Below are 55,242 nucleotides of genomic sequence, written 5' to 3' on the forward strand. Positions count from 1 at the left end.
TCAACACCGATGGCGTGGCGGGTTTCATAGACCGAGCGGCCACCGAGGATGCTGTCGGGGCGAGAAAAGTAGACGTGTTCAAAGATGCAGAAACGGGATTTTGCAGGGGTGAACGGGCGGGTGGAGTTTACTTTGCCGTCTTCGATGACGACCATCTCGCCGGGTTCGATCTCACGCACGAAATCGGCGCCGATGATGTCTAGGCCGCAGGTCTCTGACGAAAGCGCCCATGCAGAGTCGCCGATGCGGCCTAGGACTAAGGGGCGGACGCCGAGGGGGTCGCGGACACCGATCAGTTTGGTGCGGGTCATGGCGACGATGGAAAACGCGCCTTCGACGCGGCGCAGGGCGTCTTTGATGCGTTCGGAGATGTTCTTTTGGATCGAGCGGGCCATCAGGTGGATGATGCACTCGGAGTCCGACGAAGATTGGAAGATGCTGCCACGCTCAATAAGTTCGCGTCGTAGAGCGGTGGCGTTGGTGAGGTTGCCGTTGTGGGCGATGGCGGCGCCGCCCATCGAGAACTCACCGAAGAACGGCTGCACATCGCGGATTGCGGTGGCGCCTTTTGATCCGGCGGTGGAGTAGCGCACATGGCCGATGGCGAGAGGGCCGGGCAGGGTTTCCATCACGTCGGCTTTGGTGAAGTTGTCGCGGACGTAGCCGAAGCGACGTGCCGAGTTGAAGCCAGTTTGGGCATCGTAGGATACGATACCACCGGCTTCTTGGCCGCGATGTTGCAGGGCGTGCAGGCCGAGTGCTACGAAGTTTGAGGCATCGGAAACACCGATCACGCCAAATACGCCGCACTCCTCCTTCAGCTTATCGTCGTCGAAAGGATGGGCATAGAACGGTTGCATGGAGCCTCCGAATCCGGGTTCGATCTGTGCCTTCATGTAGGGGTTGGGCGTGGTAATGTCACCCCCCTGTTACCCAAGTTTATGCTGCATTGCGGCAGAAACTCTGTGCGTCAGTTCGCAGGCGCGGTTTCGATGGTCGTCGCGGGGGCAACTTCTGGGGTGACGGTGGTTTCACGCGTGCAGGTTGCGGTCAGCTCGTTATAGCGCGACACAACCCAGTTCGGCGCATTGGTGGGCACGGCGGCGTCGATGTCGCCTTGGAACGAGGCGAAGATTTTCGCCGAGCGGGAATTATCCACCATCGGCACGGTGTTGGCGGCGACGGCGCGGTCATAGACGAGGAAGGCAATGCCGACCAGCAGCACGCCACGCACCACGCCGAACAGGAAGCCGACGCCTTGATCCAAGCCGCCCAAAACCGAGCGTTGCACCACGGACGAGAACAGCGGGGTGAATAGGGCGGCGACGATCAGACCGACAGCAAATACGGCGGCAAAGCCCGCGATCAGCGACAACTCGCAGTTGTCGAGAAAATCGCCAACGACGGGTATTTCTTTCACCAGGGGCTGCGCTTGGGCGGCGAAGGCGTAGGCCAACACGGCTGCCCCGACCCAGCCGACAATCGCCATCGCCTCACGCACGAAACCGCGCGAATAGGCGAGCACCGCCGACAGCACGATGATGCCAGCAACGCCCGCATCAACAAGGGTAAAACCTTCCATCTTCCGCTCCTAAAGGCTTAGCCCGCCCCAAACATTTCACCGACGAAAGCGGTGAGGTCCGGCATTTGCCGCACGTTCATGCCCTCGACTTGCCCTAGCTTAGAACCTTTGGGCGCGATTGCCTGTGAGAAACCAAGTTTTGCGGCTTCTTTCAACCTGTTTTCGGTCTGATTGACCGGACGCAGTGCCCCGGAGAGACTGATTTCTCCGAATAACACGGTTTCGGGTGGGATGCTGATGTCTTCGCGGGCGGAAATCAGGGCTGCGGCGACGGCGAGGTCGGCGGCAGGCTCTGTCACCCGCATACCGCCTGCGACGTTGAGAAACACATCTAGGCCCGCGAATGGGATGCCGCAGCGGGCTTCGAGGACTGCGAGGATGGTCGAGAGGCGGCCTGAGTCGAGGCCGACGACGGTGCGGCGCGGGGTGCCGAGCGGGGAGGGTGCGACGAGGGCTTGGATCTCGGTCAACACCGGCCTTGTGCCTTCGATGCCCGCGAAGACGGCGGATCCGGGGGAGGGTTGGCCGCGCTCTGACAAAAACAAAGCCGAGGGGTTGAGGACTTGCTGCAACCCGTCGCCCGTCATTTCAAACACACCGATTTCATCGGCTGGTCCGAAGCGGTTCTTGACGGCACGCAGGATGCGGAATTGGTGGCCACGCTCGCCTTCAAAGTAAAGCACGGTATCGACCATATGTTCGACCACGCGCGGGCCAGCGATTTGGCCGTCTTTGGTGACATGGCCGACGAGGATGATCGAGACGCCGCGCTTTTTGGCGAAGGTGACGAGTTCATGGGCTGCGGAGCGGACTTGGGACACTGAGCCGGGCGCGCTATCGACGGTATCCAGCCACATGGTTTGGATCGAGTCGATGATGGCGAGGCCGGGACGTTCGGCATCCAAGGTGGTGAGGATGTCGCGCAGGTTGGTTTCGGCACCCAACGCCACCGGGGATGAGGTGAGGCCAAGTCGTTGCGCCCGCATCTGAACTTGGGCGGTGGCTTCCTCGCCGGAGATATACAGGCATTTGACGCCGTTGCGGGCGAAGGAGGCTGCGGCTTGCAAAAGCAGCGTGGATTTGCCGATGCCGGGATCGCCCGCCACCAAGATCGCCGAGGCGGGCACGAGGCCGCCGCCCAGCACGCGGTCTAGCTCGTCAATGCCGGAGGAGGCGCGGGGCGGGGCTTCGCCGACAGTGGCGAGGTCGGTCAAATGGATGGCGCGGCCTTTGCCGCCTAAGGCTTTCGGGCCAGCCGACAGCGGGGCTTCCTCGACCAGCGTGTTCCAGCCGCCGCAGCCTTCGCATTTGCCGATCCATTTGCGATGCGATGCGCCGCAAACCGTGCAGGTGAATGTGGGGGAGTTTTTGCTCATGGCGTGTCATGCCCGGTATTGAAGGCGCGCTCAAGATGTTTCCGTTTTGTGCGCTATCACAAGTGATGCCAAAATGCAGGCGGTGAACAGGTATAGCCCCCATGCGGTTTCTATTGTGACGTAGCCTGCGCCTTTGACGATGACGATGTAGAGCGCGAGCAGGAATACGTCGGCCATCGCCAGTTTGCCCATGATGTGCAGCGCGGGCAGGGTTTTTGGTGACAGCAGGTGGAAGTGGATCAGGGCGAGGCCGAGTGTTTTGGCAAAGGGCGCGAAGATCGCAAGGAAGGTGACCAGCAGGGCTAGGGCGGGGTCGGTGCTCCAAAGCGATTGCAGGCCGGTGATCAGCGAGATTTCATCCATGCCGAAGATTGGCAGTAGCGCGGCGCGCATCAGGGGGGCGAACCATGCGATTGGGAGCAGGATCAGCAGGGCGAGGTTGGCATATTTCAGGGCTTGATGGCTCACAATAAAGCCATCGTCAGCAAGATTGCGGCGAGGGGCAGCGAGAAGGCAAAACCGATCAGGCTGTAGCCGAACGCGCCGACAAGGCCGCCGAGCAGGAAGCTTGTCAGCAGTTGCAGCAGCAGCGTCAGCTTGGCGCGGTCGGCGGTGATCGGGCTATGGAAGGCGCGACCATAGACGGCGCGGCCAAGCTCTATGCCGATGTCGGTGATCATGCCGGTGGCATGAGTGGTGCGGATGCGGGCGTAAGAGATTTTGGTGATCGTGGCATTTTGCAGCCCCATGATGAAGCATAAGAGGCCAAGGCCGAGGGGGTGGGCGATGGCTTGGGGCAGGGGCGTTGCGCTAATGGCGGCGAGGGCGATCAGCAGGCCACCCTGCAGGCCGATGGGCAGGGAATACTGGCGTGTGCGCGCATGAGCGCGGCCCCAGTTGATCACGACCGCCGAGGTGGCAGCGCCGAGCACGAACAGGGAAATCGCAAACAGGCTTTGGCCGACGAGTGCTAGGTTATGCAGGAAGAGGTTGTCGGCGAGGGCCGAGAGATAGCCGGTCATGTGCGAGGTGTAGCTGCCGAGAAGGATGAAACCGCCGGCATTGGCTGCGCCTGCGATGGCGGCAAGGATCAGGGCGAGTGCGCGGTCGGAACTGGCAGTGCGGTGGTGCGAGGCGATCAGGCGGAATTTGCGCAGGGCGAGCGTGGGCCTTACGCGGTGGCGTTGGGCTTTGCTGGCTTTGGGATCGGGCGCGAAGGTCATGCGGGGCTCGTGGTTTTGGGCTCGGGCCAGTGTTACGCTGCGCGGGGGGCGGTGCAAGGGTGGTGTTTGTTGGGGCCGACGGCGCTGCTTGCAACAGCGCCTTATGTGTTCAGCGCGGTGTAGGCCAAGGCCGCCAGCACGAGGGTGGCTGACAGAATGACCAGCAGATGCGCCCAGCGGGGATATAGGCCGGAGCGCCACGCCTCACGCAGCCAGTCTTGCAGCACGTAGCCAAAGGTGAACAGCGTCATGGAGCGGTTCATGGCGAGCAGTTGAGGTTCGGTCGGATGCCACGGGGCCAGCATCCACAGGGTTAACGCGATGGAGGTAACGATCTGCACCCATGCAAAAATCCGATCATCCGAGCGGGCTTGCAGGCTCGCGATCCCCGCAACGGCGATGGTCGCAGGCAGCAGGGCAATGGCGAGCGAGGGCAGCGGGCGCTCGGCCAGTGTGATCAGTTGGGCGGCGAGCGTGAGGGTTTCGCTCATCGCCCCAGCTTCCTCATACTAGCTTTCCTCATCGCACGGATTCGATCGGACCATCGGCGCGGCCGTGGATGAATTGTTGCAGGTAGGGGTCGTCGGACTGGTCCATGTCCGATACCGGGCCGGTCCAGCGGATCAGGCCGTCATGCAGCATCGCCACGCGGTCGGCGATGGCGCGCACCGAAGACATATCATGGGTGATCGTCATCGCGGTGGCACCCATTTCGGTGACGATCTCGCGGATCAGGGCGTTGATCACGCCGGACATGATCGGATCAAGGCCGGTGGTGGGTTCGTCAAAGAAGATGATCTCAGGTTCAGCGGCGATGGCGCGGGCGAGGCCGACGCGTTTTTGCATACCGCCGGAAAGCTCTCCGGGGAACATATCGGCCGTTTCAGGTTTCAGGCCGACGCGGCGGAGTTTTTCGATGGCGATGGCGCGGGCCTGGTCTTTTGACAGCTTGGTGGCACCGCGCATCAGGCGAAAAGCAACGTTTTCCCAGACTTTGAGGCTGTCAAACAGAGCACCGCCTTGGAAGAGCATACCGAAGCGGGCGAGGAAGGCATCTCGGTTGGCCTCTCGCACGTCGGCTCCGTCAAGCGTGATGCGGCCGGAATCCGGGGTGACGAGGCCAAGGATGGATTTCAGCAGCACGGATTTCCCGGTGCCGGAGCCGCCGATCACCACCATGCTTTCGCCGCGCGGGATGGTCAGATTGATGCCCCGAAGGACGTGATTTTTGCCGAAGGCTTTGGCGACGGAGGAAAGTTCTATCATGATCCGAACATCACCGAGGTCAGCACGAAGTTGGCGGCCAAGATCAATATGGACGCGGTGGCGACGGCGTTTTTGGTGGCTCCGCCAACGCCTTGCGCGCCGCGACCGGAGTTCATGCCGTAGTAGCAGCCGATCAGGGTGGCGATGAAGCCGAACACCGCGCCTTTGATCAGGGAGGAGACGACGTCGGGGGTTTGCAGGAAATCGACGGTGTTCTTGATGTAGCTGGCGCGGTTGAAGCCGAGTTGCTCGGTTGACACCAGAAACCCGCCCATGATGCCGATGATATCGCCGACACCGACCAGCAGCGGCACGGTCAGAAAGCCCGCCAGCACGCGGGGAACGGTGAGGTATTTCATTGGGTTGGTGGATAAAGTGGTGAGGGCGTCGATTTGTTCAGTGACCTTCATCGTAGCGATTTCGGCGGCGATGGAGGAAGTCACACGGGCCGCAATCATCAGCCCTACCAGCACGGGCCCAAGTTCGCGCACCATGCCGATCGCGACGATTTGCGGCACCACGGCCTCGGCTGAAAAGCGTTGGCCGCCAGCGTAGATTTGCAGAGCGAGTGCGCCGCCGGTGAAGATCGCGGTAAGGCCGACGACGGGCAGCGACAGCCAACCGACAGACATCAAGGCCGTGAAAAATTCGCGGCGATAGAACGGCGGGCGCAGCATATGTGACAGCGTCAAGCCTGCATAGATCGCGATGCGGCCAATGGCTGCAAGCGCGGTAAATGTCGCGCGGCCTAGGCTCGCGAGTGCTTTTTCGGGCCAGACTATCAGGTTCACTCGGTGCCCTCGTAATAACGGCGCAGGTAGCGGGGGCTTAGATTTGTCAAAATTTCGTAGCCGATTGTGCCCGCGACATCGGCCAATTCATCAATGGTTTGGTTCGGACCGATAATGTCGAGATAGCGCGGCACTTCGGCCAAGTGGCTGATATCAACGGTTATCAAATCCATCGAGACCCGGCCAATCAGCGGGCAGGGCGTGTCGCCATCCCAGAGCACAGCGCTATTTGACAATGTGCGCGGCAAACCGTCCGCATAACCCGCCGAGACGGTGGCAACGGTCGAGGGCTGTTCGGCGACCCATGCGCAAGCGTAGCCAACCGCTTCGCCTGCAGCGACCAGACGGGTTTGGATGATCGGTAGCGACAAGGTGACAGCGGGGCGGGCAGCTTCATAAGGGTGGCCGCCGTATAGGCCGATGCCCGGGCGGGTTAGATCGAAATGATATTTCGCGCCGAGCAGGATGCCGCCGGTAGCCGCCAAACTGCGCGGCACGCCCGTGCCATTGGTCATCGCAAGAAAGCTCGCCAGTTGGGTTTCATTCAAACCATGGTCGGGATCGTCGCCGCAGGCGAGATGCGACATTAACAGTTCCGGGCCAGCTTCGAGCACGAAGGGGGCAATAGCCTCCCATTCGGGTTCCTCCATGCCAAGCCGGTTCATTCCGGTATCAAGCTGCACTCCAAAGGCATGGCCGGGCAGCGATTCGAGGTGGCGGGTGACTTGATCCAACGAGTTCAGCATCGGGGTCAGGTCAAGATCACCGATCATATCGGTGTCGCCACTCATATGGCCAGACAGGATGCAAATTTGTGGTCCTGGGCCTAAGACCTGCCGCAGGGTAGCACCTTCCTCGGCGACGGCGACGAAAAATCGCCGCGCGCCTGCTTGGGCAAGGGCGCGGGCGACCCTTGTGATGCCCAGACCGTAGGCATCGGCTTTGACCACCGCAGCGGTCTGCACCCCCGAAGCGGAGGCTTTATCTAAAGCGCGCCAATTGGCGGCAATAGCGTCGAGGTCGATGGAGAGAGTTGCTGTAGCCATGCTGGGGTTTTGACAGGGCGGCGCGCGGGGTCAAGGGGGAATTCGCGGGTGAGCGTGATCGGGGCGAAACCGTGGCAGTCTCGGGTGGCATCGAGCCACCGCTCGACCGCTGCTGCCGCACGGCTTTGCGGTTGCAATTTGGTTGGGTGGAGGCGGCGAAACTAGCGTTTGTACGGGTCTGCGGGAGGGAATGTGGGATTCGCGTGGTCAGCTGCCGAGGGCGCGGTCGAGGTGGGTGTAGCCGCCGTCGACGAACAGCCATTGGCCGGTGGTATGGGCCGAGCGCGGGGAGAGCGCGAAAACCGTGGCGGCGGCAATCTCGCGCGCTTCGGTCATGCGGTGGCCAAGCGGGATGCGGGCGGTGATCAGGGCTTTCTGCGCGGCGGGGTCGGGGAAGCTTTGCAGCCAAGCCTCATACATCGGCGTGAGCACTTCAGCCGGGATCACCGCGTTGACCCGCACGCCCCAAGGTGCGAGGGCGGCTGCCCACTCGCGGGTGAGGCCGAGTTGGGCTGCTTTGGCGGCGACATAGGCCGAGGTGCCGCCCTGGCCGGTGACGGCGGTCTTGGAAGCGATGTTGACGATGGCTCCGGCGCTGGCTTTGAGGTCGGCTTGCAGCAGGTGGGCTAGGGTATAGTAGTGCAACAGGTTCTGGTCGAGCGAGGCGCGGAAGGCTTGCGGAGGGGTGTCGAGGCCAAGGCTGTCATTGGTGCCCGCATTGTTCACGAGGCCGTAGATTTGGCCCCATTGGCTTTGGGCTTGGGCGACGGCGCGGCGGCAATCTTCATCGCGCGAAAGGTCGGCTTGCAGCCAGCCTGATCTGGGGCTGAGGGCCTTGAGTTCTGCGAGGAAAGCCTCGGATGGCGGGCGGCGAGCGAAAATAACCGGGATCGCGGCTTCCTCGGCGAGGGTTTGGCTGATCGCCGCACCGATGCCAGCGCCGCCGCCTGTGACGATGACGACTTTGTTTTGCAGGCCCAGATCCATGGTGCTCTCCGTCGCTGTTGCGGTGATGCTGACGTCGCCGGGGGTCGATTGCCAAGCGGGGAATGGCGGGCGGCCTCGGTCCCCATTGAGGGGACACTCGGCCGCGCTGCCGGGAAAGGGGTTTGCCGCGGGAGTGTCTGGGGCGGCGTGCGCCTCCGGCGGGAATATTTAAGCCAAAGTGAATGTGAGGGCAGAAGCGGCGCGGGGTGGTGAGGCAAGCGCCTCCGGCGGGGATATTTTTGCCAAGGTGAAATTGTTAGGGAAAGATGGCGCGCCCGGAGATTGTAGGCGCGCCGGGAGATTGATGGTTACATCGCCTAAAAGCCGACGTCGTCGCCGGGGCCGGAGCCTTGCCATTGTCGGGCGAGGTTGCCGAAGCGGGTGAAGCGGCCTTCGAAGGAGAGTTCTACATGGCCGATTGGGCCGTGGCGTTGCTTGCCGATTATGACCTCGGCCTTGCCACGCACGCTTTCCATGGTGACCTGCCATTGCGCCATTTTTTCGAGTTCATGGTCGCCGGGTTTTTCGCGTTCTTTATAATATTCATCGCGGTATACGAACATCACCACATCGGCGTCTTGCTCAATCGATCCGGACTCCCGCAGGTCGGAGAGTTGCGGGCGTTTGTCTTCGCGGGATTCTACTTGGCGCGAAAGCTGCGAGAGCGCGATCACCGGGATGTTTAACTCTTTGGCGATAGCTTTCAGACCTTGGGTGATTTCCGAGACTTCCTGCACCCGGTTGTCGTTTTTTCCAGTGCCTTTCAGCAGTTGCAGGTAGTCGATGATCAGCACGTCAAGGCCATGCGTGCGTTTCAGGCGGCGGGCGCGGGCGGCGACTTGGCTGATCGGCAGCGCGGGGGTGTCGTCGATGTAGAGCGGGCAGGATTCCAGCGATTTGGCGGCCTCGACGAATTTGCGGAACTCAAACTCCTGCATGTCGCCGCGGCGGATTTGCTCAGACGGGACTTCGGAGGCTTCGGATAGGATACGGGCGGCGAGTTGTTCTGAGCTCATCTCAAGGCTGAAGAAGCCGACGACGCCGCCTTCGACAGCGCCGTCGGTGCCGTCATGGGTGCGGCCGCGTTTGTAGGCTTTGGCGATGTTGAAGGCGATGTTGGTGGCGAGCGAGGTTTTGCCCATTGAGGGGCGCCCCGCGAGGATGAGCAGGTCGGAGTTGTGCAACCCGCCGAGTTTTTTGTCGAGATCGACGAGGCCCGTGGAGATGCCCGCCAAACCGCCGCCGCGTTGGTAGGCGGCGTTTGCGACGTTGACGGCTTCGGTGACGGCTTTCAGAAACGATTGGAAGCCACGTTCGGCGACGCCCTGTTCGCCGAGTTTGTAGAGGCGCTGCTCGGCCTCGATGATCTGGTCTTTCGGTTCCGAGTCAATCTCGACCTTGGCGGCTTTGGCGGTGAGATCGCGGCCCAAGGCCATGAGTTCACGGCGCACGGCGAGATCGTAGATCATTTGGGCATAGTCGCGGGCGGCGTAGGACGAGATCGCGGCACCAGCGAGGCGGACGAGGTAGGACGGGCCGCCGAGTTCTTTCAGGCCGTCGTCGTCCTCAAAGTAGATTTTCAAGGTGACGGGGGAGACCAGCGCGTTTTTCTGGATGCGGGCGGCGGCGCGTTCAAAGATGCGCTGGTGGACGGGGTCGAAGAAATGCTCGGGCTTTACCAGGGACGCGATGCGGTCATAGACGTCGTTGTTGGTGAGGATCGCGCCCAGAAGCTGTTGTTCGGCCTCGATGTTGTGCGGCAGCACCTCGGTTTCAGGCGCGGCGGCAACTGCGGGTGGCATCGGGCGAAGGGTGGCGAGTTCGTTCATTGGGCTGCCTCGTGGTCTAACCCGGAGATACCGGGTAGGGGGCGTTATTGCCCCAAATTGGCCCGCCGCGATAGGCAGGCATATGTCGGTGGATAAGTCGGTGTTGAGTCGGATAGTGTTGGGATATGCTACCATATGTTGCGGTGCATTGACGGATAATCCACCAACGCACCGCAGAATCGGCGGAGTTGTTCACAAACTTCGCACAGGCTGGAGCGGTGCGGAGCGAGAAGATTGCTGTGGATTATTTTGCGGCGCGTGCCGCTTGCCAAGCGCGGGGGTCGTTTAGGAACACTTCGACTTCGGCGAGGGTTTCGGTATCGAACGACCCTTGCGCGCGGGCTTCGGTGAGGACGTCCCACCATGTGCAGAGGTGGTGCAGCGCGACCCCGTGGTCGGCGAGGCGTTGGGTGGTTTCGGGGAAGATGCCGTAGTAGAAAATGACCGCCGTATGAACGCAGGTGGCTCCGGTTTCGCGGATGGCATCGACGAAGGAGAGTTTGCTGCCGCCGTCGGTGGTTAGGTCTTCGACCAGAAGCACGCGCTGGCCGGGCGTCATAACGCCTTCAATGCGGGCGTTGCGGCCATAGCCTTTCGGCTTTTTGCGGATGTAGGTCATCGGCAAAGCCATACGCTCAGCGACCCAAGCGCCGAAGGGGATGCCGGCGGTTTCGCCGCCTGCGATGTTGTCGAAGGCTTCAAAGCCTGCGTCGCGCATCACGGTGACGGTGAGGAAGTCCATCAGCGTGGCGCGGATGCGCGGGTAGGAAATCAGCTTGCGGCAGTCGATGTAGGTTGGGCTAGGTAGGCCGCTCGCCAGTGTGAACGGGGTTTCGGCGTTGAAGTGCACCGCCTTGATCTCGAGCAGCGCGCGGGCGGTGAGGCGAGCGATTTCAGCGCTGGGCGGGAAGCTGGTCGGGATCATCGGCGGTTCCTTTTTGGGCTTTATCTTGGCTTCAATGCTCCCCGCGGAGCGATCTAGGCGGCATGGGGAGCCTCCGGCGGGGATATTTAAGCCAATGTGAAATTGGGTAGGCTTAGGGCTCGACATGCCAATGCACGGGGAAGCTGGGGTTGAAGACGGTGACGGGGCCGGCTTCGGTGAGGATTTTTTCGGGGAAGCTTTGCGGGTGGTCGTGTTTGACGAGGGTGATTTGACCTTCGTTTACAGGCAGACGGTAGAAGGCGGGGCCGCTGAGCGAGGCGAAGGCTTCTAGGTGGTGCAGGGCGGATTCGTCCTCAAACACATGCGCCAGAAGCGGCATGGTGTTGGTGGCGGTGAAGCAGCCGGCGCAGCCGCAGGCGTGTTCTTTCAGGGCGTCAACATGAGGGGCCGAGTCCGTGCCAAGCAGGAAGCGGGTTTCGCCGGAGGTTGCGGCGGCGCGTAGGGCGAGGCGGTGTTTCTCGCGTTTGGCGACCGGCAGGCAGTAGTAATGCGGTTTGATGCCACCGGCGAGGATGTGGTTGCGGTTGATGATCAGGTGATGCGTGGTGATGGTGGCCGCCAGATCGTCGCCGCCGCTGCGGGCGTAGGCGACGCCTTCCTCGGTGGTTATATGCTCCATCACCACGCGCAGGCCGGGGATGCGGCGGCGCAAAGGATCGAGGATGGTGTCGATGAACACGGCTTCACGGTCGAAAATATCGACATTTGGATCGGTGACCTCGCCGTGCAAGCAGAGCGGCAGGCCGATCTCGGCCATTTTTTCCAGCACGGCTTGGATTTTGCTGAAGTCAGCGACGCCGGAGTGAGAGTTGGTGGTGGCTCCGGCGGGGTAGAGTTTGACGGCTTTCACCAGACCCGAGGCGGCGCTTGCGGCTACATCGGCGGGGTCGGTGGTTTCAGTGAGATACAAGGTCATCAGCGGTTGGAACTGGGAACCTGCGGGAAGGGCGGCCACGATCCGGTCGCGGTAAGCCTGCGCTTGCGCGCCTGTCACGACCGGGGGCACCAGATTGGGCATGATCAGGGCGCGGGCGAAATGCCGAGCGGTTTCGGGCAACACACCTTGCAGCATCGCGCCGTCGCGCAGGTGCAGGTGCCAGTCATCGGGGCGGCGCAGGGTGAGGCTTTGTGTCATGGCGACCGGGATAGCGCAGGCGTTGGCGATTCTCTAGGGGGTGTGGCGCAGGGTTGCGCCATCTGGCGGGGTAACTTGCGGCTATGCCCTCGGCGCAGGCAGCCACGGCGCGAAAGCTCTTGCTGCGGCGCAGCATTGAGCGCTTTGTGGCGGCAACAGGTTAAGGAGAGTGTGATGCGAGTGATGACGCCGTTTGATTTTATGGCCCCCGCGCTAGAGGCGAGCCGGATTATGATGGAGTCGCAGACGGTGATTGGTTTGCGATTGGCTGGGATGGCGGGATTTTGGCCGATGGCTGCCTCGGAGACGGATTTGATGTTGGCCGAAAAGCTTTCAGCGGGGATGGATTCGGCGCAGGCGGCGTTGCGCATTGGTATGGCTGGCGGTAATCTTTCTGAGGTTGCGATGGCTGCGATGAAGCCGGTGCGGGCGACGACACGCGCCAATGCTAAGCGTTTGCAGCGTAAGGTGGCGGGGAGTTGATGGCGGCCGCTGCGAAAGTAGCGGCGTGCGTTGATAGCGACAAAGCTTGGGGGGGATGCGATGCGTTTGGCTTGGTTTGGATGTTTTGCGGCGCTGACGGCAATTCCTGCGATGGCACAGGACGTTGATTGTGCCAAGGCTGAGGCTCAGATGGAACTGACCTATTGCGCCGAGCAGGAATGGTTGGCCGCTGACGCTGAGTTGAACACCGCTTATGCTACGGCGCGCAAGGCAATGCAGGGGATTGATGCGGAGTTGGAAGCATCGCAGCGTGGTGCGGCTGATTATCTGCGCGATGGGCAGCGGGCTTGGGTGACGTTTCGCGATGCGACTTGCACAGCCGAGGGCTATGCGATGCACGGAGGATCAGCCGAGCCAATGGTGATCTACGGTTGCCGTGCGCGTCTGACCGAGCAGCGCGTGGTTGATTTGCAAGCTATGGCTGACGGATATTGAGGCGGGCTTGGAAGGCTGATCGCAGCAGCCCTCCTAGCTGATCGCGGTGCTGGCTAAACTTCGGTTTCACCAAAGCGCTCGGTCAGACGGGCCAAACGCCGGGCGAAGTTGCGCGAGTTCAGCCGTTTGGTCACCGAACGGCAAATCATAATCGCATGTGGGATGCGTCGTGCAGCCTCGGCCTTGCCAAGGATCGCATTGAGATAGGGCGCATAGTTGCGCCGCACCCGCCACAGCTTGGAGAAACCTTCAACGCCGAGTTCGCCTGACATCGCTTGGTTTACCAACGTCGGCAGCAAGCCCGTGGCGGCGAACGCGGCTTCCAATTGATCGCCCATGTGGCGCGCCGAAAGCCGAGTGATGTAGGGTGCGCGGAACAGGGCTGCGTGCATAGCCTCTGCCGGTATGGTCGGATCGTGGATAACCACCGCGCGGCCTGCACCTTCGAGCATGTCAGGGGCATAGCCGTACCGAGCGGTGAAGTTGAGGCGGCGGGCGGCGCGGTCGCGGTTGTCCCAGCGGGCTTGAGCAGGCTCTAAAGTTGCACGGGGGTTCAACGCCAATACTTGCGCGCCGGGAGCGGTAACGGCAAAGGCGCAAGCCGCGTAACCCGCCATGCCGGCACCGTAAAACAGAACTTGGTCAAAATCTTCAAAGAATGCGTCGTCAACCTGACGGTCAAAAAAGCCGTAAACCGCCGGGTCGCGGAACCATGTTTCCCCATCGGCAATGATCGTCAGCACCGACCAACCATGCGGCTTTGCCAAACTATTCGCGAGGGGCATTTGACCCGGACGCGCCAAGATCGCTTCGATGGTTTCGAAGCTGACCAGCAACGTGCTGCCTTCATCTGCGAGATACGCCCAATGTGCCTCGCCGACCGAATGAAAATAACCGGAGTCTTGAGTTGCGGCCTCCATCTGCTGTTCCCACGCGTCACGGTCGGGCAGCGCATCGGTCAGGTGTGGCAAGGTAATAGTATCGGCAGCTTCGGTCATGTTTTATCCAGTGAACGCTTTACGAGGGGCACCCATCACGCGTGGCTATAATCGGCTTTGTCGACCTTTACGGCAAGCGCAGATAGGCCCCAACTAGCATGGGCTTTGTGAACACCGGGTTAAGACTGTTTCACTGGCGCGGTCTGGACAGCTACTTGCGCGTGACGCAGTAAATAAGCCGCACGTTCGGGTTGCAGAGTGTGCGACGCGGGCGTCATCAGCAAACGCCCAAACAAAGCCCGCCACGGTTCTTGCTGCATCAAACTATCAAAACGTGCGCGGCGCCACGCGACAGCTTGGTCATGCAGCGGACCAAGAATCGGATCGGCCCGAAGTTCTGCACGCAGGGCAGCGGAGTTCGACTGAAGCGAGGAGTCAGGCTGAAGAATTGAGCGGTCTTCGATCTCGCTGAAATTACGCTCGACCCAATAGCTCATGTCAAAGGCGCTGGCATCGCGGTTGGCACGGCCCCGGTCGGCTTTCACCAGATAGTTCTGCATCGACCCCAGCGCGTAGTGGTTAAGCTGCACCAGTTGATAGTTATCGCGACTGTAGTCGGAGAAGATCCGGCGCTGCGCAAAGCTGGCAGGCAGCGCGCGGCCCGAGCCATCGAACCAACGCGCCTGGGCCACAAGGTCAGGATTTGGGCTGCGCGGCCGGTGGACGCCGAGTTTGCGGTAGCTGCCGTCATTGCGAAACAGCGTCTTGAACAGTTGCGCCCGCCACGGCCACGCAAAGCTAACCGGTGCGGCAAGCGTAAAGGTTTCGGTGATGGGCTGATCGCTGATCTCTATAGCGCCAGCATTGCCGAACATTCGCCATGTCAGCGCGATTGCGGTGGCATCGGGCAGGGCGGCGAACAGGGCTTTCAACGTGCGATCACCGACGTGGATATTCACAAACTCATCAATGTCGCTGAACAGCAGCCAATCGGCCCCGGTGATCGCTGGATGCTTGTCGGCGGCTTTCAGCATCGCCCATTGCGGGCCTTCGGGGTGCGGGCCATCGTTTCGGACATGGGTTAGCCAGCCGAGCTGCGCCAAGCGGTCGAGCATCGCATCGGTGCCGTCGCTGCAATCGTTAGAATACACAAGGAAGTCAGTGAAACCGCAGGCGCGGTGATGTGCCAGCCATTCCAACAGGAAGGCGCCCTCGTTTTTCACTCCAAGCAAAGCGGTGGCGCGCATTCTGATCCTTTGCGGCGGGTTCGGGGCGCACGGATGCCTCCGGCGGGGGATGTTTCAGCACAGAGGATAAGCATAGACGTGGAACTTGACCGATTGCGGCGATGGGGGCAAGCATGTCGCTGGTTTTTAGGAGCGCGCAATGAGGTCTTCGATGCTGTCACAGCTGCGGGTGTTGGAGCCGCATCCTGGGATATTGGCGTTTTATGATGGTCGTGTTGCGGGGCATCGTTTTGCCGACACGCCAAATTGGGTGGATGACGGCGCACTTTCATTGGGCATCGCATCTTATGCTTTGATCGCGGGGGCCGAGGCGATTGTCTACGACACCCATGTCTCGGTGTCACATGGTCGCTTCATTCGCGAGGCATTGGCTGCGCGGGGGGTGACGGATATTCGGGTGGTGCTGTCGCATTGGCATCTTGATCATGTGGCGGGTACCGAGGCGTTTGACGGGTGCGAGGTGATCGCCAACGCCCGCACGCTGGCACATCTGACCGAGCGGCAAGCGGCGATTGAAGCTGGCACCGATCACGGCCTGCCTGCGATCAATCCGTTGATCCTGCCGGACCGGATGTTTGACGGTCATCTGCGGCTTTATCTCGGCGGCGAGGCGGTCGAGTTGATCGAGGTGAATATTCACTCGGACGATGCCACGGTGCTGTGGCTGCCAGAGCGGCGTATTCTGCTCGCGGGCGATACGGTGGAGGATTGCGTGACCTATGTTGGTGCGCCGGAGGATTTTGCGACGCATCTGGCCGATCTGGCAAGGCTGGCGGCGCTGGGCGCAACATGGGTGCTGCCGAACCACGGCGCGGCAGAGATGATTGCGCGGGGTGGCTATGGTCCGGGCCTGCTGGACGCGACAGCCGATTACATACGGCATTTGCAGGCGGATGATCCGCGCCCGATGGCTGAAATCATCGAACCTTGGCTGACAGATGGCACTTTGCAGTATTTTGGCCCCTACGATTCGGTGCATCAGCAAAATCGTGCTCGGGTGCAAGCGATGCGGCAGGGTTGAGCGCGACTTACAGTTATATGCTACCGTGTCGGGTTTTCCAGGAACCGTCGATGGCACTCAGGCGTTAACAAATCCGTCCGTTATGTGTGGCGGCGGCAGGGCAGTGAAATGCAACAATTCAAAGCATTGATAGCAGATAGCGACGTGAAACTGCGCAGATTAAGGGTGCGGTTGGCGGGCTGTTATCGCATATCAGACGGATTGCTGCGCTTTGATGGTGCATCGGCCTCCGGTTCGGAATGACGTTGTTACGAATGACGTTGTTACGAATGTGGCGGCCACGGAATTTGAAAGGAAGATCAATGAAAAGATGGCTTGGAACTACGACAGCGCTGTCAATGGCGATGTTCAACGTGCAGCCGTGGCCGCTCTATGCACAGACCCTGACAGAGTCGGGTACTGTAGTGGCAGCAGACGGCTCTGTGCTGTGCGAACCGAATGCAGATGCTGCCTGCGATCCGGCTGATTTCACTGATCAGGCCAAGGCCGTCGAAGCTCGCATGGCGGCAGAAGCCGCACAGGCCGAAGCTGCTGCGCAGGCAGAGGCCGATGCTGCCGCACAAGCTGAGGCCGATGCTGCGGCGCAAGCCCAAGCTGAGGCAGACGCTGCCGCGCAGACCCAAGCTGAGGCAGACGCTGCCGCGCAAGCTGAGGCAGATGCTGCCGCGCAGGCCCAAGCTGAGGCAGACGCTGCCGCGCAGGCAGATGCTGCGGCGAAGGCTGACGCAGATGCCGCTGCTGAGGCAGACGCTGCGGCGCAAGCCCAAGCTGAGGCGGATGCTGCGGCGCAAGCCGCTGCCGAAGCTGCCGCACAGCAAGCTGATGCGGATGCAAAGGCTGATGCCGATGCTGCTGCGCAAGCTGCCGCAGATGCCCAAGCGGCCGAAGCCGCAAATGCTGCTGCGCAAGCTGAAGCCGATGCAAAAGCTGCGGCTGACGCAGCGGCCGCAGATGCAAATGCTGCCGCGCAGGCTGAAGCCGATGCAACTGCTGCCGCGCAAGCTGAAGCCGATGCAAATGCTGCCGCGCAAGCTGAGGTTGACGCGAAAGCTGCGGCTGACGCGGCGTCGGCCGCTCCGGCTGAAGAGGTTGCTCCGGTTGAAGAAGCCACTGAAGCGCCCGCTGACGACGCGGCTGCGGCAGAAGAAGCGACGGAAGCTGCGCCTGTCGATGAGGCTCCTGTCGATGAGGCTACCGAAGCCGCTCCTGAAGAAGTGGCGCCTGCTGACGCGGTGACCGAGGCTCCGGTTGACGAGGCTGCGCCTGCTGATGCGACGACTATGGAGGCTGCTCCGGCGGACGAAGCTGCGACTGACGCGGATGCAGTTGGCGACGCTGCTGCTGACGAGGCTGCTCCGACCGATGCCGCCGCTGCTTCGGATGAAGATGCTCCAGCTGACGAAGCGACTGCAACAGATGAAGCGGCTGCGACAGACGAAGCGGCTGCGACAGACGAAGCGGCTGCGACAGATGAAGCTGCGGCGACAGATGAAGCTGCGGCGACGGACGAGGCCGCAGTTTTGCCGGAAACCGTGACCGATCCTGCGACGGGGGAAACTTTGGTTGTCGATCCTGTGACGGGTGCGGCGGTGACGGAAGATGAAGCGGCCGCCAAAGCTGCGGAGCAGGAAAAATCGCTGGAAGCTGCACAAAAAGAGCTGACGACCGCCGATGATGGCAGCGTGGTCGATCCTGCCGCCGGCCTCAAAACTGCCCCGGCAGTGGCGGACCCCGATGCGGTGCCAGTTGATGTGCCGGTGGCATCTGAAACCGAAGTGCAAAATCTGACCGACCTGTTGGCCGCGCCCGAGGGCGTTGATCCGACCACCTTGGGTGCCGCTGCCGCTTTGGCCGCGACACCGTTGGCTGAAGGCAAAAAGCCCGCCGATTTGGAGCCTTCCAAAGACGCGGTAACTTCACTGACCGAAGAACTGACCAATGAAAGCGTGCGTTCGTCGACTCAGGAATTCGCGGCGGCTCCTGTCGTTTCGAAAAGCGACAAGAAGAAAAAGAGCGGCCTCTCCGATCTAGAGAAAGTCGGCCTCGTCGCGCTGGGCGCGTTGGTTGTCGGCGCGATCATCAAGGATAACAACAAGGATCGTCGTGGACGTGAGGCGGGCTCGCAAGTCGTCTCGAACACCGGCGACCGGGTTGTGGTGTTGAAACCGGATGGCACCTATCAGGTCTACAAAGACGATGATGCGGTGCTGCGTCAGCCGGGGTCGAACGTGCGGACGGAAACTTACCGCGATGGATCGACCCGTTCGATCGTGCAACGTCGGGATGGCACGCAGATTGTGACGGTCCGCGACGCTTCGGGTCGGGTGCTGCGGCGTGCGCAGTATGATGATCGGGGCCGCGAGTTGGTGCTGATCGACGATCTTGAGCCGGAACAGGTGGTGATCGTGCGCGATCTGCCGAAGCCGCGTCCTAATCGGGTCGTGATCTCGACCAAGGATAACGATTACGCTCTGAAGGCGGCACTGGCTGCGAAGGATATCAAGAAGATCGGGCGGACGTTTAGCTTGCGGCAGATCCGTGAGATCCCTGAAGTGCGTTGGTTGGCGGCGACGATTGACGTTGATAACGTGAACTTTGCTTCGGGATCGGCGGCTATTTCGGCGGCGGAAGCCGAGGACTTGGCTGATCTGGGCAGCTTGATGCAGGAAATGTTGGATGCAAATCCCGCCGAGATGTTCCTGATTGAGGGCCACACCGATGCGACGGGCAAGGCTGCGATGAACCTCGCTTTGTCGGATCGGCGCGCTGAATCGGTGGCTTTGGCGCTGACGGAGTATTTCGATATTCCGCCGGAAAATATGGTGATCCAAGGCTATGGTGAGACAGAGTTGCGGATCGACACGCAGAGCGATGAGAAGCGCAACCGTCGCGTGGCGGTGCGGATTATCACGCCGCTGTTGAAAGTCGGCAAGTAGGTTGATTTCGGAACTGAAAGGCCCCGGGGGAAACCTCGGGGCCTTTTGCATTGGGGCTGCCAAGTTGGGAGGGGAGATTTAAATGTGCGTTGTCACATGCTTGACGAAAGCCGTTAAGGGATTTTTAACATTTGTGCCTAGTTTGTCGGCATCTTTTCAAACGTGGTCAGCGTGGGTGGAAGGGTATCCCATACTTGGCCGCGCATGTTGTAGGTGACGAATTGCGGCGCGAAGGGGCTCGGGTCGTCAAGGCTACCGGGGTGGATTGCGATAAGATTGGGCGCTGCGGGGAAGGTGACGAACACTGGGGTGCCGCAGGTGGGGCAGAAGGCGTGATGTTTTTCGTTGCCGCTGTCGCCTGCGACGCTCCAGATTTTGACCTCGCCCGTCATCGCCATTTCGGCGCGGTTGGTGAATACCAGATAGGCTGAGTGGCCGGTGCCGCTGCGTTGGCGGCAGTGTTGGCATTGGCAGAGCAGTTCGGCGACGGTTGCGCCGGAGTGTTCGTAGCGTATGGATCGGCAAGCGCAGCCGCCGGTGTAGGTTTGGGTCATCGGGTTGCTCCTTTTGATGGGTGAGAGATCATCAGGCGGATTTGGTGCGGCCGGACAAATCAAAGCCTGTGCCGGTTTCGAGGTAGGATTTCAGGCTGGACAGCACCAGCGGCCAGCCTTTGCTGACGCCGTTCGCCATGCCGCTGCCGCGTTCGAGGTCTTCATGGCTGACGCTAAGCCGGGTGCCGTTGGCGTGGGGTTCGATCTCAAAGGTCACACGGCTGTAGGCGTCAGGATTGTCGGCGCTGGATGCGCCTGCCCAAGTGATGACCAAGCGGTTCGGGGATGCAACTTCCATCACCTTTCCGACGATTTCGGTGGGGCGCTCGTCGTTGTCACGAACGTGGCTCCAATCCGAGCCGGGGGTCCAATCGGAGACATTTTCGTGGCCCCAGTATTGACGGCAAATCTCGGGCTTGGTGATGGCTTCAAACACCTTTTCCGGCGTCGAGGCGATGTAGGTTACATAGACAAAGCTGGTCTTTTGCGTGGTCATTTGGGTTCTCCCTCTAGGTCGGATTTCAGGTTGTGCAGCAGGCTGAGGCGTTGGGTTTCAAACTTGCGCACCCAGCGTTCGTAAATGTCGTGAAGTGGCACCGGGTTGATGAAGTGCAGCTTTTCGCGTCCGCGCTTGACGGTGGACAGCAGGTTGGCCCCTGCAAGCAGGTCGATATGCTGGGCTGTGGACTGGCGAGTGATCGCAAGCTGATCGCAGAGTTGGCTTAGGGTTTGGCCGTTTTGGTCATAGAGCAGATCGAGGATTTTGCGGCGATTGGGATCGCCGAGGGCTTTGAAAACTTTGTCATGGTCCATCGGGTGATCCTCGCTGGAGGGTATTTAGGCAGGTAAAAGACTGCATGTCAAGATGCGCAGGTGAATGCCTGCAGGATTGTTAGATGTTATGCGTGTTGCAAGTTGTTAGGTTGCGACCTTTCAGGTTAAGTCCTGGCCCGGAATCAAGGCGCTTGCGCCGTCGGGCAGCGCCTGACTCCCGGCCCGACCACGGTTCGGGCGTTGTTTACGGAAGTCCCCCACTGGGGGATTTCTAATCGTTCATCACCCCTCGAGCGGGCGCTTTTGTGCTGTCCCGCTTAGAATGTCTGGGGGATTAGTTGAGAAATTAAGAATGCAGAACTTCGGTTGCAGCGCCAGCCCGGCGGTCAGACGCTACCCTGTGTTGTGAGGTTAGGCGCGGGCGGGTGCAATGATCTTTTGCCGTTTTTGACTGTCTCGAGCTTTTGCCACGGCGTACAGAATCGCCAGGCCAGTGAGGAGCAAAGCGGCATCAAGCAGGTGGCTCGGTGGGTTCATCGCTTTGGTGACTTGCGCTACATAGGCGAGCACAGTGCTGGTGGCGAACACTGGCAGCGAGTGTTGGCCGAGCAGGATCAGCGGTGCTGCCTTCGGACTGTTGGCGATGGTTTTCAGCAAGGGCAGCGCACTCAGGACATAGGCGAGCGCCAGAATGTGCAGCAGGCGCGGCAGGTATTCAAATCCCTTGTCGAACGAGGTGAAGGGCGCCGGGAAATAGGCGTATTCGTAGAGCAGCCACAGGCCATGGCCGCCCCAGTTTGCCACAGCGCCGATTTGTACCCAGACGGCGGCAAAAAGCAGAAAGCTCCACGAAAGCCACAGCGCCCAGCGGCGGATTGGCAACCAGCGTTGACCTTCACGCAGAGCGAGCCCGGTGAGCATTCCTGCGATGAACAAAACCTGCCAAGACAGCGGATTGAAGAACCAACCGTTTGGGCCGGGCCAAGTTGGGATGGTGATGCGGAAATAGCCGGCAATGAACCAGACCATCAAAGACGCGGCCATCAGCCGCTTTGGCCAGCGCACGGCGAGGGCGAGCAAGCCTGGGGCGGCCAGCATTAGCGCAATATACATCGGCAGAATGTCAGCATAGGCGAACTGATGGCCCAGCGTGATCAGCGGCAGGATAAAGCCCACCGGGTTCTCGAGCGTCGGGGTTATGTTGCGTTTGACCGCCATCGCGGCCACCGCAGGATCGTGTTGCGTCAGAGCAAACAACGCGACGATACACGTGACCACCAACACATGCACCCACCACAACGTAAGCGCGCGCCGCCATGGGCGCAGGGCCTCGGCAGGCGTGGCACCGCGCAGAAAAACCGCGCCATAGGCAAGGCCGGTCGCCATGCCGGACATCAGCACGAAACCCTCCGCGCCGTCCGAGAAGCCGAAGTTGCGTGAGGTCAAATTTTCCCACAATGTATCGGGAATGTGGTTGACGAAGATCATCACCAGCGCAATGCCGCGCAGCAGGTCGATGCGGTAATCGCGCGCGCGCGCGGGCGTTGCTGTGGGGGGGCTGGCTAAAGCAGGGCCAGCTAAGTTGGTTAAAGCTGAGGCTTGCCCAGCCAAAGCGGGTTCAGCCAAGTTTAGCCTCCATACCGCTCTCTGACCAGTCGGACAGCACGGCGGCATGGCGAAGGATCACGGCAGGGGTCGTGACGTCTTCTGGCACCGGGAAAGCGCGGGGTCGGGCGGTGCGCGAGGTCCACCAGATAAGCAGCGGCGCGAGCAGCATCGGCAGCGCCACCGGCAGCAGCCATAGCGTCAGCACCGGCGCGAGCAAGTGCGTGGCTATCATACCACCCAAGCCCCAGAAACTAATCCAGCGGCCAGCGGCCCATGCTTCGGCAATATCCAATCCGCCATCCCCCCGGTTGTTTGGCGGCCAGCCGCCGTCTCGTCCCAGAAGAACCTGTATTACAGAACGGCTTTGAAATGCCATAAGGATTGGAGCGATCACCGATGACAGCGCCAATTCGGCGAAAACTGCGCGAAAAGCGCCGCCAGCGCCGCCGAAGCCGCGCACCCGTCCGGTGAAGATTGCGTCTATTGCGACGAACAATTTTGGCATCACCAGCAGGCCGAACACGCCGACCGCCAGGCCGATGGCTTTCGGGGTCTGGTCGTTGGGGAACACGGGGAATGGCCAGTTGGCCTCGGGGAAGTAGTCGGGGGTTTCGGCCCAATATACCGCAGCGATGGAGGCTGCGATGAAGGCGAGCCAAAGCAGCGGGGCCACATAGGCAAAGATGCCTTGGATGAAGACGAAGCGGCTCCACGGTTTCAGGCCGGGGGCGGCGACGAGTTTGGCGTGTTGCAGGTTGCCTTGGCACCAACGGCGGTCACGTTTGGCGTGGTCGATGATGTTTTCGGGGCCTTCCTCGAACGAGCCTTCGAGATCGTCATCCAACCGCACCAGCCAACCGGCGCGGGCGAGCATGGCGGCTTCAACATAGTCGTGGCTCATTATATGGCCACCGAACGGGGCTTTGCCGGGGAGTTCAGGCAGGCCGCAGCTTTCTGCCCAAGCCCGGATGCGCACGATCGCATTATGGCCCCAGAACGGGCCAGTGCGGCCTTGGGTGACGGCCAATCCGCGCGCGAAGATTGGCGAGTGAAAGCCAGCGGCGAATTGCATGGCGCGGCCAAAACGGGTGGTCGCACCAACAACGCGGGGCAGGGTTTGGAGCAGGCCAAGTTGCGGGGCAGCCTCAATGCGGCGGATCATCTCGAGGATGGTGTCGCCTTCCATCAGGCTATCGGCGTCCAGGATCACTGCGTAATCCCATGCAGCACCTGAAGTGGTGATAAAGTCTTCAATGTTGCCAGCTTTGCGGCCAGTGTTTTTCTCGCGCCGACGGTAAAACATCCGCCCCTCGGCGTGTTGGCGAGCCAAAAGTCGGGCAAACCAGCGTTGTTCGAGCAAGGCGATCTTTTCGTCACGGGTGTCGGAGAGCACGGCGAAATCAACTTGCGCGGCAGAGCCGCAGGCGGCTTTTGCTGCGGTGATGGACTCGTCCATCGCGGCGATGCGGGCGAAGGTGATGCGCGGGTCTTCGTTATAGACCGGGACGATCACCACGCTGCGACCGATGATCGGCCCGGTAATGCGGGCGGGTGCTGGGCGCTGACGAGACGTCAGGCCGAGCAATGCAGTCGCCGCACCCCATGCCAACCACCAAGTCGAAAGAAAGATCAGCACACTGCGCAAGACGTCGATCACGCCGACGCCGTCCGCAGCTCCGTAGATCTGAAAGACCATGCCTGCAGAGGCCGCCGCCAGCACGCTGGAAGCGATTGCCAGCGCGCGGGCGCTGCTGGTGTGGTCACGCATCTTGGGTTGGCTGGCAGCCATTGCCGTCAGCCGAGACGACGGCGGCCCGGAACAATGGTCCAGAACATGCTGCGCAAGCTGCGCAACATGCCACCAGGAGCGCGGGTCAGCACTTGTTTTGGCATCGTAAGAGCCGCCTGTGGAGGCGCCGTCACGTCAACAAGACTGATGTGCGACCGTGCTGGCCGCGCAACGTTTGGTATCCGTGCGACGGTCGGAATGTTCGCGCTCATGCACTCACCCATTGATAAAGCCAGTTTTCGGATAGTTTGCGTCCATAACCCGTCAAGTGTGCCCCGAGTTCCACGGTAGCTGCCGGAGCGGCGGATATATCCAACACCAGCCGCCAAACATCGCTGCCGGGGATCTCAGACAGCGCCTGATGCTTAATTTCGCCGCCAGCAATGGTCACGATGGCTTCGATTTTGGCATCGGGAGGCAGGGCGGCCAGCAAGCCCCCCTCAAAATCCACCACGATCTTGCGAGTGCCGTCGGTGTTCTCGACACCCGACACGCCGCCAACTCCGGTGCGGGTTTCTTTGACGAAGGCGATGTCGGCTGTGGGATCGACTGGCAGCGCGCCCCAATGCAAACGGTAGTTGAACTCTAACATGGTGCCGGGGACGGGCTTGGCCTCGGGTACCCAGAAGGCGACAATGTTATCGTTGACCTCAAGTTGGGTCGGGATTTCAACCAGACGTACAGCGCCTTTGCCCCAGTCGCCCAGAGGTTCAACCAAAGCCGAAGGCCGGCGTTCGTAATGCGCTGCGGCGTCCTGGTAAGCCTCAAAGTCGCGGTTGCGCTGCATCAGGCCGAAGGACTGCGGGCTGGTTTCGGTAAACCACGATTCCGACAGACGCACCGGGTTGTTCAGCGGACGCCAGATCTGATCGCCATCGCGGCGGTGGATCGCGAGGCCGTCACTGTCATGCACGTTCGGGCGGTAATCGTCGAAATCTGTGCGGTTCTTTTCCGAAAACAGATACATTGAGGTCAGCGGTGCCACGCCGATCTGATCGACCTCGTTGCGAAAGAACAACCGTGCGGCAACGTCGATCTCGGTGTTGGCACCGGGACGGATCACAAAGCGGTAAGCGCCAGTGCAGCTTTCGCTTTCCAGCGCGGCGTAGACGGTGACTTCGCGGGCGAATGGCGCAGGGGTTTCCAGCCAGAATTGCGAGAAGCGCGGAAACTCTTCCGGTTTGCCAAGACCGGTGTTTATCGCGAGGCCACGTGCCGACAGACCATAAGCATTATCACGACCAAGCGCGCGGAAGTAGCTCGCACCCAAGAACGCCACGACTTCATCGAACAGATCAGCACGGTTCAGCGGCGCGTTCAATCGGAAGCCGGCAACACCCGGCAGCGGTTCGTGCTGAGGCACACGGGCTTTTACAAGATCATAGTAGCGGAAATCGTCGGTAGAAAAGCCCATCGCGCGGGCCATGCCGTCTTGGACCTCATACATCTGAATTGGCTCGGCAAACAGCCAACCCATGTGGAAGGCTTGCACGTTGAAGCCAGCCTTAGGACCAGCCCAGCGGGCGCGGTTCGGGTTATACTGGATCGCTTGGTAATCGTCATAGGTGAAGCTGGTGAAGAAGCCTTCAACCTTGCCTGGCGCTTTATGCGGCGTGGTGGACGCCACGCGCATCTGTTCGGTCAACAGGTCATAATCGAACGGCACGCCAACCGCAGGCGGTTGCGTGGAAGGCGCGACGGTTTGGCCCCAAGCGGCGCTGGACAGGCTGGTGCTGCATTGCAGCAAGGCCGTTGCGCCGAACAGGGCAAGGAAAGAACGACGCTGCATTTGGGCAGATAGTTCCGGTTGACCCGGCATGATAACTCCTGCTCTCCGATTCGAGGAAAACTCAATGTAGTTCGCAGGTTATAGGAAACCGCGCCAGACTCCAAGTTATGCAACCGCCGCATTACTGTCATGCTGCGACTGCAAAGGAATTTGTGCTGCGACACCGCACCTTTCAGTGCCGGGAGATGCGTGAGGATGGCGCAAAGGTCAATTCCTGTTGTGGTTTCAGGCTGTGACAATCGCGTGTTATGCGCGGGAAAACGCCAATTCTTTGGGCGGACGGCTGATTTGCACGCGCAAACAGCGAAAGCGCGGCGGCGGACCGCATCTGACGGAGCGACGTATTTAATCAAAAAACCGGCGCGATATGCTGACTGCGGCGAAGCTGGCGATGTGGGTGGGTCAGACTGGCACTGTTTAACGGGGGCGATATCGGCCTAAAGTTCCCTGTCATTCACGAAGGAGCATCAAGATGGCCGAAAATATGCAGCACTGGACGCCGCGACAGCGCCCGCAAGCTCTGACGCTTGAGGGTCGTTTCGTGCGGCTGGAAAAGCTGGAGGCGCGCCACACCGCCGAGCTTTTTGCGGCGTCGGCCACGGCAGAGGCGGATGTTAGGTTCACTTGGTTGCCTGAGGCTCCTCCAAGCGATTTGGCCAGCTTTGGCGGGTGGGTCGAGAAGGTGGCACAGAGTGAAGATCCGATCTTCTTTGCGATCATCGACAAGGCCAGCGGCAAGGTGGCGGGGCGGCAGACGCTGATGCGGATTGATGCGGTGCATGGCGTGGTCGAGATTGGCAACATCTACTGGGGTCCGCTGATGGCGCGAAAGCCCGCAGCGACCGAGGCATTATATCTGTTCGCGCAGTACGTGTTCGACACGCTCGGCTATCGGCGGTTTGAGTGGATATGCAATGACGACAATGCGCCGTCGAAGCAAGCGGCGTTGCGGTTTGGATTTCAGGCGGAGGGGGTGTTTCGGCAGCACATGGTCGTCAAGGGGCTGAACCGCGATACTGCTTGGTTCGCGATGATCGACAAAGATTGGGTTAAACTGAAGCCGGCATATGAAGCATGGCTCGCGGCGGAGAATTGCGACGCTGACGGCCAGCAAAAGCGGCGGTTGGAAGATATTCGCGCCGAACTAGGGGCTTGAGCGGGGCGGGGCTGTCCACGAAAAAGGGGGCCACTGGCCCCCTTGATATCCTTTGAGATGGTGCGGCCTTACCTCGGCGTTACCATCATCACCATCTGACGACCCTCCAGCCGGGGCATCGATTCGATTTTACCGGCCTCGCCAACGTCGGCTGCGACTCGGTTCAGCAGTTCAAGTCCAAGCTCTTGGTGCGCCATCTCACGACCGCGGAAGCGCAGGGTGACCTTCACCTTGTCGCCTTCTTCGAGGAATTTCAGCACCGAGCGCATTTTCACATCATAGTCATGCGTGTCCGTGCCGGGGCGAAACTTGATCTCTTTTATCTCAATAATGTGCTGTTTCTTGCGCGCTTCGGCCTCACGCTTCTGCTGTTCATACTTGAACTTGCCGAAATCCATGATTTTGCAGACGGGCGGCTCGGCGTTCGGTGAGATTTCCACCAGATCAAGCCCGGCTTCCTCGGCCATTTGCATCGCACGTGCGGGCGTGACTACGCCGACATTTTCGCCGTCAGCGCCAATAAGGCGAATCTCGGGTGACCGGATGCGATCATTGATGCGTGGGCCAGTTTCGCGTTGCGGCGGGGCGTTGTGGGGTCTGCGGGCTATGGTGATGGTCCTTTGAATGGTTGTAAGCTGGCGCAAGATAGTCTTGTGAGGCACAAGCTTCAACCTGAAAAGCCGCAAAGCGCGCGCATGGTTGGCAGCGTGGCCGCAGGGCCGCAGCGCAGGTCTTTTCATTAGCACGATATTCTGTCATAGGCTCCGATAACCGAAGGGTACTCGGTATGGGAGAATAAACATGAACAGAAACGTCCTTATCGGCATCGTGCTGATCGCTTTGGCTGGTGCTGGCTATTATCAAGTTTACATGAAGCCAAATCAGGAAGCCGCAGCGACTGCTGCAACTGCAGCGAAAGCTGCTGAAGCGGCTGCTACTGATGCAGCTGCGGCAACCAAGAAAGCCGCTGATGACGCAGCTGCCGCTGTAACCGCTGCTGCGGCTGCGACCACGCAAGCTGCAAGCGATGCCGCTGCTGCGACGACCGCTGCCGCAAGTGACGCTGCTGCCGCCACAACTGAAGCTGCTGGCGCTGCTGCAACTGCCACGACCGAAGCTGCAACGGCCGCTACAACCACCGCTGCGGCTGCTCTGGATCCTGCGACCTTCGATGCGGTAAAGGTCAAAGCTTTGATCGACGCGTCGTCGTTGGACGCCACCACCAAAACCACGCTGAATGCCAGCGTTGACGCGGCTGCGACCAATCCGGCAATCGTTGCGACCACTCTGACGGCTGTGAAAGCTGCTTTGGGCCTGTAAGCGCCCGTCCTCGGACATATTAAACGCCGCGTTGGAGCGATCCAGCGCGGCTTTTTAATGTTTGGTGGGCTTTGATAACGACTTAGATATCCCCCCGGGAGGCATTCTTCGTTGATCGCATAAAGACTGCGGCGGGGTAAACGGCTGAAATCGTTGAGTTAGATCCCGTCGCCGACGAAGGCTTTCTCGACCACGAATTGTTTCGGGTCCGAGTTGGCACCTTCGTGCAGGCCAAAGCCTTCGAGGATGGCTTTGACATCGACGTTGAAGGCAAGGCTGCCGCAGACCATTGCGCGGTCTTCTTCTGGGTTCATTCTGGGTAGACCGAGGTCGGTGAAGACCTTGCCGGACTGCAGGTTATCGGTGACGCGGCCCATGTGGTGGAAGGGCTCGCGCGTCGTCGTTGGGTAGTAGCGCAGTTTGTCGCCGACCAATTCACCGATCAGCGGATCATCAGCGAGGCTTTCGACCAGAGATTGGCCATATTGCAGCTCCGCCACTTCGCGGCAGGTGTGCATGATGATGACTTGTTCATATTTCTCATAGGTTTCCGGCTCTCGCAAAAGACTTGCGAACGGGGCAAACCCGGTGCCAGTTGAGAGCAACCACAGGCGTTTGCCGGGCAGCAGCGCGTCATGCACGAGGGTGCCGACGGGTTTTGGGCGCAGGATGATCTCATCCCCGACTTGGATATGCTGGAGTTTTGAGGTCAGCGGACCTTCCGGCACTTTGATAGAGTAGAACTCAAGCTCATCGTCCCAAGCGGGGGAGGCGATCGAATAAGCCCGCAGCAATGGTTTGCCAGTGTCACCCATCAGGCCGATCATCACAAACTCGCCCGAGCGGAAGCGCAGGGTTTTCGGGCGGCTGACGCGGAACGAGAACAGCCGGTCGGTCCAATGCTTCACCGCCGTGACGGTTTGAGCATCGGGTAGCACGGGCTTGGCGGAAGGGGTGGTGATCACGGTCGCGTCGGTCATTGTGATTGGTCTTTCGGGAGAGGTCGTTAGGGCTTGGATAATTTAGGCGGCGGGATTAGGCGCGCAAACGGGCTTGATAATCATGGGCTTTCCAGTCGGCGCGGAATTTCCACTGCGCTTCGGGTTGGCGGGCGGCGAGATCATCGGGGATTTCTACATCGTCAAAGCCGGTGCGGCGCGCCATCGGATACTGGTCAGCGATCACGGGGCCAACGGCGCGCAGATGGCCCTTGTAACCCAGCGCACGCAAACGATGTCCGATGGTGAAGGCGCGGCCATCCGAAAACGCCGGGAAGGCGACGCGGATCAGTGTGAGGTCTTTGAAGTAGGGCAGCAGAGCCTCGGGCGGGTCGGTTTGCAACAAGTCAACCTCGCCCTTGTGGGTCGCAATGTCGGCCAAAGCCACGGCGTTGGTTACGGGGGCGGGGCCGAAGCCTTGATCGGTGACGAGAACGCTCATGCTGCGGTAGCCTTTCTGATCGGGACGGCTTTGCCATTGATGAAATGGATGCCACATTCGGTTTTTTCCTGACCGCGCCAACGGCCCGAGCGTGGGTCTTCGCCGGGGGCTACTTTACTGGTGCAGGGTGTGCAGCCAATCGACGGGTAGCCTTGGGCGACTAGGGGATGACGCGGCAGCCGGTTGTTGACGATGTATTCTTCCAGATCGTCGCGGCCCCAATGCGCCAGCGGATTGACCTTGATGCGGGTGTCGCCTTCAGCCTCAAAGAACTCCACCGCTTGCCGGGTAGAGCCTTGGAAGCGCTTGCGGCCAGTGATCCAGCCGTCAAACGGCGTCAGGGCGCGTTCTAAGGGTTCGACCTTGCGCACAGCACAGCAGGCGTCGGTGTTAAACTGGTGCAGCGTGTTGTCGGGGTCTTCAAACTGCAAACGCGGCAGGGCTGCGCGGATGGTGCGGACGTCGCATAGGTTGAGCTTTTCTGCAAGCTCACGTTGATAATCGAGGGTTTCCTGAAATAACATGCGGGTATCGACGAACAGCACCGGGGTTTCCGGGGCGATCACCGAGACCAGATGCAGCAGCACTACGGATTCTGCACCGAACGACGACACAAGGGCAACGCGGCCCAGATCATCGTCCTTCAACGCATGTTCCAACACCGACGTCGCGGCGTGGTGTTTGTAGCGCGCGTTTAAGACAGCGACGCGCTGGGCAACCGAGCCTGACGGAAAATCACGCGGCATCACGGCCGCCTTCGGCACCATAAAGTGCTGATTTGAACGGCGCAAAGCCGGTGCGGCGGTAGGTTTGCAGGAAGGTCTCGGCAGGGTTCTCGCGGATTTCGAGGTAAGCGCGGATGATGCGTTCGATGGCGGGGACGATCTCATCATAGGCAAAACCGGGGCCAGTTTTCTCGCCAATGGCGGCGGTTTCGGTGCCGTCACCGCCAAGGGTGATCTGGTAGTTTTCAACACCAGCACGGTCGAGGCCCAAGATGCCGATATGGCCGACATGGTGGTGACCGCAAGCGTTGATGCAGCCGGAGATTTTGATTTTCAGCGGGCCTACGTCATGCTCCAGCCTCAATTCCTCAAACCGCAGCGCGATTTCTTGCGCGACCGGAATGGAGCGGGCTGTGGCGAGGGCGCAATAATCCATGCCGGGGCAGGCGATGATATCGGACAGCAGGCCGACGTTGGCGGTGCCTAAGCCTGCTTGGCTTAAGGCTGCATGAACCGCCGGAAGGTCGGATTTATGGACATGCGGCAGGATCACGTTCTGCTCGTGGCTGATGCGTAGGTCGTTGTGGCCGTATTTCTCGGCAAGGTCCGCCATGACGCGCATCTGGGCAGAGGTCGCATCGCCGGGGGTGGCACCGTGGGCTTTCACCGAGATGGTGACGATGGCGTATTGGGCATTGCGGTGCTGGGCGAGGTTGGTATCGGCCCAAGCGCGGAAAATCGGGTCGGATTTGTAGAACGCATCATAGCCATCGGTCGGCGCATTGCGGAAAGCAGGCGGCGCGAAGGCGGCACGGATATCGTCAAGCAAAGCTTGGTCAGCGCCGCCGAATTGCGGGCGGGTTTCAAGGAAGCGTTCCTCGATCATCCGGGAAATCTCATCTCGGCCAGTCTCATGCACGGTGATCTTAATGCGGGCTTTGTATTTGTTATCGCGGCGGCCAAGCACGTTGTAGACCGACAGCACAGCTTCAACGTAGGGCAAAAGGTCAGCGACCGGCAGGGAGTCGCGCACCGTGAAGGCGATCATCGGGGTGCGGCCAAGACCGCCGCCGACCATGACTTCAAAGCCCGGCTCACCCGCATCGTTGCGTGTCATGCGCAGGCCGATGTCATGCGCTTTGGTCACGGCGCGGTCGTTGGGGCTGCCAGTGACGGCGATCTTGAACTTGCGCGGCAGGAATTGGAACTCGGGGTGGTCGGTGGACCATTGGCGCAGAAGCTCGGCATAGGGGCGGGGGTCTTCAATCTCATCCGCGGCAGCGCCTGCAAAATGGTCAGCGGTGACGTTGCGGACCGTGTTGCCAGAGGTTTGGATCGCGTGCATTTCGACATCGGCCAAAGCCGACAGGATCGCAGGCACGTCGGGCAGTTTCGGCCAGTTGAACTGGATGTTTTGCCGGGTGGTGAAATGGCCGTAGCCTTTATCCCAAGTGTCGGCGATCAACGCGAGTTGACGCATTTGGCGTGGGTTCAGCGTGCCATAGGGGATCGCGACGCGCAGCATGTAGGCGTGGAGTTGCAAGTACAGGCCGTTCATCAGGCGAAGCGGGCGGAATTCATCCTCGGTCAGGCTGCCATCGAGACGGCGGCCGACCTGATCGGAAAATTGCGCAACGCGGGCGCGGACGAAGGATTCGTCGAAATCGGAATAGCTATACATTGGTGAGATCCACTTGCTTGCCGTCAGCTTGCTTGCCTAAATCGACTTGTTTACCGTGTGGGTAGTTCGACGGGCCACGGGTGCGGAAAGCTTCGCGGAAATGCACCGGCTCGGGGCCATTCGGGCCAGCTTTGGCATCCGCCAGATAAGCGCCGACAATGATATTGCGTTGGGCGGCACCGAAAAGCAGGCGGATTTGCGCGTGGGCTTCGTCTTCGATCAACTCGGCCTCATGGTGCAGGCGGCTCCAGCGGTCATCGGCGGTGAGATAGACCACATCGCCTTCCCGCAGATCATTGGCGGTGACGACTTTCGGGGTAAACTGGCGGCTCATGCTTGTGCCCCTTTTAATGCGGTCAATGTGGCAGCAGCGCGCCTTGGCGCGAGGCCGTAAAGGATCACAGCCGGGCCTGCAAGGGCGCTTGCGGCTTCAGGTAGGGTGGCGAGGGTTGCGGGCAACACCCGTTCATCGGCGCGTGAGACGTTTTCGATCAGGGTGATCGCGGTATCTGCGGCGGCACCGTGCATCATCAAGCGACCTTGGATGAAGCGAGCCGACTTTTTGCCCATGTAGATTGCGGCGACTTCACCGGGGCGGGCAAGGCCGCGCCAATCTTGCTCGGCAAAGCCAGCGATGTCATGGCCGGTCAGGATGCGCAGGCTGGCGTTGCGACCGCGCCGGGTCAGCGACTGACCGATATCGGCAGCGGCGACAGTGGCCGCAGTCAGACCGGGCAGGATGCGAAAGCTGAGATTAGCGGCCTCAAGCGCCTCAATTTCCTCATCCAGACGGCCAAAAATCCCGCAATCGCCACCCTTCAAGCGCACCACATTGGCACCGGTTTGGGCATGGGCGACCAGCGTGGCGTTGATGGTTTCTTGAGTGGTTGAGGGGCCGAAACCTTCTTTGCCAACGTCGATCTTGGTCACATGCGCCGGGATCAGCGCCAGCACTTCGGGGCAAACCAAACGGTCGTGGATCACCACATCGGCGGCCTGCAACGCCGCATAGGCGGCGAGCGTCAGATGCGCCGCCGCACCCGGACCAGCGCCGACAAAAGTGACGTGAACTGCGGCGGGCGCAAAGGAGGGCAGACTGGTCATGGCACTCTCACTGATTTCTATGTCTAATATAGGATATTTTCCCCTATTATAGCCAGTACCCCTTGCGGATAAGGAAGAATGTTCCGATAGTTTGGCGGATTAGAATGAATTTCTCTATAACAAGGTATCCGGCGAATGGCAGCCCACTTGGATGATCTGGATCGGAAAATTCTCGCAGAGTTGCAAGAGGATGCCGAGCAGAGCTTGGATGAAATCGCGCGCAAAGTTGGGTCGTCGAAGACTCCGGTTTGGAACCGTATTCGCCGGATGCGCGAACAAGGGGTGATCCTGAAACAAACCGCTTTGCTCGACGCCGAAAGCCTTGGGCTAGAGGCGTGTTTCTTCGTGCTGATCCGCACCTCGGAGCATGAAGCCGACTGGCAACGCAAGTTTCTGCATGTGCTGCAGTCGCGCCCGGAAGTGCTGGAGGCGCATCGTTTGGCGGGGGATATTGACTATATCCTGAAGGTGCGGGTGAAAAACGCGCGGGCCTATGATACGTTTTATCAGGCGCTGATTTCTGAGGTGAAGATTTATAATGTGACGGCGTTGTTGAGCATGGAAGAAATTAAGGCGACGACGGTTTTGCCGCTGTAGCGGGGGCGAAATTCGATAGCGCGAATTTCAGGGGGCTTTCCGCCCACTCGGCTTCGCCTCACCCCCGAGGATATTTGAGCCAATGCGAAAGCTGGTAACAAAAGCGGCTTTCATACTGGTGTAAATATTCCGGGGTAAGCCTGAAAGGCGAGGGGCAGGCCCCTAATCTGATTGCACCATTAATTTGGTCAGGCCGTGGAAATGATAGACGTCGCCATAAACCGGCGCTTCGGTAAGGCGCAGTTTGGGCAGTCGCTGGAATAAGATGGTTAGAGCTGCTTGCAATTCCAGCCGGGCCAAGGGAGCGCCGACGCAGAAATGCAGGCCCGCGCCGAAGCTGACATGCGGTTTGGACGGGCGGTTTGGCTGGAATTGATCGGGGTTTTCCCAAGTGGCGGGATCGCGGTTGGCGGCGGCCAGTAGCAGGGCCACTTGGTCGCCGCGATGGAAGATGTGGCCCATCACCTCGACATCCTCATAGGCCCAGCGGGTGAACATATGCAGGGCGGGGTCGAAGCGCAGGATTTCCTCGATGCAGGTGGTGGCATTGTCGGGCGTGACGATATGGCCGGTTTCCAGCAGAGTTTTGACGCCGTTGCCGATGGTGTGAACGGTGGCCTCGTGGCCAGCGTTCAGCAGCAGGATGCAGGTGGTGATCAGCTCATCGGTGGTGAGTTTCTCACCCGCTTCCTCGGCGGCGATCAGAGAGGTGATCAGATCATCGCGTGGGTCTTGGCGGCGGGCCTCGACATATTGCCGCATGAAGGCGACGAAAGCCTCGGTCGCCGCAATCGCACGGTCTTCGCGGGCGCGGCGTGCTATGGGATCGGCTGGAGCGGCCATATACATGCCGACCATCGCATTTGACCATTTCAGCAGGTCGCCCGACATGTCTTCCGGCACGCCAAGTAGGCGCGCGATGATGATGACGGGGAGTTTCTGGCCGAAATGTGCGAGCAGATCGAACGGGCCTGCGGGGAAGCCGTCGATCAGCTGGTGGGTGAGCGATTCAATCTCGGGCAGCAGGGCGGCGATGCGGCGTGAAGTGAAAGCCCGCAGCACTAGGCCGCGCAGGCGGGTGTGGCGGGGCGGTTCAAGTTCCAGCATCGAATGCGCCTCGACAGCGTAGAACGATTTCAGGTGGTCGGGGATTTTCGGTGCGAGTTCGGTAGGGGCTTCGCGCCCCATCCGACGATCGCGGAAGATCGCGTTTACGGCTGCGGCATTGCCGGTGCAGGCCATGTTGTATTCGGCCCAATTGAAGAACGGGCCTTGCGCGCGCGCCGTCTCGTAAAACGGGTAGGGGTTTTGCACGAAGGCCGGGTCCAGCGGCGATTGGTGCAGTGTTTTCATAGAGCTATGGGTTTTCATACAGCTATGGGTTTTCGTTGCAACGGAATGATGCCTTGTGCGACCAAAACGCCAAGGCCGACAATGGCTGCTCCGAAAGCTTGTTGCCAGTTCCACGGATCACCGAAGGCGAACAGGATCAGCATCACGTAGAATGGGGCCGCGTTGATGTGCAGTGCTGCCAAGCCGATGCCAAGTTTGCCGACTGAGATGATCCACAGCACTTGGCTGACCGCCAAGGAGCCGACAGCGAACACCACCAGCGCGCCCCATTCGCGTGGGCCTAATTGGCCGAAATTGGGGACTGCAAGCACCATCATCATGCCCGATTCGCCGGGGCCTATTTGACCGAAATCTGGCATTGGGAGAAATCTTACTGCATGCACTAGCGCGATAATAATCGTGCCAATCGCGGCTCCCGTTAAAGTGACCGCTGTTCTGCCCAAGGGGGTGAGCACCGGGAAAGCAGTGACGGTCAGGCGTGAGCCGAAGGTGAAAAACAGCACCGAGCCGAAGCAGATCAGCGCGCCGAGGCCGAGTGACAGGCCATCCACACCGCCGCCCAAGGCGATGATGCCGCCGACCACTGCGAGTGCGAGGCCCGCGACGATCGCGAGTGTCAGGCGGCGACCGTCCAGCACCACCTCAATCGCGATGGCGACGACGGGCATGGTGGCCGAGATTACCGCTACGGTGACTGCATCGGTCAGGCTTTGGCCCAAGATCACGCAGAGCCCGCCGATGCCGATCATGCCGCCGACGGCGATGCCCTTCAGCCATTGCGCGCCGCGCAGCACGCCAAAACCCTCAACCGCAACCCAAAGCGGCAGCAATGCGGCGGCGGCCATGCCGAACCGCGCCGCAGACAGCGACAGTGGCGGCAGCAGCGGCAACAGGATGGCGTTGGCGGGCAGACCTGCCGCCCAAACCACCATCGAAATCATGCAAACCAAATTGGCCGCGAGCAAGCCTTTGGGCGCGCTCATGTAAGTGCCGCGACGATTGCGCCGAAATCAGCGGCTTTCAAGCTGGCACCGCCGACGAGTGCTCCGTCCACGTCCGGCACGGCGAAGATTTCGGCGGCGTTGGATGGTTTGACCGAGCCACCGTAAAGCAGCCGGGTATTGGCAGCCTCCCTACCAATATGGGCGGTGAGGCGGGCGCGCAGGAAGCTATGGACTTCGGCAATTTGATCTAAAGTCGGCGTGCGGCCTGTGCCGATGGCCCAGACTGGCTCGTAGGCCAGCACGAGGGTGGCGGCGGGCGCGGTTTTGGGGACGGAGCCGTCAAGCTGCGCACCGATCACTGCGAGGGTTTGACCCGCGTCGCGCTGCGCTTCGGTTTCGCCGACACAGATGATGGCAATTAGGCCGGCGGCTATGGCAGTTTCGGCTTTGGCGAGCACCAGCGCGTCGGTTTCGCCATGATCGGCGCGGCGTTCTGAGTGGCCTAGGATCACGTAGGACGCGCCAATATCAGCCAGCATTGCCGCCGAGATATCGCCTGTATGCGCGCCAGAGGTTTTCGGGTGACAATCTTGGCCGCCGACTTTGAGGGCCGAACCTTGCGCGAGGGCGGCCATTTGGGCCAGCAATGTGGTCGGCGGGCACAGCAGCATGTCGCACGCAGGGGTGGGATGGGCGGCAAGCAGGGCCGCAACTTCGGCCAAAGCGGCTCGGTTGCCGTTCATCTTCCAGTTGCCAGCGGCCAACTTTCTCATCGCATCCCCCTTGGTGAAACCCGCAGTTTCCCCAATGGCAAACGGCGTGCGCTAGGGGTAGCGAACTGGCGCGGCAAGGGGAAGGGGCAGGGCGCGGATCTGTGCGGAATTTCCGTGGCGATTGGGCAGCGAACCCGCCGCGCGTAAGCGCTTAAAAGGCTTGCGGCGTAAGCCGCGCGATTAGATCAGCCGGATGGGAGCGAGTGGGAACTGGGAGCGTGATCCGATAGGGCGCGGAGATTTCCGGGGGAGGGAGGTTCCGATAGCACAAAAAGATCAAGTGCCCAAGATAACTAAGATCAAGAATGGCGGATCACGACAGGTGCAAGCAATCGCAATTCGGCAAGTTTGACGCCCTAGCAGATCAGGCGTCTATGAATTTGATGCTTTCGCCGCAACCGCAGGCTTCCGCCACGTTGGGGTTATTAAACTTGAAGCCTGCGTGCAGCAGGTCCATTTCGTAATCAATTTCGGTGCCGAACAAGAACATCTGCGCCATCGGGGCGATCAGCACGCGTGCGCCGTCTTGCTCTACCACTTCGTCCATCGGATTGGCCTCAGCCACGTAATCCATGGTGTATTCCATTCCCGCGCAGCCGCCTTTTTTGATGCCAATGCGCAAACCCTGCGAGTTTTGCTTTTCCATCAGCCGCGCAATTTGCTTAGCCGCAACGGGTGTCAGGGTGAGGGCGGCTTTGCCGGGGATGCCGAACATGGGGAGTTCCTTTACGCTATAGCGTCAAGATAGGCTTGCTGAGACGGCAGGACAAGATGTTCTTCTGGCCTAACTGGTGGCAAGCTAAGCGATTTAGTTGGTCACATAAAGCCGAGTTCTAGGCGCGCTTCATCCGACATCATTTCCATGCCCCACGGCGGATCAAAGGTCATGCCGACCTTAACCTCTTTGACACCAGCGACAGGCTCCACCGCGTCTTGCACCCAACCGGGCATTTCACCCGCTACCGGACAGCCGGGAGCGGTCAATGTCATCAAAATCTCAACCGAGTTTTCGGGCGAGATATCAATGGTATAGACCAAGCCCAGATCATAGATATTCACTGGAATTTCAGGGTCATAGACGGTGCGACAGGCTTCGACGATCTGGTCATACAAAGCGTGTTCAGTGGAGGAAGGGCGGATCAGGGGCGCACCCTCAATCTGGTCTGGTGGCTGATTCATGGCATGCTCACGCGGTTAGTTGAGTATTTATATAGGGAATCGTGGCCGTAAGGTCCAGTGGAAGCGTGGGGTTTTGACGGAACTATCCCAGACCCTCAGTTTTGCCACCTGCTGCTAAAACAGACGTCGCGCCAGCCCTGCGCGCCGGATTGCCCAAGTCAGCAACAGCGCGCCGAGCACGGCAGCGATGTAGATCGGCGGGCGGGGCAGGTCGGTGTAGCGAAACAGCGCAGCACAGATCGCGACATGGATGAAGTAAACCCCCGAGGCGTAGTCACCTAAGCTGCGGTCTTTCACCATGCTGCGGCCTTTCAGCGCCAACAGCATCAGCGAAGGCGCAGCCAATCCAAGGGCGGCCAAGTTGTCGCGCGCCACACCATTCGGGGCAAAGTTCTCTAAAAATAGCGTCTCAAACAGCACCAAAGCCAATCCCAAAGCCGATGCCGCTTGCAACCAGCTGGTGTTCAGATGATCAGCAACGGCTTCGCGCCGGACCAGGAAACCGGCCAGCATGAACGGCAAACACAATAGCAAGGGGTTGCGGGCGGGCAGCAGCGGGTCAGAGAAAATCGCGCTGTTGGGTGTGATAATGTCCCAAGCCATACCGTAAGTGATGGCAATACCCCCGATAAAGGTAAGCAGCATCAGCGCAGTAAGCGCCCGGCTTGACCAGTTGGCAATAGCTACGATCAGCGCCGCCGCCATCGCCATGCCCACCAGATACCAAAGGTGCCAGTAGCCAAACAGCAATGCCCGCACATTTTGCCAAGGCGTCCGGGTTAGCAAATTGGTCCAATACAGCGGCGCATAGAGCAGCATCCACAGCACGTAAAGTTGGGCCGCGCGCCAAACATAAGCCCAGCCACTGCCTTTCAGCACCGCTGCTTGCAGGAAATAGCCGTTGAAAAGCAAAAACACCGGCACAGCCACGCGAAATAAGCCGTCGCCGGTGAGTAGAACGGCGGTGTGGCCAAATGGCCTGAATGGGTTGGCGTGAATGCCGACGACCATAAAGGCCAAGATCAGCTTCAAGACATCAATGCCGCGGTTGCGGTCTGCGCTGGACACAAGCTTGCGTTGTTATGCTTAGAACGGGATTTCATCATCCATGTCTGAGCGACCACCGCCAGTCGAACCAGAACCGCCCGTCGAACTGCCGCCGCCATAGCCGCCGCCGCCAGAACCACCACGGCTGTAACCGCCGCCTGAGCCGCCCGAAGATCCGCCGCCGCCTTGATCTTCGTAACCACCACGATCGTCAGGGGCGTTACCGCCTCCTGAGCCGCCATCGCGACCGCCCAGCAGAGTGAGGTTGCCGTTAAATTGGCGCAGCACCACTTCGGTCGTATAGCGATCGGCCCCGGATTGGTCTTGCCATTTGCGGGTTTCCAACTGGCCCTCTATATAAACCGTGGAGCCTTTTTTGAGATATTGCTCAGCGATTTTGCCCAAGGCTTCGTTGAAAATTGCGACTGAATGCCATTCGGTGCGCTCTTTACGCTCTCCGCTTTGCTTGTCGCGCCAGTTTTCCGAAGTGGCGATGCGAAGATTGACGACTTTGCCGCCGTTTGGGAAATTGCGCACTTCCGGGTCACGCCCCAGATTTCCGACGATGATCACCTTGTTGACCGAGCCTGCCATCAGATTCTCCATGATTCCATTTTCGCCTGACAGCATTGCCGCCAAGTGGTTAATAATTTCTATAGACTGCCCGTTCTGGCCCCGCAACCGGGCAGCATGTGGGCCTGCGGCAGACCTTCGCCTATCGGAGCAGGTCGGGTTCCATCACGAGGCTGGCACCGGACGTAAAACTTGGCTATAGTGTCGCGAGTTTTGATTGGGTTTAGACAGGGTTATTATGCGATTTTCGCCTTTGGTTTTGACGGTCTTGATTTCGACAGCCTTGGCATTGGCGGCGCCTGTGATGGTGCAGGCTGAGGCTTTGAGGCTGGGCGGGGTTAAGAAGAACCGGGCTTCGATGATGAAATCGCAGATGGCGCTGTTGGATGGGCGGTTGGCGGTGGAGTATGAAGGTTCGGACCGGTTGAAGCCGAACTTCAAGAAGGGCGAGGCGGCGGCTGGGATGGATGCTCCGGTGAAGCGGTTCAGCGGCAAGTATAAGGGCGCGTATCTTGAGGTCGCGAAGGCGGCGGCTAAGAAGCATGGCGTGCCGGAGGATGTTTTCTTGCGGCTGGTGCAGCAGGAGAGCGGTTGGAACTCGGGTGCTGTGTCGGTCAAGGGGGCGACTGGGCTGGCTCAGTTGATGCCGGGGACGGCGGATCGGTTGGGGGTGGATATCAACGATCCGGGTGAGAACCTTGAGGGTGGGGCGCGGTATTTGCGGATGATGTATGATCGGTTTGGCACGTGGAAGCTGGCTTTGGCTGCTTATAATGCCGGGCCGATGGCGGTTGAAAAGCATGGCGGGGTGCCGCCTTATAATGAGACGCAAAATTACGTTTTGGCGATTTTAGGCTGAGGGTTTTCGGCGTGTCCACGTGTGGGCGTCTGCTTTAATATTTTTGAAACAACGGGTTAGCTGGGGCGTTTACCGCTCGTTAAGGTTTGCGCGCTTGAAGGCTGTCGTCAGAGCCTCCGGCGGGATTATTTTTGCCAAGATAAAGCTGCGGGGCGATTTCGTCGTCGAGACCACGCGCTTGGTTTACTTCCCGCATTTGGGTCGCTAAGCCCGCGTTTTTGCACGCGTGGGGGCTGCTATGACGCTGTTTTGTGGGATCGACTTTGGCACCTCGAACTCGACGGTTTCCCTAGCGGATAAGGACCGGGCTTGGCTGATCCCTTTGGAAGATCAGGCGGTGACTTTGCCTTCGGCGGTGTTCTGGGAGCAAGACGGCGGCGCGCCGGAGTTTGGTCGGGCGGGAATCGCGGCTTACCTTCGCGGCGATGAGGGTCGGCTTATGCGGGGGCTGAAAAGCACGCTGGGGTCTGGGATGATTGATGAGCGCACGGCGGTAGGCTCGCGGGCGGTGTCGTTTCGTGAGGTTCTCACACGTTTCATGCGGCATATGGTGGCGGTTTTGCGGGAGCACGCGCCGGGGGCTGATCGGGTGGTGCTGGGGCGGCCGGTGCATTTTGTCGATGGCGACGCGGCGGGGGATTTGAAGGCGCAGACGGCGCTGGAGGAAATCGCGAAGGGTTTGGGCTTTAGCGAGGTGTCGTTTCAGTATGAGCCGATTGCGGCGGCGTTGCAGTATGAGCAGGGCATTGCGCGCGAAGAACTGGTGCTGATCGTCGATATTGGCGGCGGTACGTCTGACTTTTCGATTGTGCGGGTGTCGCCGGAACGGGCGCGAGCGGCGGATCGTGCGGCGGATATTCTGGCGAATGATGGGATCAGGGTTGGCGGCACGGATTTTGATCGGTTTTTGAGTTTGGCCGAGGTGATGCCTCACTTGGGGTATAAGGCCACCACCAAGGGCGGTCAGGGGTTGATGCCGAACCATTACTTCCTCGATTTGGCGACGTGGCACCGGATCAACATGCTTTATACGCAGCGGTGCCTCGCGGATTTGAAGGCGTTTCGGCGCGAGATTGATCGGCCTGAGTTGTTGGATCGGTTGATGAAGGTAATCTCGGAGCGGCAGGGTCATGCGGTGGCTATGGCGGTGGAGGCGGCGAAGATTGCGCTTTCGGATGAGGAAGTTGTGCGGTTGCAGATTTCGGCGCTGACCGGCGGGCCGAACCCGATGTTGAAGCGTGAGGGATTTGAAGCGGCGGTGTTGCCGCTGGTGGAGCGGATTTCTGAACGGCTGGGCGCGGTTTTGGCGCAGGCGGGCGTCGGTGTGGCGGATATTGGCACGGTGTTTATGACCGGGGGTTCCTCGGGTCTGCCGATTTTGCGGGCTTGCGTGCAGGCGGCGCTGCCGGGAGTTGCGATTGCCACCGGGGATATGCTTGGCTCGGTCGGCACGGGGCTGGCGCTGGATGCGCGGCGGAAGTTTTCCTGAAGGAGGCGCAATGTTCGCGGCGATTGAGGCGTTTTTACCGGAAGCGGTGGCGTGGCGGCGCGATTTTCATGCGCATCCTGAGTTGAGTTTTGCCGAGCATCGGACGGGCGCGCGGGTGGTGGAGTTGCTACGTAGTTTCGGTTGCGATGTGGTTGAGACGGGGTGGAGCGGCACCGGGGTTGTGGCTGTCATTGAGGGTAGGGGACCGGGTCGGCGGATTGGCCTTCGGGCGGATATGGACGCTTTGCCGATTTCTGAGGCGTCTGGGGTAGCATTTGCCAGCGAGGCTCCCGGAGTGATGCACGCTTGCGGGCATGACGGGCACACAGCGATGTTGCTGGCGGCGGCGAAATATCTGGCAGCGACGCGGGCGTTTGCGGGACAGGCGGTGCTGATTTTTCAACCCGGCGAGGAGGCGGGCGGTGGGGCGCGGGCGATGATTGCCGAGGGGTTTCTGACGCGCTATCCGCTGGATGAGGTTTACGCGCTGCACAATATGCCGGGGCTGGCGGTGGGGGCTTATGCGACAAGGCCGGGGCCGATTATGGCGGCGGCGGATATGTTTTCGATTGAGATCAGCGGGCGGGGTGGCCATGCGGCGCAGCCTCATCTGGCGTTGGACCCGGTGATGATTGCGGGGCATGTGTTGGTGGCGTTGCAGACGGTGGTGTCGCGCAATGTTGACCCGTTGAAGCCTGCGGTATTGTCGGTCTCAACCGTGGTGAGTGCGGGGTCGGGGGCTTGCGTGATCCCGGCGCGGGTGGTGCTGACTGGGACGGTGCGCTCGTTTGATTTGGCGGTGCAGGATCTGTTGGAGGATCGCTTGCGGGCGGTTGTTTTGGGGATTGCTGCGGCGCATGGCGGGGTGGCAACGGTCGATTACCTGCGCGATGCGCCTGCGACGGTGAATGACGCTGTCTGTGCGGGGTATGCGTTGGACGTGGCGTGGGGACTGTCGGGCGCGGTTGATGGTGATGTCGCGCCGATGATGGTATCGGAAGATTTCAGCGAGTTTCTGAACCTCGTGCCGGGGGCGTTTATGTTTGTTGGAAACGGCGAAGGGCCTTTGCTGCACCATCCGGCCTATGCGTTCAACGATGCGGGGCTACCCTTTGGCGCGGCTTGGCTTGCCGGGATGGTTGAGGCGCGCGGATAAGGCTTGCGGGACTCGGGCGTTTGCTCAAATCATGGCGTAAAGGAGAACTGCCATGCCCGTGAAGAACCGATTTGCCGAGATGCTGCCCGAGATCGCCGGATGGCGGCAGGATTTCCACCAGAACCCCGAGTTGTTATTTGAGGTGCATCGCACGGCGGCGCGGGTGGCGGAATTGTGCCGCGAATTTGGCTGCGATGAGGTGACCGAGGGGATTGGGCGCACCGGGGTTGTGGTTGTTATTAAGGGGAAAACCGATACTGCGGGGCGGGTGATCGGGCTTCGCGCGGATATGGATGCGTTGCCGATTATTGAGCAGACTGGGGTCAGCTACGCCTCAAAAGTGCCGGGGAAAATGCATGCTTGCGGGCATGATGGGCATACCTCGATGCTATTAGGGGCGGCGAAGTATCTGGCGGAAACGCGCAATTTTGACGGAACGGCGGTGTTGATTTTCCAGCCTGCGGAAGAAGGCGGCGGCGGTGGGCGCGAGATGTGCGCTGATGGCATGATGGATCGTTGGGGGATTCAGGAAGTCTACGGGATGCACAATATGCCGGGGATTCCGGTGGGGCATTTCGCCATTCGTCCGGGTGCGATCATGGCGGCTGCGGATCAGTTTGAGATTGTGGTGACGGGCAAGGGCGGGCATGCCGCCAAGCCTCATCAGTGCATTGATACCACGGTGGTGGCGGCGCATATTATCGTGGCCTTGCAGACGATTGCGTCGAGGGGGGTGGACCCGTTGAAGCAGGTGGTGGTGTCGGTTTGCACGGTGGCTACGGATTGTACGGCGCATAATGTGATCCCTCAGGTGGTGAAGATGAAGGGCACGGTGCGAACGATGGATTTCGGTGTGCAGGATTATGTCGAGGGGCGGGTGAAGGAGATTGCTTCGGGCGTGGCGCAGGCGTTGGGGGCGGTGGCTGAGGTTGCTTATGCGCGCGGGTATCCGGTGACGGTGAATGCGGTGGAGAATACCGGCTATGCGGCGGAGGTGGCGCGGGCGGTGTCGGGGCAGGTCGATGAGGATACGGCGCCTTTGATGGGGGCGGAGGATTTTAGCTTCATGCTGATGGAGCGGCCGGGGGCGTATATTTTCGTCGGCAACGGCGATACCGCGATGGTGCATCATCCGGCGTATAATTTCGACGATAACGCGATCCCGTTCGGGAGTAGCTGGTATGCGGGGATGGTTGAGGCGCGGATGCCGAGCGCCTAGACCGCCCCCCTCAGGCGGTTCCCACCCACCCACCTCACCGCCATCGGGGGGCAGTTGAAGCGCATGGGCGGGAATTGAGCCTTAAGTGGGCTGGCGAAACACTGCGGGTTGCGGTTGGACTTGCCAAACCTGCGGCAGGAATGTTTGGGACGCGAAAATGCAGGGAAAACTGACGTTGCAAGCGTTCTGGATTGATCGGGAGACTGGGGCGATCTGTTTTGACGGCGGGCGGCTGGGGGTGGGGGACGGTGAAGGCGCGGTTCGGGGTGTGATTGGGCAGCGGCGAGATATGGGGAACGGCTACGTTTGGCTTCATGTGGAGGGGCTGACGTTTGGAGGCGCTGCTGCGGTGCTGGCGCTGGCGTTTTTCGAGGGGCGGTTTTGCGAGGCGTCTTGGGCTGTGATGCTGTTCGGGGAGGCTGACGGATGGCCGACCGGGGAGGCAATGGTGCGGGAGGTGACGTTTGTGCGCGGCGTTTTGCGCGAGCAGGTCGGGTTGGCCGCAGGACGTGGGGCGGCGCGGTTTGCATGGGGTGAGGTTTGGAGCGGGATTGATGCGAAGGGCGGGTCGGCCTCGCATGGCCTGCGGTATGGGGTGCGCAAGCGGGGATGGTTGGGGCGGTTGTGGGAGATGCGCGCGGGGTAACGTTCGGAGGATGATACGGATAGGGCGCTCGTCGGCCGGGCGTGACTTTGAAAATGTCTGGACTGCTGCCTCATCCCACCGCTGACGGCGCGCCGAATGAAATACAGCTTTGCGCTGCTGGAGCCAGTGATGCGGCGGAGCCTCAAGCGCATGGTATGGATAGGACGGTCTTAGTGATTGGGCAAAATGTTCTGCACTGTGCCCTCGCATTGCCCTCTTGCCAGCCGAAGGACGTGCAGCTTTTGTGCTGTGGGAGCGAATGCGGCGGAGCCTCCAGCGGAAGTATTTTCGCCAATGTGAAACGCTTCTGGGATGCCCCCTAAGTCGTTGTCGAACCGTTGAGTGCTTGTTCTGTGCAGATGGCGGTGTCTACGATCTGAGGTGCTGCCTCAGCCTTGCGCCTTGCGAAACGAGGTCGGTGGCGTTGTCAGCGATATGAGGTGCTGCCTCAGCCGCCCGTATGGCTCATATGTCTTGTCATTTGGCCTTTTACCGCTTGCCTTGTGTAGTCGAAATCGTGGCCTTTGGGTTTGTGGCTGATGGCGCGGCGGATGGCTTGACGCAGGCTCGTGTCGTCGGGGCTGGCGCGGAGGGGGGCGCGCAGGTCGGCCATGTCTTCTTGGCCGAGGCACATGTAGAGTTCTCCGGTGCAGGTGAGGCGGACGCGGTTGCAGCTTTCGCAGAAATTATGGGTGAGCGGGGTAATGAAGCCTACGCGTTGGCCGGATTCCATCAGGCGGACATAGCGGGCCGGGCCGCCGGTTTGGTCGGGGAGGTCTTCTAGGGTGTAGCGGGTGGCGAGTTTGGCGCGCAGGTCACGCAGGGGCCAGTATTGGTCGATGCGTTGCGCCTCGCCCATGTCGCCCATTGGCATGACTTCGATGAAGGTCAGATCGTGATTTTCTGATGCACACCAATCGGTTAGACGGAAAAGTTCATCCTCGTTGAAGCCTTTCAGCGCGACTGTGTTGATCTTGACTTTCAGGCCAGCTTCTTTGGCGGCCTCAATGCCATCCAGCACTTGCGATAGGCGACCCCAGCGGGTGATTTCGGCAAATTTCTTTTCATCCAGCGTGTCGAGTGAGACATTGATGCGTTTGACACCGCAGGCGGCGAGTTCGTTTGCGTATTTGCGCAACTGGCTGCCGTTGGTGGTGAGGGTGAGCTCTTTGAGCGCGCCGGATTGCAGGTGGCGCGACATTGCCTCAAAGAGCGTGATGATGCCTTTGCGCACCAGCGGTTCACCACCCGTTATGCGGAGTTTCTCGACACCTAAGGCGATGAAATTGCTGCACAAGCGGTCAAGTTCTTCCAGCGTCAGCAGCTCGGCCTTCGGCAGGAAGGTCATGTGTTCGGTCATACAATAGGCGCAGCGGAAATCGCAGCGGTCGGTGACCGAGACGCGCAGATACGAAATTGCGCGGGCGAACGGGTCGATGAGGGGCATCTCTGACATGGGGTTAAAGTAAGCGCCGGCGTGGGGCGGGACAAGGTGCAATGCAACGGTTGCGAGCAGGGGCGCGGCACGGTATTGTGAGCGCATGATGCGCATGAACATGATCCTGATGAGTGTTGCGCTGGGGCTTGCGGGCTGCAGCACGATGAAACAAAACGACGCGCCAGAAGCGGCTGCATCGGTGGCGCCTCCGGGGCGTCCGGTGATCGGCGCTGGTAAGTCGGCGGCGGCGCTGGACAAGACCACTGCGGCAGAGCGTGCGGCGGCGGCGGCGGCGAAACCTACGGGCGGTGAACGCGCTTTGGGGGCTGCGGTTGTCGCTTTGGGTAGCCCTGCCGAGCAGGGGCTGTGGGTGAAATCGCCGCTGGTGGTTGCCAAGGGCAAGGGGCGCGTGGTGACGGAAAGCGGCGCTTCGGTGGCGGTGGATTTGCTGCCGGGAAGTGGGGCTGCATCGTTGTCGCTGGCGGCGTTCCGGGCGCTGGGGCTGGGGCTGACGGATTTGCCGGAAGTGACGATTTTCGCGCAGTAAGGCGTCGGGGGCATTCTGCCCCTCGGCCTTTGGCCTCACCCCTGAGGATATTTTTGCAGAGAGGATGACCTAAGTGGGTCACGTTAAGGCGAAGCGGATCGGCCGAGGGGTTGCCGTGGCGTCGGTTTAACGAGACGTTGGGTTAGCCCAGACGTCGGGTTAACCAAGATATTGGGTTAACCAAGATGTCGGGTCAACCAAGATATTGAGCGGCTTCTTTGCGGGCGAAGGTTTTCATCCGCTCGCCGTGTTCATTCAGAAAATCGGCGGTGCGGGCGGGGTCGTGTTTGGAGAGATCGCGCAGCCACCAGGCGACGGCTTTTTGGATGAACCAATCCTTGTCGTCGATATAGACCGACGCCCAGCCGAGCACGCGGTCGCGGATATCCAGCTCAAACGGTTTCGGGAAATTCTGCTTGGTAAAGGGCAGGGTCGCGACCAAGGCGGCGCGGCGGGTCCACATATTCTCGGAAGTGATCCACGTTTCAACCGTTTCAATGCGCGTGGGGTCGGCAGTGATGCGCTTTTGGGCGGCGACGCTGGCGGTGTCGGCGATGGCCCAAGCGTCAAATTGCGGCACCCATTGGCAGATCAGATCCCACGCGGCATCGTCGGGTTTGATGCGGGCTTGGGTCAGCAGTTTGGAGGCGGCGATGCGAGCGTCGTGGATATTGCTGTCCCAAAGGTCAGCGGCAAGTTGGATGCGGTCGTCGAGGGTAAGTTCGGCGCGCCAGGCGTCGGTGAGTTCCTCGATTTGTGGAACTTTCAGGCCGAGATAGGGGCGTTCGGTCTTGTGATAGGCCAGCGCCTCAATGGCTTTTTGCGGGTCGGTGAGGGCGTTGAGTTGCGACAGGGCTGTGGCGATCATTCGACGGTTACCGATTTGGCTAGGTTGCGGGGTTGGTCAACGTCGGTGCCTTTGGCGATGGCGGTGTGGTAGGCCAGAAGCTGCGCCGGGATGGCATAGAGGATCGGGGCGAAGGTATCGGAAACCTCGGGCATCGTGATGGTTTTCCAGCAGTCCATGCCAGCCTCTTTGACGCCTTGCGCGTCGGAGATCAACAGGACTTTGCCGTGGCGGGCCATGACTTCCTGCATGTTCGAGACGGTTTTCTCGAACAGCTGGTCACGCGGGGCTAGAACGATCACCGGGACTTGCGGGGAAATCAGCGCGATGGGGCCGTGTTTCAGTTCACCTGATGCATAACCTTCGGCGTGGATGTAGCTGATTTCTTTCAGTTTTAGCGCACCTTCGAGGGCGAGAGGGAACATCGCACCTCGGCCCAAGAAAAGGACGTCTTGCGCCTCGGCGAGTTCCTCGGCGATGGCGGCGATGGCGGTGCTTAGGGCGAGCGCGTGGTTCATCAGACCGGGCAGAGCGGCGAGGTCGTTCAGGTGTTTAGTGAGGGTTTCGGGGGTAAGGCGGCCACGGTCTTGCGCGGCTTTCAGCGCCAGCAGGGCGAGGGTGGTGAGCTGGCAGGTGAAGGCTTTGGTCGAGGCCACGCCGACTTCGATGCCTGCCATGATTGGCAGCGCCAGATCGGATTCTCGGGCGATGGAGGAGGTCGGCACGTTGACCACGCCGATGATCTTTGCGACCTTTTCCTGGGTGTAGCGCAGGGCTGCGAGGGTGTCAGCGGTTTCACCGGATTGGCTGACAAACATCGCCCATGAGGTTGGCGAAAGCGGCGGTTCGCGGTAGCGGAATTCCGACGCGATATCGACGTCGCAGGGTAGGCCCGCGATTTGCTCGAACCAGTATTTTGCGATCTGGCAGGCGTAGGCTCCGGTGCCGCAAGCGACCATGGTGAGGCGATCAACTCCGGTGAAATCGACCTCGGCGGGGAGTTGTAGGGTGCCGTTTTGGACGTAGCGGCGCAGGGCATCGGCGATCACGACGGGTTGTTCGGCGATTTCTTTCGCCATGAAATGCTTGTAGCCGACCTTCTCGATCCGGGTCGCATCGACTTGAATCCGGGTCTCGGCGCGGTTGGCGAGGCGGTCTCGTTCGTCATAGATTACAGCACCTTGGCGGGTGATGATCGCGTAGTCACCTTCCTCTAGATAGGTGATACGGTCGGTCATTGGCGCGAGGGCGATAGCGTCGGACCCCACGAACATCTCGCCATCGCCGTGACCGATGGCGAGGGGGGAGCCTTTGCGGGCGGCGATCAGCAGGTCATCTTCGCCGTCAAACAGAAAGCACAAAGCGAAGGCACCGTGCAAGCGTCTCAGGGTTTGACGGGCGGCCTCGGTGGGGGTGGCGCCGCGCGTGATGTACAGATGTGCGAGTTGGGCGACGGTCTCGGTATCGGTCTGGGATTCCGGGGTCAGGCCAGCTTCAGCCAGTTCGGCGCGGAGTTCACGAAAGTTTTCGATGATGCCGTTGTGGACGACGGCGACGGGGCCGGAGCGGTGCGGGTGGGCGTTGGTGGTGGTGGCGGCACCATGCGTGGCCCAGCGGGTGTGGCCGATGCCAGCTTTGCCTGCGAGCGGGTCGTGGACGAGCAGGTCTGACAGGTTGACCAGCTTACCGACCGCGCGGCGGCGATCAAGAGTGCCTTTGTTGACGGTGGCGATGCCCGCGCTGTCATAGCCGCGATATTCGAGGCGTTTGAGACATTCGACCAGCAGTGGGGCTACTTCGTTGTTTCCGAGAACGCCAACGATTCCACACATTTATGAGCTTCCTTTCGCGGCTTTGATGGATTTGAGGCGGGCCATTAGCTTAGTGGCGAGGCCGGGTTTGTTGACCTGTTCGGCGCGGCCCAAGGCGAGGGCTTCGTCGGGGACGTTTTCGGTGATCACCGAGCCTGAGGCGGTGAGGGCGTCGTTGCCGACGATGACGGGGGCGACCAGCATGGTGGAGGAGCCGATGAAGGCGCGTTTGCCGATTTTGGTGCGGTGTTTCATCACGCCGTCGTAGTTGCAGGTGACAGTGCCTGCGCCGATGTTGGTAAATTCGCCGATGTCAGCGTCGCCGATATAGGTGAGGTGGCCGACTTTCACGCCTTCATCAAGGATGGCGTTTTTGATCTCGACGAAGTTGCCGACGTGGACATCTTCGGCGAGCTCGGCTCCGGGTCTTAAGCGGGCGAAGGGGCCGACGGTGGCACCCCGGCTGACGTGACAGCCTTCGAGGTGGCAAAAGCCTTTGATCTCGGCACCGGATTCGATGGTGACGGCGGTGCCGAAAATTACGTTCGGGCCGATGATCGCGTCGCGGCCAATGTGGGTGTCGAGCGCGAAGAACACGGTTTCGGGTGCGGTGAGGGTGACGCCATTTTCCAAGGCATCGCTGCGGGCGCGCGACTGAAAGGCAGCTTCCGCCTCGGCCAGTTGTTGCCGCGTGTTGACGCCTAAGGTTTCAGACTCGTCGCAGGTGACGACGCCTGCAGACAGACCTTGAGCGCGCGCTAGGGCTGGCAGATCGGTCAGGTAGTATTCCTGGGCTTCGTTGTCGTTCTCGACTTTTGAAATCAGCTCGAATATCAGTTTGGCAGAGGCGCAAAGAACTCCAGAATTACAAAGGGTTATGAGGCGTTCTTCATCCGTTGAATCTTTGTATTCGACAATGCGTTCCAGATCGTCGCCGCTTACGACCAAGCGACCATAGCGTCCGGGATCTTTCGCTTCGAAACCCAGCACCACGACCGAATGATGCGCCCGGGCATCTCGCATCGCTTGCAGTGTTTCGGGGCGAATGAACGGCGTGTCGCCATATAGCACGATGACGTCGCCCGCAAAATCGGCCAGCAAAGGCGCTGCCATATCGACGGCATGGGCGGTGCCGAGTTGCGGTTCTTGCAGCACACATTCAACTGACGGATCAAAGGCTTCGGCAGATTTGGCGACTTGTGCGGCTTCGTGGCCAGTGACGACGACGATGCGAGACGGTTCTAGCGCGCGGGCGGCTGTCAAGGCGTGGTGCAGAAGCGGCGCAGCGCCGACGTGGTGCAGCACCTTGGGCGTGTCGGAGTTCATCCGGCTTCCCATGCCTGCCGCGAGAATGATGAATGAAACTGCCATGTCGCCTCTTTCTTTTCGTTGTTGCCCGTTTTACCCCGGAACCGTGGGGCCGCAAGGGGTGGTTCTTCACGCAAGGTTACATAATGAAAACGGTTGTCTTTGATCTGGATGGCACGCTGGCGGATACCAGTGCCGATTTGCTGGCTGCAGCGAATGCCTGCTTTGAGCAATTGGGGCATGGCGTGGTGCTGGATAGCCGCGATGTATTGACGGCTTTCCATGGTGGGCGGGCGATGTTGCGGGTGGGGTTTGATCGGTTGGGCGTGGGGTACGGCGAGGATGACATTTCGCGCGAGTATCCTCGGCTGTTGCGGGCTTACGCCGATGCGATTGCGGTGCATACGCGGATGTATCCCGGTGCAGTCGCTGCGGTAGAGGCTTTGCGCATGGATGGGTATCGCACGGCGATCTGCACCAATAAGCCGGAGGCTTTGGCGTTGGAGTTGGTGCGGCGGTTGGGGGTTTCGCATTTGTTTGGCGCACTCGTTGGTGCGGATACTTTGACGGTGCGCAAGCCCGATCCCGCACCTTATGTCGAGGTGGTGCGGCGGGTTGGCGGTGCTGTCGGGCAATCCATGTTGATTGGCGATACCGAAACGGATCGGTTGACCGGGCGGGCTGTCGGAGTGCCGGTAGCTTTGGTGACGTTTGGGCCGGAGGGCGCGGGCGTGGCGCGGCTTTCTCCCGAGGCATTGCTTGATCGTTATGAGGATTTGCCCGGGCTGGCCGCTCGGTTTCTTGGCTGATATGTGCTGGAGAACCTGCATAGCGGGTACTTGCGAAAAAAAATGCGATTGGTTATCTTGATATATTGAAAATTTGTTCTAGGGGGAATTTTATGAACGGCAACATATTTTTGCGGACGAGTATGGTTTTTCTGAGTATTGGCGTGGTGCTTGGCATGAAAATGGGCATTTCGCAGGATTTTAGCCAGACGCCGACCCATGCGCATCTTAACCTGATTGGCGGCGTATGGATGTTCTTGGCGGGGTTGTTTTACAATGCCAACCCGCAGATCTCATCGCGGCTGAGCGGCGCGCATTATCTGTTGTCAGTGGTCGGGATCGTCGGGTTTATTGTTGGGCTTTATTCAGAGATGTCCGGCCAGACCTGGGGCGAGGTGCCGTTGATGCTCGGCTCTACGCTCACGGCGGTTTCGCTGGTATTGTTCGCGGTGATCGTGTTTATCGGCACGCGAAGGGCTTAACGGCTTCATTCAAGCGGACGGCTTTGGTTGGTTGGCAAATGCTCCGTTCGGCATTTGTCGGCTGTTTGACAGTGTATCGACCGGGCTTTAGGTTGCGCGGATGAAATGCCGCCGTCCTGCCATGCGATAGTGTAATCACGTGTTTACTGACGCGGGGCGCGCGGTATGGCGCTGATCGCGCTGCTTTGCGTGCATTGCGCTGTTGAGGAGACTATGCCGTGATCGAGGAAGTTTTTCGTGGCAGCTTTACCCAGCAAGAGCCGATCCCCGAGGCTGGGATTGAAGCCGCGATAGCCGTGCTGCGGCATGGGCGGCTGCACCGTTATAATACTGCACCGGGCGAGGTCGCTGAGGCGGCATTGCTGGAAGAGGAGTTTGCCGCGCTGATGGGGGCGAAGTTTTGCCTTGCGGTGGCGTCGGGTGGCTATGCTTTGGGCTGCGCTTTGCGGGCGGTGGGGGTTGTGGCGGGCGATGCGGTGCTGACCAACGCTTTTACGCTGGCGCCTGTGCCTGGGGCGATTGCCAGCGTCGGCGCGCGTCCGGTGTTTGTTGAGGTGACAGAACAGTTGGTTTTGGACTTTGGTGATCTGGAAGCGAAGGCGATTTCTTCGGGCGCTAAGGTGCTGATGTTAAGCCATATGCGCGGGCATTTGTGCGATATGGAGGCGTTGGTGGCGCTGTGTGATCGCCTCGGCGTGATGATCATCGAGGATTGTGCGCATACGATGGGGGCGGCTTGGAAGGGCGTGGCCTCGGGGCGGTCGGGGCTGATCGGGTGTTATTCGATGCAGACCTATAAGCATATCAATTCGGGCGAGGGCGGGTTTTTGATCTCGGACGACGCGGAGGTGATGGCCCGCGCGGTGCTGCTGTCGGGGTCATACATGCTTTATGGGCGGCATCGGGCGGCACCTGATGCGGCGGCGTTTGAGGCGGTTCGGATGCAGGTGCCGAACGTGTCGGGCCGGATGGATAATCTGCGGGCGGCGATTTTGCGGCCGCAGCTGGGGTTGTTGGCGGACCGCGTGGCGCGGTGGGGCGAGCGGTATCGGGCGTTAGAGGCGGGCTTGCGTGGGGTGCCGGGGTTGCGGTTGGTGGAGCGTCCTGTCGAGGAGACTTATGTCGGGTCGTCGTTCCAGTTTCTGCTGCCGGGATGGTCGTCGGCGCGGGTGGGGGCTTTGCTGGGCCGGGTGTTGGCGCGTGGGGTGGAGTTGAAATGGTTTGGGGCGGCTGATCCGGTGGCGTTTACCTCCCGCTATCAGCATTGGGGCTATGCTGAGCCGCAATCATTGCCGCAGACCGATCGGATTCTGGCGGGGCTGGTGGATATGCGGGTGCCTTTGACGTTCTCGGTGGAAGATTGTGCGCAGATCGCGCGGATCATTCGAGCGGAGGCTTTGGTCGTGGGGCAGGGGCCCGAGCCTGAGGCCGTGGTGTTGCCGGTTATTCAGTGAGGCGTGCTGGTCTCGCCTAGCCGGGAAATCTCGCACCCCGGAGCACCGTGGGATATTATAAAGAGATTGAAACGTTCAAGATAGATCCTAGGGTTTTACGGCTGCGGGATTATACAGCGGCACCGTGGAGATCGACATTTTCGCCGAACCGTCGCTGAGTTCGGTGGCGTGGGTGAGGTAGACCAGCACCTGATTTTTCTGATCGAAAATGCGGGTGACGTTGAGGGATTTAAACACCAGCGAACGGCCTTCACTGAACACGTTCTCGCCAGACTCGGAGCTGTCTATGTCGCCGATGGTAATAGGGCCGGTTTGGCGGCAGGCGATCGAGGCGTTTGAGGGGTCTTCGAACCAGTTTCCCTTTGAGAGCCTGTCCCACATGGAGCGATCAAAGTAACTGATGTGGCAGGTGACGCCCTTTACCTTTGGATCGGGAATTGCCTCAACGATGATGTCATTGCCCACCCAATCGACGCCGACGCGACCGATTTCCTCGGACTGAGCGATGAAGGGCGTCAAGGCGAAGGCCAGGATGGCGATCAGGCGAGCTGTGAGGTGCATGGTGAGACTTTCTTGCAATTTCTGCCTGTTAGAGCGTGTTGCGTTATTCGAATTCACTCTGCCCCCGTACGCGTTTGCAAGTGCAATCGCTGCCTCAGGGGCAGAGTGACTGCGAGAATCCATTCGAACGCAACACGCTTTAGATGGGCGTTATGCTGCATCTGCACAAGATGCCGAGAGAATCAGTAATTCCTTAGTAAAATACTCATTAATTAACCCGCCAAATCCAACGACTTAGCGGGGTGTAGCGGCATCTTTTCACGCTGGCTTTGGTTGACCCTGCTAAGGGGGCGGAGTAAACGGTGGGCCAAGAGCGACGTGGGCCAAAGCGCTTGCGACGCGGTTTACCAGCTGAAGGAGCGCTTCGCGTGGACCATCTTCTTCGTGAGTATATGCCGATCCTCATCCTGCTTGCGATTGCTCTTGGGCTTGGCATCGTGCTGATCCTGGCTGCGGCGCTGATCGCGGTGCGCAATCCGGACCCCGAAAAAGTCTCGGCTTACGAGTGCGGCTTCAACGCCTTTGACGATGCGCGGATGAAGTTTGACGTGCGGTTTTATCTGGTCTCGATCCTTTTCATCATCTTCGATCTGGAGGTCGCCTTTCTGTTCCCATGGGCTGTGGCGTTTGGGCAGATTTCGATGGTCGGGTTCTGGTCTATGATGGTGTTTCTCGGCGTGCTGACCGTGGGCTTTGCCTATGAGTGGAAAAAAGGAGCACTGGAATGGGCGTAGTAGATCCCGGAGTTCAAAGGGGCGCGAATAATTCGGTGCCGGACGGCGACACTGCAACCCAAGCTTTGAACCGCGAGTTGCAGGATAAGGGTTTCTTGCTGACCACGACGGAAGACGTCATCAACTGGGCGCGCAATGGCTCGCTGCACTGGATGACCTTCGGTCTGGCCTGCTGCGCGATTGAGATGATGCACACGTCAATGCCGCGTTATGATCTGGAGCGGTTTGGCACGGC

Annotated in this window: 59 protein-coding genes (2 of these 59 cut by a window edge); 18 read left to right on the forward strand and 41 right to left on the reverse strand. The window is 60.2% G+C overall.

What is annotated here, in order from left to right; genetic code table 11:
* The 13 genes from purF to pyrC all read right to left on the reverse strand — a co-directional run.
* Window positions 1-860 carry the 5' portion of an amidophosphoribosyltransferase gene (purF, locus tag JWS10_RS01780; RefSeq protein ID WP_299475387.1) on the reverse strand. It extends 604 nt beyond the left edge of the window, so only the first 860 of its 1,464 coding nucleotides appear in the window; its start codon is at window positions 858-860; its stop codon lies beyond the left edge, outside the window.
* Between the two features lie 110 nt (window positions 861-970).
* On the reverse strand, window positions 971-1,582 hold the full coding sequence (locus tag JWS10_RS01785; protein WP_299504174.1) for a CvpA family protein: 612 nt from the start codon (window positions 1,580-1,582) through the stop codon (window positions 971-973).
* A gap of 17 nt (window positions 1,583-1,599) precedes the next feature.
* The gene (radA, locus tag JWS10_RS01790) at window positions 1,600-2,958 is read right to left on the reverse strand and encodes a DNA repair protein RadA (RefSeq protein WP_299475381.1); all 1,359 of its coding nucleotides are present in this window, start codon (window positions 2,956-2,958) and stop codon (window positions 1,600-1,602) included.
* Window positions 2,959-2,988: 30 nt separating this feature from the next.
* Window positions 2,989-3,426: a paraquat-inducible protein A gene (locus JWS10_RS01795; RefSeq protein ID WP_299504175.1), complete on the reverse strand. Its 438-nt coding sequence runs from the start codon at window positions 3,424-3,426 to the stop codon at window positions 2,989-2,991.
* Entirely contained in the window at window positions 3,423-4,181 is a 759-nt protein-coding gene (locus tag JWS10_RS01800) for a YoaK family protein (protein ID WP_299504176.1), read from the reverse strand. The genes JWS10_RS01795 and JWS10_RS01800 overlap by 4 nt, the downstream gene beginning before the upstream one ends.
* 101 nt (window positions 4,182-4,282) lie before the next feature.
* Entirely contained in the window at window positions 4,283-4,672 is a 390-nt protein-coding gene (locus tag JWS10_RS01805; RefSeq protein WP_299504177.1) for a hypothetical protein, read from the reverse strand.
* Window positions 4,673-4,700: 28 nt separating this feature from the next.
* Window positions 4,701-5,447, reverse strand: a complete 747-nt coding sequence (locus JWS10_RS01810; protein ID WP_299504179.1) for an ATP-binding cassette domain-containing protein — start codon at window positions 5,445-5,447, stop codon at window positions 4,701-4,703.
* On the reverse strand, window positions 5,444-6,232 hold the full coding sequence (locus tag JWS10_RS01815; RefSeq protein ID WP_299475402.1) for an ABC transporter permease: 789 nt from the start codon (window positions 6,230-6,232) through the stop codon (window positions 5,444-5,446). The genes JWS10_RS01810 and JWS10_RS01815 overlap by 4 nt, the downstream gene beginning before the upstream one ends.
* Window positions 6,233-6,234: 2 nt before the next feature.
* Complete coding sequence (gene alr, locus JWS10_RS01820) at window positions 6,235-7,284, reverse strand: alanine racemase (RefSeq protein ID WP_299504181.1); 1,050 nt, start codon at window positions 7,282-7,284, stop codon at window positions 6,235-6,237.
* Window positions 7,285-7,491: 207 nt separating this feature from the next.
* Complete coding sequence (locus JWS10_RS01825) at window positions 7,492-8,271, reverse strand: SDR family oxidoreductase (protein WP_299504183.1); 780 nt, start codon at window positions 8,269-8,271, stop codon at window positions 7,492-7,494.
* Window positions 8,272-8,588: 317 nt separating this feature from the next.
* On the reverse strand, window positions 8,589-10,100 hold the full coding sequence (locus JWS10_RS01830) for a replicative DNA helicase (protein ID WP_299475360.1): 1,512 nt from the start codon (window positions 10,098-10,100) through the stop codon (window positions 8,589-8,591).
* Window positions 10,101-10,344: 244 nt separating this feature from the next.
* Window positions 10,345-11,025: an orotate phosphoribosyltransferase gene (locus tag JWS10_RS01835; RefSeq protein ID WP_299504185.1), complete on the reverse strand. Its 681-nt coding sequence runs from the start codon at window positions 11,023-11,025 to the stop codon at window positions 10,345-10,347.
* Between the two features lie 112 nt (window positions 11,026-11,137).
* Window positions 11,138-12,181: a dihydroorotase gene (pyrC, locus tag JWS10_RS01840; protein ID WP_299504188.1), complete on the reverse strand. Its 1,044-nt coding sequence runs from the start codon at window positions 12,179-12,181 to the stop codon at window positions 11,138-11,140.
* A gap of 174 nt (window positions 12,182-12,355) precedes the next feature.
* On the opposite strand from pyrC, the gene JWS10_RS01845 reads away from it, so the two are divergent.
* Window positions 12,356-12,664 carry a hypothetical protein gene (locus tag JWS10_RS01845; RefSeq protein WP_299475351.1) on the forward strand — a complete coding sequence of 103 codons (309 nt, stop codon included), beginning with the start codon at window positions 12,356-12,358 and terminating at the stop codon, window positions 12,662-12,664.
* A gap of 60 nt (window positions 12,665-12,724) precedes the next feature.
* Window positions 12,725-13,120, forward strand: coding sequence for a lysozyme inhibitor LprI family protein (locus JWS10_RS01850; RefSeq protein ID WP_299504190.1), 396 nt, complete (start codon window positions 12,725-12,727; stop codon window positions 13,118-13,120).
* 53 nt (window positions 13,121-13,173) lie between these two features.
* Here the strand turns inward: JWS10_RS01850 and JWS10_RS01855 are convergent, their stop codons facing one another.
* Window positions 13,174-14,118, reverse strand: a complete 945-nt coding sequence (locus JWS10_RS01855) for a phosphoadenosine phosphosulfate reductase (RefSeq protein WP_299504191.1) — start codon at window positions 14,116-14,118, stop codon at window positions 13,174-13,176.
* Window positions 14,119-14,237: 119 nt separating this feature from the next.
* Window positions 14,238-15,305: a glycosyltransferase family 2 protein gene (locus tag JWS10_RS01860; protein WP_299504193.1), complete on the reverse strand. Its 1,068-nt coding sequence runs from the start codon at window positions 15,303-15,305 to the stop codon at window positions 14,238-14,240.
* A 139-nt stretch (window positions 15,306-15,444) separates the two neighbouring features.
* On the opposite strand from JWS10_RS01860, the gene JWS10_RS01865 reads away from it, so the two are divergent.
* Window positions 15,445-16,326 (forward strand): MBL fold metallo-hydrolase, encoded by an 882-nt coding sequence (locus JWS10_RS01865; RefSeq protein WP_299504195.1) that lies wholly within the window; start codon window positions 15,445-15,447, stop codon window positions 16,324-16,326.
* 302 nt (window positions 16,327-16,628) lie between these two features.
* Complete coding sequence (locus tag JWS10_RS01870) at window positions 16,629-19,262, forward strand: OmpA family protein (RefSeq protein ID WP_299504197.1); 2,634 nt, start codon at window positions 16,629-16,631, stop codon at window positions 19,260-19,262.
* Between the two features lie 137 nt (window positions 19,263-19,399).
* On the opposite strand, the gene JWS10_RS01875 is transcribed toward JWS10_RS01870, so the two are convergent.
* The 7 genes from JWS10_RS01875 to JWS10_RS01905 form a co-directional block, all read right to left on the reverse strand.
* Window positions 19,400-19,816: a GFA family protein gene (locus JWS10_RS01875; RefSeq protein ID WP_299504199.1), complete on the reverse strand. Its 417-nt coding sequence runs from the start codon at window positions 19,814-19,816 to the stop codon at window positions 19,400-19,402.
* Between the two features lie 31 nt (window positions 19,817-19,847).
* A complete protein-coding gene (locus JWS10_RS01880) occupies window positions 19,848-20,312 on the reverse strand; it encodes an SRPBCC family protein (RefSeq protein WP_299504201.1) in 465 nt (154 codons plus the stop codon).
* Window positions 20,309-20,629, reverse strand: coding sequence for a helix-turn-helix domain-containing protein (locus JWS10_RS01885; RefSeq protein WP_299504203.1), 321 nt, complete (start codon window positions 20,627-20,629; stop codon window positions 20,309-20,311). The genes JWS10_RS01880 and JWS10_RS01885 overlap by 4 nt, the downstream gene beginning before the upstream one ends.
* Window positions 20,630-21,001: 372 nt before the next feature.
* Window positions 21,002-22,216, reverse strand: coding sequence for an OpgC family protein (locus tag JWS10_RS01890; RefSeq protein WP_299504205.1), 1,215 nt, complete (start codon window positions 22,214-22,216; stop codon window positions 21,002-21,004).
* Window positions 22,209-23,987 (reverse strand): glucans biosynthesis glucosyltransferase MdoH, encoded by a 1,779-nt coding sequence (gene mdoH, locus JWS10_RS01895; RefSeq protein ID WP_299504207.1) that lies wholly within the window; start codon window positions 23,985-23,987, stop codon window positions 22,209-22,211. Before mdoH ends, JWS10_RS01890 begins: the two co-directional genes overlap by 8 nt.
* A gap of 5 nt (window positions 23,988-23,992) precedes the next feature.
* Complete coding sequence (locus JWS10_RS01900; RefSeq protein ID WP_299504210.1) at window positions 23,993-24,199, reverse strand: hypothetical protein; 207 nt, start codon at window positions 24,197-24,199, stop codon at window positions 23,993-23,995.
* On the reverse strand, window positions 24,196-25,806 hold the full coding sequence (locus JWS10_RS01905; RefSeq protein ID WP_299474729.1) for a glucan biosynthesis protein: 1,611 nt from the start codon (window positions 25,804-25,806) through the stop codon (window positions 24,196-24,198). Before JWS10_RS01905 ends, JWS10_RS01900 begins: the two co-directional genes overlap by 4 nt.
* Before the next feature lie 442 nt (window positions 25,807-26,248).
* Here JWS10_RS01905 and JWS10_RS01910 point away from each other — a divergent pair, with 442 nt between their 5' ends.
* Window positions 26,249-26,932: a GNAT family protein gene (locus JWS10_RS01910; RefSeq protein WP_299504212.1), complete on the forward strand. Its 684-nt coding sequence runs from the start codon at window positions 26,249-26,251 to the stop codon at window positions 26,930-26,932.
* 68 nt (window positions 26,933-27,000) lie between these two features.
* Here JWS10_RS01910 and infC read toward each other — a convergent pair whose 3' ends face one another.
* Complete coding sequence (infC, locus tag JWS10_RS01915) at window positions 27,001-27,540, reverse strand: translation initiation factor IF-3 (RefSeq protein WP_366943505.1); 540 nt, start codon at window positions 27,538-27,540, stop codon at window positions 27,001-27,003.
* 193 nt (window positions 27,541-27,733) lie between these two features.
* Here infC and JWS10_RS01920 point away from each other — a divergent pair, with 193 nt between their 5' ends.
* Window positions 27,734-28,252, forward strand: coding sequence for a hypothetical protein (locus tag JWS10_RS01920; protein WP_299504214.1), 519 nt, complete (start codon window positions 27,734-27,736; stop codon window positions 28,250-28,252).
* Window positions 28,253-28,410: 158 nt separating this feature from the next.
* Here the strand turns inward: JWS10_RS01920 and JWS10_RS01925 are convergent, their stop codons facing one another.
* The 6 genes from JWS10_RS01925 to cobA are packed head-to-tail and all read right to left on the reverse strand — an operon-like array spanning window position 28,411 to window position 33,202.
* Window positions 28,411-29,232, reverse strand: coding sequence for a ferredoxin--NADP reductase (locus JWS10_RS01925; RefSeq protein ID WP_299504215.1), 822 nt, complete (start codon window positions 29,230-29,232; stop codon window positions 28,411-28,413).
* Between the two features lie 55 nt (window positions 29,233-29,287).
* Window positions 29,288-29,692 carry a DUF934 domain-containing protein gene (locus tag JWS10_RS01930; protein ID WP_299504216.1) on the reverse strand — a complete coding sequence of 135 codons (405 nt, stop codon included), beginning with the start codon at window positions 29,690-29,692 and terminating at the stop codon, window positions 29,288-29,290.
* Window positions 29,689-30,438, reverse strand: a complete 750-nt coding sequence (locus JWS10_RS01935) for a phosphoadenylyl-sulfate reductase (RefSeq protein ID WP_299504218.1) — start codon at window positions 30,436-30,438, stop codon at window positions 29,689-29,691. Before JWS10_RS01935 ends, JWS10_RS01930 begins: the two co-directional genes overlap by 4 nt.
* Window positions 30,428-32,098, reverse strand: a complete 1,671-nt coding sequence (locus tag JWS10_RS01940) for a nitrite/sulfite reductase (protein ID WP_299504221.1) — start codon at window positions 32,096-32,098, stop codon at window positions 30,428-30,430. Before JWS10_RS01940 ends, JWS10_RS01935 begins: the two co-directional genes overlap by 11 nt.
* A complete protein-coding gene (locus JWS10_RS01945; protein ID WP_299504223.1) occupies window positions 32,091-32,432 on the reverse strand; it encodes a DUF2849 domain-containing protein in 342 nt (113 codons plus the stop codon). The genes JWS10_RS01940 and JWS10_RS01945 overlap by 8 nt, the downstream gene beginning before the upstream one ends.
* On the reverse strand, window positions 32,429-33,202 hold the full coding sequence (gene cobA / locus JWS10_RS01950) for a uroporphyrinogen-III C-methyltransferase (protein ID WP_299504225.1): 774 nt from the start codon (window positions 33,200-33,202) through the stop codon (window positions 32,429-32,431). Before cobA ends, JWS10_RS01945 begins: the two co-directional genes overlap by 4 nt.
* A 135-nt stretch (window positions 33,203-33,337) precedes the next feature.
* On the opposite strand from cobA, the gene JWS10_RS01955 reads away from it, so the two are divergent.
* Entirely contained in the window at window positions 33,338-33,799 is a 462-nt protein-coding gene (locus tag JWS10_RS01955) for an Lrp/AsnC family transcriptional regulator (RefSeq protein ID WP_299483006.1), read from the forward strand.
* 162 nt (window positions 33,800-33,961) lie between these two features.
* Here JWS10_RS01955 and JWS10_RS01960 read toward each other — a convergent pair whose 3' ends face one another.
* The 7 genes from JWS10_RS01960 to ssb form a co-directional block, all read right to left on the reverse strand.
* On the reverse strand, window positions 33,962-35,152 hold the full coding sequence (locus tag JWS10_RS01960) for a cytochrome P450 (protein WP_299504227.1): 1,191 nt from the start codon (window positions 35,150-35,152) through the stop codon (window positions 33,962-33,964).
* 14 nt (window positions 35,153-35,166) lie between these two features.
* Complete coding sequence (locus JWS10_RS01965) at window positions 35,167-36,135, reverse strand: DMT family transporter (RefSeq protein WP_299504229.1); 969 nt, start codon at window positions 36,133-36,135, stop codon at window positions 35,167-35,169.
* Window positions 36,132-36,869: a triose-phosphate isomerase gene (tpiA, locus tag JWS10_RS01970; protein WP_299504231.1), complete on the reverse strand. Its 738-nt coding sequence runs from the start codon at window positions 36,867-36,869 to the stop codon at window positions 36,132-36,134. Before tpiA ends, JWS10_RS01965 begins: the two co-directional genes overlap by 4 nt.
* Window positions 36,870-37,233: 364 nt before the next feature.
* Window positions 37,234-37,584 carry an iron-sulfur cluster assembly accessory protein gene (locus JWS10_RS01975; protein WP_299504233.1) on the reverse strand — a complete coding sequence of 117 codons (351 nt, stop codon included), beginning with the start codon at window positions 37,582-37,584 and terminating at the stop codon, window positions 37,234-37,236.
* Between the two features lie 101 nt (window positions 37,585-37,685).
* Window positions 37,686-38,048 carry an SUF system Fe-S cluster assembly protein gene (locus tag JWS10_RS01980; protein ID WP_299504235.1) on the reverse strand — a complete coding sequence of 121 codons (363 nt, stop codon included), beginning with the start codon at window positions 38,046-38,048 and terminating at the stop codon, window positions 37,686-37,688.
* A gap of 114 nt (window positions 38,049-38,162) precedes the next feature.
* Entirely contained in the window at window positions 38,163-39,116 is a 954-nt protein-coding gene (locus JWS10_RS01985; RefSeq protein ID WP_299504237.1) for an acyltransferase, read from the reverse strand.
* 18 nt (window positions 39,117-39,134) lie between these two features.
* Window positions 39,135-39,689 carry a single-stranded DNA-binding protein gene (gene ssb, locus JWS10_RS01990; protein WP_299504238.1) on the reverse strand — a complete coding sequence of 185 codons (555 nt, stop codon included), beginning with the start codon at window positions 39,687-39,689 and terminating at the stop codon, window positions 39,135-39,137.
* 283 nt (window positions 39,690-39,972) lie between these two features.
* Between ssb and JWS10_RS01995 the strand changes: the two genes are divergently transcribed.
* From JWS10_RS01995 to JWS10_RS02015, 5 genes are all read left to right on the forward strand, one after another.
* The gene (locus tag JWS10_RS01995) at window positions 39,973-40,527 is read left to right on the forward strand and encodes a lytic transglycosylase domain-containing protein (RefSeq protein WP_299504315.1); all 555 of its coding nucleotides are present in this window, start codon (window positions 39,973-39,975) and stop codon (window positions 40,525-40,527) included.
* A gap of 238 nt (window positions 40,528-40,765) precedes the next feature.
* Window positions 40,766-42,016, forward strand: a complete 1,251-nt coding sequence (locus JWS10_RS02000) for an Hsp70 family protein (protein ID WP_299504240.1) — start codon at window positions 40,766-40,768, stop codon at window positions 42,014-42,016.
* Window positions 42,017-42,026: 10 nt separating this feature from the next.
* Window positions 42,027-43,172, forward strand: coding sequence for an amidohydrolase (locus tag JWS10_RS02005; protein WP_299504242.1), 1,146 nt, complete (start codon window positions 42,027-42,029; stop codon window positions 43,170-43,172).
* 52 nt (window positions 43,173-43,224) lie between these two features.
* Window positions 43,225-44,391 (forward strand): M20 aminoacylase family protein, encoded by a 1,167-nt coding sequence (locus JWS10_RS02010; protein WP_299504244.1) that lies wholly within the window; start codon window positions 43,225-43,227, stop codon window positions 44,389-44,391.
* Window positions 44,392-44,548: 157 nt separating this feature from the next.
* Complete coding sequence (locus JWS10_RS02015; RefSeq protein WP_299504246.1) at window positions 44,549-45,037, forward strand: hypothetical protein; 489 nt, start codon at window positions 44,549-44,551, stop codon at window positions 45,035-45,037.
* A gap of 448 nt (window positions 45,038-45,485) precedes the next feature.
* On the opposite strand, the gene moaA is transcribed toward JWS10_RS02015, so the two are convergent.
* Entirely contained in the window at window positions 45,486-46,493 is a 1,008-nt protein-coding gene (gene moaA / locus JWS10_RS02020) for a GTP 3',8-cyclase MoaA (RefSeq protein ID WP_299504316.1), read from the reverse strand.
* An 88-nt stretch (window positions 46,494-46,581) separates the two neighbouring features.
* Between moaA and JWS10_RS02025 the strand changes: the two genes are divergently transcribed.
* Window positions 46,582-47,022 carry a hypothetical protein gene (locus JWS10_RS02025; protein ID WP_299504248.1) on the forward strand — a complete coding sequence of 147 codons (441 nt, stop codon included), beginning with the start codon at window positions 46,582-46,584 and terminating at the stop codon, window positions 47,020-47,022.
* 193 nt (window positions 47,023-47,215) lie between these two features.
* Here JWS10_RS02025 and JWS10_RS02030 read toward each other — a convergent pair whose 3' ends face one another.
* The 3 genes from JWS10_RS02030 to glmU are packed head-to-tail and all read right to left on the reverse strand — an operon-like array spanning window position 47,216 to window position 51,051.
* Window positions 47,216-47,890: a DNA alkylation repair protein gene (locus JWS10_RS02030; RefSeq protein WP_299504250.1), complete on the reverse strand. Its 675-nt coding sequence runs from the start codon at window positions 47,888-47,890 to the stop codon at window positions 47,216-47,218.
* Entirely contained in the window at window positions 47,887-49,701 is a 1,815-nt protein-coding gene (glmS, locus tag JWS10_RS02035) for a glutamine--fructose-6-phosphate transaminase (isomerizing) (RefSeq protein ID WP_299504253.1), read from the reverse strand. The genes JWS10_RS02030 and glmS overlap by 4 nt, the downstream gene beginning before the upstream one ends.
* The gene (glmU, locus tag JWS10_RS02040; protein ID WP_299504255.1) at window positions 49,702-51,051 is read right to left on the reverse strand and encodes a bifunctional UDP-N-acetylglucosamine diphosphorylase/glucosamine-1-phosphate N-acetyltransferase GlmU; all 1,350 of its coding nucleotides are present in this window, start codon (window positions 51,049-51,051) and stop codon (window positions 49,702-49,704) included.
* Between the two features lie 83 nt (window positions 51,052-51,134).
* On the opposite strand from glmU, the gene JWS10_RS02045 reads away from it, so the two are divergent.
* The 3 genes from JWS10_RS02045 to JWS10_RS02055 all read left to right on the forward strand — a co-directional run bounded on the left by JWS10_RS02045 (window position 51,135) and on the right by JWS10_RS02055 (window position 53,712).
* Window positions 51,135-51,797 carry an HAD hydrolase-like protein gene (locus JWS10_RS02045; RefSeq protein ID WP_299504257.1) on the forward strand — a complete coding sequence of 221 codons (663 nt, stop codon included), beginning with the start codon at window positions 51,135-51,137 and terminating at the stop codon, window positions 51,795-51,797.
* A 122-nt stretch (window positions 51,798-51,919) separates the two neighbouring features.
* A complete protein-coding gene (locus JWS10_RS02050; RefSeq protein ID WP_299504259.1) occupies window positions 51,920-52,258 on the forward strand; it encodes a hypothetical protein in 339 nt (112 codons plus the stop codon).
* 221 nt (window positions 52,259-52,479) lie between these two features.
* Window positions 52,480-53,712 (forward strand): aminotransferase class I/II-fold pyridoxal phosphate-dependent enzyme, encoded by a 1,233-nt coding sequence (locus JWS10_RS02055; RefSeq protein ID WP_299504317.1) that lies wholly within the window; start codon window positions 52,480-52,482, stop codon window positions 53,710-53,712.
* 87 nt (window positions 53,713-53,799) lie between these two features.
* Here JWS10_RS02055 and JWS10_RS02060 read toward each other — a convergent pair whose 3' ends face one another.
* Entirely contained in the window at window positions 53,800-54,273 is a 474-nt protein-coding gene (locus tag JWS10_RS02060; RefSeq protein WP_299504262.1) for a CreA family protein, read from the reverse strand.
* Between the two features lie 368 nt (window positions 54,274-54,641).
* Between JWS10_RS02060 and JWS10_RS02065 the strand changes: the two genes are divergently transcribed.
* A complete protein-coding gene (locus JWS10_RS02065; protein ID WP_299480600.1) occupies window positions 54,642-55,007 on the forward strand; it encodes an NADH-quinone oxidoreductase subunit A in 366 nt (121 codons plus the stop codon).
* Window positions 54,998-55,242: the 5' end (the start) of an NADH-quinone oxidoreductase subunit B family protein gene (locus JWS10_RS02070; RefSeq protein ID WP_299480597.1), read on the forward strand. Its footprint extends 304 nt past the window's final position; the window shows 245 of its 549 coding nt (coding positions 1-245); its start codon is at window positions 54,998-55,000; its stop codon lies beyond the right edge, outside the window. Before JWS10_RS02065 ends, JWS10_RS02070 begins: the two co-directional genes overlap by 10 nt.

The organism is Cypionkella sp., from assembly GCF_028290025.1.
In the GTDB taxonomy this organism is placed as follows: domain Bacteria; phylum Pseudomonadota; class Alphaproteobacteria; order Rhodobacterales; family Rhodobacteraceae; genus Cypionkella.

Coding starts and splice junctions, on each gene's coding strand:
- JWS10_RS02030 (WP_299504250.1), bottom strand. CDS start 47,890: ATGATCGCCACAGCCCTGTCGCAACTCAACGCCCTCACCGACCCGCAA.
- glmU (WP_299504255.1), bottom strand. CDS start 51,051: ATGGCAGTTTCATTCATCATTCTCGCGGCAGGCATGGGAAGCCGGATG.
- ssb (WP_299504238.1), bottom strand. CDS start 39,689: ATGGCAGGCTCGGTCAACAAGGTGATCATCGTCGGAAATCTGGGGCGT.
- JWS10_RS02025 (WP_299504248.1), top strand. CDS start 46,582: ATGCGCATGAACATGATCCTGATGAGTGTTGCGCTGGGGCTTGCGGGC.
- JWS10_RS02015 (WP_299504246.1), top strand. CDS start 44,549: ATGCAGGGAAAACTGACGTTGCAAGCGTTCTGGATTGATCGGGAGACT.
- moaA (WP_299504316.1), bottom strand. CDS start 46,493: ATGTCAGAGATGCCCCTCATCGACCCGTTCGCCCGCGCAATTTCGTAT.
- JWS10_RS01945 (WP_299504223.1), bottom strand. CDS start 32,432: ATGAGCCGCCAGTTTACCCCGAAAGTCGTCACCGCCAATGATCTGCGG.
- JWS10_RS01880 (WP_299504201.1), bottom strand. CDS start 20,312: ATGACCACGCAAAAGACCAGCTTTGTCTATGTAACCTACATCGCCTCG.
- JWS10_RS01965 (WP_299504229.1), bottom strand. CDS start 36,135: ATGAGCGCGCCCAAAGGCTTGCTCGCGGCCAATTTGGTTTGCATGATT.
- tpiA (WP_299504231.1), bottom strand. CDS start 36,869: ATGAGAAAGTTGGCCGCTGGCAACTGGAAGATGAACGGCAACCGAGCC.
- JWS10_RS01955 (WP_299483006.1), top strand. CDS start 33,338: ATGGCAGCCCACTTGGATGATCTGGATCGGAAAATTCTCGCAGAGTTG.
- JWS10_RS01980 (WP_299504235.1), bottom strand. CDS start 38,048: ATGAATCAGCCACCAGACCAGATTGAGGGTGCGCCCCTGATCCGCCCT.
- pyrC (WP_299504188.1), bottom strand. CDS start 12,181: ATGACACAAAGCCTCACCCTGCGCCGCCCCGATGACTGGCACCTGCAC.
- alr (WP_299504181.1), bottom strand. CDS start 7,284: ATGGCTACAGCAACTCTCTCCATCGACCTCGACGCTATTGCCGCCAAT.
- JWS10_RS01870 (WP_299504197.1), top strand. CDS start 16,629: ATGAAAAGATGGCTTGGAACTACGACAGCGCTGTCAATGGCGATGTTC.
- JWS10_RS01925 (WP_299504215.1), bottom strand. CDS start 29,232: ATGACCGACGCGACCGTGATCACCACCCCTTCCGCCAAGCCCGTGCTA.
- JWS10_RS01835 (WP_299504185.1), bottom strand. CDS start 11,025: ATGATCCCGACCAGCTTCCCGCCCAGCGCTGAAATCGCTCGCCTCACC.
- JWS10_RS01860 (WP_299504193.1), bottom strand. CDS start 15,305: ATGCGCGCCACCGCTTTGCTTGGAGTGAAAAACGAGGGCGCCTTCCTG.
- JWS10_RS01995 (WP_299504315.1), top strand. CDS start 39,973: ATGGTGCAGGCTGAGGCTTTGAGGCTGGGCGGGGTTAAGAAGAACCGG.
- JWS10_RS01800 (WP_299504176.1), bottom strand. CDS start 4,181: ATGACCTTCGCGCCCGATCCCAAAGCCAGCAAAGCCCAACGCCACCGC.
- JWS10_RS01905 (WP_299474729.1), bottom strand. CDS start 25,806: ATGCCGGGTCAACCGGAACTATCTGCCCAAATGCAGCGTCGTTCTTTC.
- JWS10_RS01845 (WP_299475351.1), top strand. CDS start 12,356: ATGCGAGTGATGACGCCGTTTGATTTTATGGCCCCCGCGCTAGAGGCG.
- JWS10_RS02060 (WP_299504262.1), bottom strand. CDS start 54,273: ATGCACCTCACAGCTCGCCTGATCGCCATCCTGGCCTTCGCCTTGACG.
- mdoH (WP_299504207.1), bottom strand. CDS start 23,987: ATGGCTGCCAGCCAACCCAAGATGCGTGACCACACCAGCAGCGCCCGC.
- JWS10_RS02005 (WP_299504242.1), top strand. CDS start 42,027: ATGTTCGCGGCGATTGAGGCGTTTTTACCGGAAGCGGTGGCGTGGCGG.
- JWS10_RS01785 (WP_299504174.1), bottom strand. CDS start 1,582: ATGGAAGGTTTTACCCTTGTTGATGCGGGCGTTGCTGGCATCATCGTG.
- JWS10_RS02000 (WP_299504240.1), top strand. CDS start 40,766: ATGACGCTGTTTTGTGGGATCGACTTTGGCACCTCGAACTCGACGGTT.
- JWS10_RS01935 (WP_299504218.1), bottom strand. CDS start 30,438: ATGCCGCGTGATTTTCCGTCAGGCTCGGTTGCCCAGCGCGTCGCTGTC.
- JWS10_RS01940 (WP_299504221.1), bottom strand. CDS start 32,098: ATGTATAGCTATTCCGATTTCGACGAATCCTTCGTCCGCGCCCGCGTT.
- JWS10_RS02050 (WP_299504259.1), top strand. CDS start 51,920: ATGGTTTTTCTGAGTATTGGCGTGGTGCTTGGCATGAAAATGGGCATT.
- JWS10_RS01805 (WP_299504177.1), bottom strand. CDS start 4,672: ATGAGCGAAACCCTCACGCTCGCCGCCCAACTGATCACACTGGCCGAG.
- JWS10_RS01910 (WP_299504212.1), top strand. CDS start 26,249: ATGGCCGAAAATATGCAGCACTGGACGCCGCGACAGCGCCCGCAAGCT.
- JWS10_RS01855 (WP_299504191.1), bottom strand. CDS start 14,118: ATGACCGAAGCTGCCGATACTATTACCTTGCCACACCTGACCGATGCG.
- JWS10_RS01900 (WP_299504210.1), bottom strand. CDS start 24,199: ATGAGCGCGAACATTCCGACCGTCGCACGGATACCAAACGTTGCGCGG.
- JWS10_RS01920 (WP_299504214.1), top strand. CDS start 27,734: ATGAACAGAAACGTCCTTATCGGCATCGTGCTGATCGCTTTGGCTGGT.
- JWS10_RS01875 (WP_299504199.1), bottom strand. CDS start 19,816: ATGACCCAAACCTACACCGGCGGCTGCGCTTGCCGATCCATACGCTAC.
- radA (WP_299475381.1), bottom strand. CDS start 2,958: ATGAGCAAAAACTCCCCCACATTCACCTGCACGGTTTGCGGCGCATCG.
- JWS10_RS01825 (WP_299504183.1), bottom strand. CDS start 8,271: ATGGATCTGGGCCTGCAAAACAAAGTCGTCATCGTCACAGGCGGCGGC.
- JWS10_RS01830 (WP_299475360.1), bottom strand. CDS start 10,100: ATGAACGAACTCGCCACCCTTCGCCCGATGCCACCCGCAGTTGCCGCC.
- cobA (WP_299504225.1), bottom strand. CDS start 33,202: ATGACCAGTCTGCCCTCCTTTGCGCCCGCCGCAGTTCACGTCACTTTT.
- JWS10_RS01810 (WP_299504179.1), bottom strand. CDS start 5,447: ATGATAGAACTTTCCTCCGTCGCCAAAGCCTTCGGCAAAAATCACGTC.
- JWS10_RS01975 (WP_299504233.1), bottom strand. CDS start 37,584: ATGTTCGGCATCCCCGGCAAAGCCGCCCTCACCCTGACACCCGTTGCG.
- JWS10_RS02045 (WP_299504257.1), top strand. CDS start 51,135: ATGAAAACGGTTGTCTTTGATCTGGATGGCACGCTGGCGGATACCAGT.
- JWS10_RS02010 (WP_299504244.1), top strand. CDS start 43,225: ATGCCCGTGAAGAACCGATTTGCCGAGATGCTGCCCGAGATCGCCGGA.
- glmS (WP_299504253.1), bottom strand. CDS start 49,701: ATGTGTGGAATCGTTGGCGTTCTCGGAAACAACGAAGTAGCCCCACTG.
- JWS10_RS01865 (WP_299504195.1), top strand. CDS start 15,445: ATGAGGTCTTCGATGCTGTCACAGCTGCGGGTGTTGGAGCCGCATCCT.
- JWS10_RS01930 (WP_299504216.1), bottom strand. CDS start 29,692: ATGAGCGTTCTCGTCACCGATCAAGGCTTCGGCCCCGCCCCCGTAACC.
- JWS10_RS01850 (WP_299504190.1), top strand. CDS start 12,725: ATGCGTTTGGCTTGGTTTGGATGTTTTGCGGCGCTGACGGCAATTCCT.
- JWS10_RS01885 (WP_299504203.1), bottom strand. CDS start 20,629: ATGGACCATGACAAAGTTTTCAAAGCCCTCGGCGATCCCAATCGCCGC.
- JWS10_RS01960 (WP_299504227.1), bottom strand. CDS start 35,152: ATGAAAACACTGCACCAATCGCCGCTGGACCCGGCCTTCGTGCAAAAC.